This is a genomic window from Flavobacterium sp. SORGH_AS_0622 (genome assembly GCF_030818825.1).
In the GTDB taxonomy this organism is placed as follows: Bacteria; Bacteroidota; Bacteroidia; order Flavobacteriales; family Flavobacteriaceae; genus Flavobacterium.
The window spans coordinates 5,017,420-5,075,090 of the sequence record NZ_JAUTAX010000001.1 but is presented as its reverse complement, the minus strand read 5'-3'; the positions used below and the strand labels follow the sequence as shown (position 1 = coordinate 5,075,090).

Below are 57,671 nucleotides of genomic sequence, written 5' to 3'. Positions count from 1 at the left end.
TGTCATTAAAAATAACGATACTTCGGCACAGTTAAAACTTACGACAAGTGGAGATGGTTATGGGCTATTCTTTAATGCATTCAATGTTGAAATTATTGAGCCAAAAATTGTTTTAACCAAAATTGTAAAGAATGCTAAGGGAGATAATATTGGTGGTCAAAATGTTACTTTAGGGCAACAATTAAATTATGAAATTGGTTTTAAAAATACAGGAAATGATAATGCGACATCATTTACTATTAGAGATCAATTGCCTATAAATATTATTTTTAATTACCCGGCAGATATTGTTTCATTGCCAACCGGAGTAACTGTTCAAAGTTATAACGCAGCTACAAGAAACATTGTTTTCAAGGTTGATAATAGTGTGGTTAAAATTGGTGACCCTGAAAAGGTAATCAGCTTTAAAGTTCAGGTTGTTCCAGATTGTCATATGTTAAGTGAGGCTTGTTCTAATAGTATTGACAACTCTGCATATGCAACTTACAAAGGAACACAGAATACAGCTTTCACAATTTCTGATGACCCGAGTGTTAATACCAATACAGGATGTATCTTAGTTCCAAAAGCAACTAACTTTTTAGTAGGGGTTGACGGATGTAAGTATACAGACAACGTTACGCTTTGTGGTGATAGTATTAATCTAACTGCAGCAAATGGTTATAGTGATTATACTTGGTATAGTGATGAAGCACGTACAAAAGAGATAGGAAAAGGACAAGTATTGAATGTAAAAAATCCTGGTACTTATTATGTGTACAATTTGGCTGCTGCTCCTTGTAGATCAATTTATCAGTCATTTGTTGTAACGAGATTTGGTAATACTGTAGAAAATCCGGTAATACCTTTTGCAGATCAGGTGGTAACTTGTTCAAATGATGGAAAAAAATTGCCAAACATTTTCTTATGTGGTGGAAACGCTTCGAAAGTAATTACATTAAATATTTCGGATGCGACAAGTATTGTTTGGGAAAAATTAAATGAAGCAAGCTGTACAGCAGTAACAAATCAAAATTGTGCTAATGAAAGTGCTTCATGTAAATGGACTACTGTAAAAAGTGGACCAAGTTATACTGCGAATCAGGCAGGACAATTTCGTTTAACATTAAACTATGCTGGAGGATGCTTTAACCGTTTTTATTTTAATGTATACAGCAATTCTTTAACACCAACAGAAACTCATAAGGATATTATTTGTGGTGCTCCTGGAAGTATTACAATTGGCAGCGTTCCTGCAGGATACGAATATGCTATTAGTACAGATCCTAACGGAACTCCTGGTGCTTATCAGACTAGCAACGTATTCCCAATAACTTCTCCAAATTCATATACTGTTCATATCAGACAGATTGGCGTAACTACTAATCCTTGTATTTTTACTGTTCCAGGTATTTTGATCAGAAGCAGAGATTTAAGCATTAGTACAGCGATAACTCAGCCAACATGTAAAACGGATAAAGGAAGTATTAAAGTTGGTGCACAAAATATCGACCCACAATACTATTATTATATCTACACTAGTGGAGGTACTTTGGTAAATAGCTTTGGGCCAACATCAAATTCAGATTATACCTTTGCAAATTTATCATCAGGAGATTATGATATTAGAGTTACTAACGGACCAGTAGGTGCTACACCAGCGCCGTTTTGTGATAAAACGGTAAGAGTTACTGTAAATCCGGTTCCAGCAGGATTAACTCCAACGGCAGCTCTAACCGTTCCGTTGACAGCTTGTGCTAATGGAAAAATAGTAGTAACAACGACAGGTGGAACTGCACCGTATTATCATTTTATAAACGGATCAAGTTCATTCCAATTATCAAATGAAATCGCTGTTACAGGACCTGGCAAATATGATATTAGAGTTGTTGATGCTAATAATTGCAGCGGAACAACATCTATTACAGTTACTGCAAATCCGAAACCAACATATACTGTAACTGCAGCTGAGATTAACTGTAGTGGCGGAACTTCTCAAATTAACGTAAATGTTACTAATGCTAATGGATATACTTTAGAATATAGTATAGATAATGGCGCAACCTTTAGTAACAATCCTGTATTCCCTAATGTTGCTGCAGGTGGTTATAATGTTGTAGTACGTTATACAATGTCAGGAGTAACTTGTACTGATCCTGCGACACCAATTACGATCACAGCTCCAGCAAATGCTTTATCAGCATCAGCGGGTGTTTCTGAATTGGCAGGCTGTGATCCTTCTGGTAACGGATTTGGTAAAGTAAGAATTACAAACCCTCAAGGAGGAACAGCTCCTTATACTTATAGTTTTGATGGAGGTACAAGCTATGGAGCTTCAAACGAAGCTTATGTTGCTCCAGGAACATATACACTTTACATTAAAGATTCTAAAGGCTGTATATACAGTATGCCAGGAGTGATTTTAGATCCAAAACCTGCTGACCCAACAATATCTGTTGCTCCACCAGTTTTTAACTGTAACGGAACAGCAACAAGTACGGTTACGGTAACAAGCGGCGGAGGAAATAATTATGCTTATGAGTACTATATAGATAACGTACTAAATACAAATACACCTTCGAATGTATTTGTTAATGTTCCATCTGGTGCGCATACTATTTCAGTAAAATATAATTTAACTTCAGTACCTACTTATAGTAATTTATTATTAGAAGATTTTGGTTCTGGTGGAACCACTACAACTCCAGGTATTGCATCAGCATATTGTTTCAATGACCAAAGAGTTAATCCTCCTTATACTTGTTCATTAAACGGAACACCAACTCGTTCTGTAGAAGACAACCAATATTCTGTTACAAGTTTCTTCTGGAGAAACGATAACGCTTGGTATCACTTTAAAGATCACACTACAAATGGAGCTGATGCAAACGGAAGATATTTATTAGTAAATATTGGAGGGGCTGCAGGTCCTTACGGAGTTCTTTATAGTAAACCAATTATTGATGTTATCCCAAATCAACCTGTAATGGTTTCCTTGTATGTAGGAAATTTATTAAACACAGGTACGAATGGTGCAGCTCCAATTGTTAGGTTTGAATTAGTAGATTCAGCAGGACAAGTTGTAGCTACTGAGGATACGGGTAAAATCGCTGAAGCAGCAAACGATCCGAACAGAACAAAGTGGGTTCCTATTAATATTTCATTGAATCCAAAAAACAATACCAATCTAACATTCAGGATTCGTTCTGGAAGTATTGAATACGGCGGAAATGATATTGTTATTGATGATATTTGGGTACGTCAGATTCCTAAAACATGTATCACTCAAAAAGATTTCCCAATTGTTATCGACACTAATAAAGCATTTACTGCTTCAGTAACTGGATTTAAAGATGTTACATGTAATGGAAAAAATGATGGAGAAATTACTATTTCTGCTCAAAACTTTAATCTTCCTTACGGATTCGATTATTCATTAGATAATGGAGCAACTTGGGTAAACTCTAAAGTTTCTCCTGTTACTGCCAGCGGTTTGAATAGTGGAAATTATAATATTAGAGTACGTTTTGATGCTTCTCCTTCAACATGCGTATTTCCATTAACTCAAGAAGTAAAATCACCTACGGCTTTAACAGTTACAGCACAGGTTACAACTCAGCCTACTTGTACAAACGGAGCTTCGATTACCGCAACAGGTAATGGAGGTACACCAAGTTATCAATATGAATTAAGAGATTCTACTGGGACAACTGTTATAGTTCCGTTTCAAAGTTTAAATATATTTACAAATGTGGCTACAGGTTCTTATACAGTAGTTGCACGTGATTCAAATTCATGTACTTCTCCTGCATCAGTTCGTGTAGACATTAATGCACCAACACCTCCTACTGCAACATTGGCGGCTAGTTCAGATTTATGCTACGATACAGTTAATCGTTCAACGCTGGTGGTAAATGTTACAGGAGGAAAAACACCTTATTCTTATAGTTTAGATGGTGCACCGGGTCAGACTTCAAATACATTTACAAATGTTGGTCCTGGAACACATTCAATTATTGTAACAGATGCTAACGGTTGTATTGCTCCTGCAATTTCGAATATCGTTATTGCAAACGAATTAAAAGCAGAAGGAAATATAACTAAACCATTAGATTGTATTACTAATAATGCAGAAATAACACTTACAGTCACAGGCGGTGTAGGTCCTTTCACATACGAAGTAGCAGTAAACGGAAGTGCTACTTATACAGCTATTCCATCTAATATTTACACAGCATCTTCAGCTGGAAGTTATGTGTTTAGAGTAACAGATTCAAAAGGATGTATTGTTGTTAGTGTTCCGGTTGTAGTAGATCCTATTACAAATCCTACTGCGACAGCAAACAAAGTAGATCCTGCTTGTAATAATGGTACTGATGGTCAGTTTACTGTTATTCCAGCAGGCGGAGGTGGAGCACCTTACACTTACAGCTTTAACGGAAGTACAACTTTTGGTACAAGTCCTACACTTACAGGTCTAAATGCATTTGTAGGTTCAGTTAACACGAGAAATTACACATATCAAGTAAAAGATAATAAAGGCTGTGTATCTCCAGTTTATACTATAACATTAAACAATCCTTCTCCGGTTGTAGCAAGTGCTTCAGCGGCAGCAAACACAACTTGTAGCCCAACGACTGTAATTACAGTTTCTGGTGCGGGTGGCTCAGGAACTTATACTTATAGTTTTAACGGAAGTGCAACTTATACAAGTACTAACACACTTTCTGTTACCAATACAAGCAGTGCACAAACTATTATATATTCTGTAAAAGATTCAAAAGGATGTATTAATACAAAAACAATTAATATTCCGGCATTTAATCCGCCTACATCTCTTACGTTCTCTACACCAGCAGGTATTACATGTAACACTACAACAACTAGTATTACATTAACAGCTGTTGGAGGTGTTGCACCATTTACTTATGCCGTAACAGCTGGTCCAACTTCACCTGCTGCAAATAGCACAGGTACATTTACAGGATTAGTTCCTGGAAATTATTCTTTTAGAGTAACTGATGCTAACGGATGTACTGCAACAGGTTCTAGAACAATTGATGCAGCTCCTGCAATTACGGTTTCTGGATCAAAAACAGATGAATTATGTTTCAATGCAAACAACGGTACTGCAACATTCAACATTGGAAACCCAAGTAGTTCAGGAAACTTTACATACACATTGACTCCAAATTCGGGAACTGCTACTAAATCAGGTAATACTGTAACAGTAACAGGTTTAGCTGCGGGTACATATACTTTAGTAGCCAGAGATATTACTACAGGATGTACTTCTAATACAGCTTCTGTAACAATTAGTGCTGCAACTGCAATTACTTATAATGTAACAGCTACGAAGATCAATTGTAAAACAACAAAAGCTACTTTAACATTTACAGGTTTAACAGGCGGAACTCCTGGATACACATATGCTTATGCCGCTAGTCCTTCAACTGTACCAAGTACAGCTTATGGAACAGGTGTTGAAGTGGATACTGCAGTTCTTACTACATCAATTGATGTTTATGTTAAGGATAATAACAATTGTACAGTAAAAAGAACGATTACAATTCAATCTGAAAATGTTCCGACAATTGATACTCCTGCATCACAATGTTATACAGGAACTCCAATTAATATTACGATTACAGGTACTTATGTAGGAACTCCAACTTATAGTAAAGATGGTATTTTCTATCAGCCGTCACCTAATTTCAGTTTAACTCCGGGTACTTACACATTAAGCATCAGAGATGGTTTTGGTTGTGATGTTTCAACTACTTATGTTGTAGCACCTCAATTAACAATTACTCCGACAATTGTACCGGATGTTACTTGTACTCCAAACACCACAATTAGTTTAGCTTCTTCTGGTGGTACGGGAACTCGTACGTATGCAGTTTCATTTAATGGAGGAACTTACACTACAACGACAAGTCCTTATGTGGCAACTGCAGCAGGAACTTATAAATTTAGAGTTACAGATTCTTCAAACCCTGTTTGTCAGGCAGAAACTGCTGATATTCCGGTAACATTAAAACCAACTACATTAACAATTACAACTAGTAAAGTTGATGTGTCATGTAATGGTGGAAATACTGGAGCAATTACTATCACAGCAACTTCAGGAAAAGCACCGTTTACATATAGTGTGAGAAGAGGCGGAACTTTGGTTTCGACAACTCCGACAACTACCGGTTTAATTGCAGGTACTTACGATATTTTAGTAACTGACGCTTTAGGTTGTACTTCAGCTGCAACATCTGTTGTAATTTCAGAGCCAACAGCATTAAATACAAACGCTACTGCAACAACTTTCAGTTGTGATACTAATAATGCAAAACAATCTGCTGTTGTAACAATTGTTGTTCCAACAACGGGAACTGCGCCATATACATATAGTTTCAACAATGGATCATTTACTTCTGCGAACACATTAACAGTTGTTGATAATGGTACAAATCAAACTATTTACTATGCTGTTAAAGATGCAAATGGATGTATAATGGCGACAAAATCTATTGTTATTGATAGATTAAATCCGCCGGCAATTGCTTCTGTTGGTACAACTCCAATTTATTGTGCACCTGCAGCAAGTACTACTAGTACAGCAACTGTAAATGTTACTGCAGGAACAGGAATTGCACCATTTATATACGAAATTGTTTCTGGCCCAACTGCGGCACCATCAAATGCTACAGGATCATTTGCTGGATTAGCATCTGGAAATTATATATTCAAAGTAACAGACGCAAGGGGATGTTATGATACATTCCCAATAAACATTGCTCCGGCAGTTCCTATGATTGCTTTAGCAACTAAACTGAATGATGTTTATTGTAATGGAGGTTCAACAGGAACTATTCGTTACAATGTAAGCGGATTTGCTTCTACATATAGTTACGTAGTTAATAGCGGAACACCTGTAACAGGTCAGTCTGCTGCTGTATTTACACTTCCTAATTTACCACAAGGAACTTACGGCGTTGTGTTTACAGACGAAACTACAGGATGTACTGTTCCAACATCAATTACTATTAGTCAGCCTGCAACTGCACTTTCGGCAACTGCAGCTTATGTTAATGCAAACTGTAATATTCCAACAGCAAAAGTTACTATTACTGCAGCTGGAGGAACACCTGGATATCAGTATTCATTCAGTAACAGTAATACTGTAGCTGGAACATATGATACAGCAAATTCTGCTAATTTAAATCCGGCACTTACATGGTTTGCATGGGTGAAAGATTCTAACGAATGTACAGTAGTTTTACCATTAACTTTAACAACAGATACAGCTCCAAGCGTAACAGCTTCAGTAACCAATCAGTGTACAGCTTCAGGAAATACTTTCCAAATTGTAGCTACAGGTTCAAACGGAGTTGCTCCTTACACATATTCAATTAATACTGGCGCAGCGCCAAGTCCGGCAAATACATTTACAGTAACTGCAGGTACTTATACAATTACTATAAAAGATGCCAATAACTGTACAAGTACAACAACTGTAACAGTTAACGATGCCATGATTGGTACAGCGATTTTAACAAAAGATCTTACTTGTGCTACACCAACAGATGCTAGTATTACAGTTTCTGTAACAGGTGGTGCAGCGCCGTTTGGATACAGAGTTAAAGTTGGCGCAGGAACCTATACAGGTTCACCAATTGCTTTTACGGGAACATCATTCCCATATACAACGTCAACAGCAGGAGTATATCAATTTGAAATTACTGATGCTAATGGTTGTACAAAAGAAACAAGTACTGCTACGGTATCAGATTATGTACCAGTAGCTGTAACAGTTGCTAAGGTTGATCCTACATGTAATGGTTATTCTGATGGTACAATACGTTTTACAAACCCTATTGGTGAAGCACCTTTCCAATATAGTATTGATAATGGAGTTACTTTCGGAAATTTAGCTACTTATGGTGGTTTAGCTTCAGGAACTTACAATTATGTGGTTAGAGACAATAAAGGATGTGAATACCGTAATAGTATTACATTAAATAACCCTCCGCCAATAGTAATGAATATTGTTGTTCATGGCATTACTTGTAACTCTACTACACCAGGAAGTTTTGATGTAAATGTTGTGTCTGGAGGAACAGCTCCTTACATATATCATTTATACAATAATTCTATGACGGAAATTGGTACTTATACTGCAAATACTGCAAATGCAGCTATTGCACATAATTTCCCTGGATTAACTTTTGGAGATTATTATATCAATGTTGTAGATGCAAATGGTTGCGAATTCAAAAGCAGTAAATTAAGAATTCAGCCTCCACCATACTTACAGTTAAACGGAACAGTAGTTGGCGCCACTTGTGCTGATGGTATTTCTGTTGAAGTTGGAGTATTTGGAGGAACGGGTGTTGCACCATTCACATACACAATTTATGGAGTTGGTACAACTTCTGGTTTAACTCCAGCAACTTCTTATACATTTACAGGCTTAGATCAAAATACAAATTATGTTTTTGAAGTTGTGGATGCTAACGGATGTCCATCTTACTATGAGATGAAAACTCCAAAAATTTCTAATCTTGAAATTAATCCTTTAACAACTACGAATGTTACATGTAATGGTGCTGCGAATGGAATTATTAATTTCACAGTATCTAACTACAATGCAACAAGATTAGATTTTGAAGTTAGAGACAACTTGACAAATTTACCAATTGTACCACCTGTTAATGGATCAGCTACTGGTCTAACAGGTTCAGCATATAATGGAACACTTACAGGATTAAGACCAGGAAATTATGCTCTTTATGTAAAAGAGTTTGATGGAACATTGTGTTCTACTACTGAAGTTTTTCAAATAACAGAGCCAGTTCAACCGCTTGATGCAATTATAACAAATACTGTTAATGCAAACTGTGATGATCCAGCTCAAGTGACTATTAAGGTTACGGGTGGTACAGGACCTTACACATTTGCTTCAGCAGTAGCTCCAGCTACTCCATCAGTTTTTGCTGCTGGAAATGTATTAAGTTTAGATCCAGGGCCAACAGGTGCAAATGTAAACTGGAATATTATTGTTAAAGATGCTCAAGGTTGTGAGTTCCCATTAAACACAACAATCATTAAAGATCCAAGTCCAGTAATTAGTTTAAGTGTAGCTAATAATTGTGCGGCTGAAGGTGCTTTTGGAGTTGTTGTTAGCGAAACTGCTGCGGGAGTAGGAGCTTATTCAATTAAAGTGGATACTGGAGTATTTGTAAGTATTCCAGGATTGCCATATACAGTTACCAATTTAAGTTCAGGATCTCATACAATTACCATTAAAGATGGAAACGATTGTACAGATACGAAGACTATCAATATTAATGCGCCATTAAAATTAATCCCTGAAAAGACAGCATTGCCAAGTTGTGTGGTTAATAATGGTGTAATTACATTAACTCCATATGGAGGAACAAACTCTTATAGTTATAGTATTACGCCAATGCATCCAAGTATTGTAATTTCAGGAAATACAATTTCTGGACTTAGAGCAGATACTTATACTATTACAATGACCGACAACGGAAATCTTTGTACTACAACAGCGGAGGTAACTTTACCAGCAGGTACTCCTGTAACATTTGATGCTGTTGTAACTGATGTTTCTTGTTTCAACGGAACTAACGGAAAAATTGAAGTTAATTTATTGCCTTCAAATGACAATCCAACTTATACTTATGCGATTTCACCAGCTCCAGTTGGATATGTACAAACGGGTAATGTATTCTCTAGTTTACCACAAGGAGTTTATGATATCACGGTTACATCTGGCAGAGGTTGTACTTTAACAAAACAATATACTGTAGGTCAGCCGGCAATTTTAGATGCTACGCCTGCAATTACAGCTTATGCATGTAATGCAAGCAATGCTGCTCAGCCTGCGGTTGTAACAATTACAGCTACTGGAGGAACATCACCATACAGATTTAATTTTGACGGTGGTACAACATATTATACTGATAATACAACTCAGGTAACTGTTAGTACATCTGCTCAAACAGTAAATTATTATGTTATAGATGCTAATGGATGTCAATTTAATGGTAGCGTTGTTGTTCCAGCATATCAGCCATTAACAAATATAACTTTCGCTTTAACTACAGCTCCTATTTGTCCAACAAATGTGGCTGATGTTACCTTGACTGTAAGCGGAGGATATACTCCATATGCGAAATATGAAATTATTTCACCGATAACATTAGATAATGGAAACAACGCAACTTTTGTTGGCTTAGCTCCAAATACTTACTTATTTAAAGTTACAGATGCTAATGGTTGTTCTATTGAAAGACCTTACAAAGTAGAACCAGTTATTCCGATTGACATTGTTCGTACATCTGCAAATAATGTGAGTTGTAACACTGCAAACGGAACAGATAATAATGGTTCAGCTACTTTCACAGTTTCAGATTTCAGCGCAAGCGGTAACTATAATATCGTAGTAACTACTAATCCGGCTGCATTGTCTTATAATGCTCCAACTGTTGCAGCAGATGTAATTACATTAACAGGTCTTGAAGCAGGTACTTACACAGTAACTGTTAACGATATTACAACAACTTGTTCTAAATCTGCAGATGTTACTATTACAATGCCGGCTCCAATCGCATTTACTGCAACGGCTAGCAAAGTATTCTGTTCTGATGATGAGTCTGAAATAACAGTTACAAATGTTACTGGCGGAACTGCTGGTTACACTTATGCTGTAGTTAAAGCAGGTGATCCTGCACCAACAACATTTGGAGGAAGTTCAGTTCTTACTGTAGATACTAATTTAACAGATCTTTCTTGGGATGTGTATGTACAAGATGCAAATCTTTGTATTGCAGGACCAATAAATGTACCTGTAACTTATAATGTTGCTCCACGTCTTAATTTACCAGCACAGCAATGTTTTGTTGGTTCTAATTTAACAGTTGATTTAGATGCATTATCTACAACTTATAATGGAGTAAAATCATTTACTGTAAACGGAACAATTTTAACAGGAACAACAGCAACGTTTATTGCTCCTGGAACATACAAAATTATCTTAACTGATGATAATGGATGTCCTGATGAAGTAGATTATATCATTCAAGAACAATTAATTGCAAGTGCTTCAGTAACTAAAGATCTATATTGTGCTGCTCCTGTTAACGCAACAATCGATGTTACGATTGCTGGTGGTGTAGGACCATATACATATCAAATGTATCATAACTCAGTGGCGACAGGACCAGTAACAGGTGTTACAGGAAACTTTACGGCTTCTGTGGCAGCAGATGGAGATTATTATTTTGTAATTACAGATAGTAATGCACCAACATGTTCTGTAACAACTACTACTGTAACAGTAAATCCAACAGTAACTCCAACACTTGCTGATTCACATATTAATGTAAGCTGTTTTGGATTTAATGACGGAAGTTTGACAGTTGTTCCAACAGGTGGCCGTCTTCCTTATACATTTGCATTGACAGGACCAGTTGTTAACACGACAGGTGATGCAACAGGAAATTACACAGGATTGATTGCAGGAACATATACTGTAGTTGCAACTGATTCTAAGAACTGTGTTTCGGCACCAGCAACTATTGTAATTACTGAGCCAACTGAATTAACAGCTATCCATGCAATTACTCCAAATACAACATGTAGTACAACTACTTCCATAGTTGTAACTGCAACAGGCGGTACTATTGACTATAGATATAATTTCAATGGTCAAGGTTATGACACAGCTAATACTTTCTCAGTAGTTAATGATGGATCAATTCCTTCTGTAACTTACACTGTGAAAGATGCTAATGGTTGTGAAACTGCTCCAGTAACAGTACCAATTGTACCACTAAACAAACCAACAGATTTAACATTCAATGCATCTGTAGTAACTTGTTTGGCTACAACTAGTACAGTTGATGTTACAGCTACAAATGGAGTTGGCTCATTAACTTTCGAAATCATTGAGTTTAACGGAACAGCTACAACAGGTTATGCTCCGGTTAATACAGCAGATAATACTGTTCCGGCAAACTTTACAGGATTAGTACCTGGAGATTACATGTTCAGAGTTACAGATTCTAACGGATGTACTTACGAAGAATTATTACCAATCGCACCAGTTACAAATATTGTTGTAAATGGTCAAGTGATTGCTGATATGACTTGTAATACAACAAATGACGGTCAAGTAACTTTCACAGTTTCGGATTTTGCGGGAAGTTATACTTATACAATTGACAAAGACGGTGTTGGATTTGTTCCTTCAACGTCAACAAGTGCAAACACAATTCCATTAACAGGTCTTTCTTTTGGTCAGTATACTATTAATATAACAGACAACGCTACAGGTTGTACAGCAACTGCTATGGCAGAAGTAAAACAACCAACAGTAGTTATAGTTTCTCTAGTAGACAATGTTAATGCAAATTGTAAAACTGGTGCTGTAGTAACAGTAGCAGGTAGTGGTGGAAACCCTGGATACACCTATTCATTTGTTCACGCAGGTGATCCGGCAGGAACATATGATGCAGCTGATACAAGAGAATTAGATGCAACTGTACCTGCATGGGATGTTTATGCACAAGATGCTAATGGATGTATTTCTGCTCCATATAGAGTGAATATCATTATTGACCCACTTCCATCAGGATTTACAGCAGCAGCTGTATCTCAATGTCCAAATGCTACCACAGGAACTTATGATATTGTAGTTACACCAGGAACAGGTATGGGACCATTTGAATATAGCATTGGTTCAGGATTCCAATCTGGACTTACATTTACAGTAAGTGTTCCTAAAACTTATGATCTAACAGTGAGAGATAGATTCGGATGTGAATTTGTATTCAACGCAGCCGTAACTATTTTAGAGCCATTAGACATTCAAAATACGGTTGTAGATTTAACAACTTGTGCTAACGGTGACGGAAGCGTAAGTGCTACGGCTACAGGTGGTACAGGTAACTACAGTTATACAATTGACGGAACTACAACTGTAACAACTACTCCGGCTACATTCGGTGGTTTATCAGCTGGTTCACATACAATTGTGGTTACTGATTTGACAACAGGTTGTACAGAAGATGTAACTTTTAAATTAGATCCAGCAACTCTAGTAACAGGATTTGATGCTGTAGCTACGCCGGTAACTTGTTTTGGAGGAAATGACGGAACAATCATAGCTTCACTAGACGCTCCAAGTGCAGGTATAAACGATAACCCTGTTTATATGTACAGCTTAAACGGAGGTACTCCTCAGACTAGTCCAGTATTTACAGGATTAACTCAAGGAAGTTATACTGTAACAGTTACTTCTGGAAGAGGATGTTCTGACAGTAAAACTGTTCAGGTTATCGAACCAGCATTGATAGTTGTTCCTAACCCTGCCGTTGCTCAATACGGTTGTACTACAGATAATACAAGCAATTTTGCAACTATTACTGTAACAGGTGTAACAGGAGGATCAGGAACTTATGCTAATTATGAATTCATCAGAAATGGTGTCGTAGTTTACAAAGGTTCTAACAATGTTTACACAGAAACAGATTATCAAGGCGGATCATATACTGTTAATGTTTACGATAGTAATGGATGTATAGGGTCGAATGCCGGAACATATGTAATTAATCCGTTTATTAGTTTAGACGATATTACTGTTAATGTTACAAATGCAATTACTTGTAATAACGGAGAAAACATTACAGTTACAGTTGCAACAACTGGAGGAACAGCAAACTTAGAATATGCTATCACTGATGGTTCAGGAAATGCAGTTGCTGGAAATCCAAATAATGCATCTGGTATCTTTACTAATTTACCTATCGGAAATTACATTGTAAGTGTTACTAATCTTGATACAAACTGTATAATAAAAGCAGTACACTATGTTAACGACCCAAATACTTTCCAAATTAATGCAGTTCCTGCAAGTGCACATATTTGCTACGGAACAGCTGATGGACAGGTTACTTTAACTTTCGTTGACAGACAGCCAACTCCAACAGACGAGGCAGGTGCATTTAACTATGTTATCACAGGTCCTGTTTCAAGCACAGGAACAACAACAGGTGCAGTAACTACAATTTCTAATTTAACAGCTGGTCAGTACACAGTTAGTGCAACATTAGTTGGAAGTCCTTATTGTACAGTAGCAACATTATTTACAATTGAACAGCCTGCAGCACAATTGGCAGTGACGACAACTCAATCAGAAATTACTTGTAACCCAGGTAATAATGACGGTGAAATCTACGCTTCTGCAGCAGGTGGATGGGATACTAACTATCAATATCAATTAGTTCTGAACGGAGCTGTTGTAGTTGATTACTCTGCTCAATATGCCTTTACAGGATTATCAGCAGGAACGTATACTATCAATGCTAAAGACGGAGAAGGATGTATCGCAACAACAACAGCGACATTAGTAATTCCGACTCCAATTTCATTCACTGCTACGCCAAGTGCTACAATGTTATCATGTTTTGGTGATAGAAATGCTACCATAACAGTTTCTTTACCAACAGGTGGTCAGGGAAGTAATTATATGTACACTCTAAACAGTACGATCGGAACAGATATCGTATCTTCAGGACCACAGGCATCAAATGTTTTTGACGGTCTTGGTGCTGGAACATATACAATAAAAGTTACGGACGGATTTAATTGTGAAGCAACTTCTGCAACGATTGTTATTACAGAACCAACAGAAGTTATTCCAAGTTTAGTTTTAGCTTCAACTCAAACATGTAATGTTCAGTCAACACTTACATTAAGTGCAACTGGAGGATTAGCACCATACAGCTATAGCTCAGATCCTAATTTTGCCACTACTACTGGTACATTTGCTTCATCGGTTACTTTCTCAGTGCCAGTTGGAACATATCAGTATTATGTAAAAGATGCGAATAACTGTATTAGTTTTATTTCTAATGAAATTAAGATTGATCCTTTAGTTCCTCTAACAGTTGATTTAGATATTACAAACGCTGTTGTAAAATGTACAGGTGAAGCTACTGGAGTTATCGTTGCTGACGCAAAAGGTGGTTTAGGAAACTACGTTTATACATTAGAAAATACAGCCGGAGCAATAGTTCAGGGGCCACAAAATAATGGTAGATTCGAGAATCTTGTAATTGGAACTTACAGAGTAAAAGTAGACAGTGGAGATTGTAACCAAACTTCAGTAAATGCTACAATTACAGAACCAGCCGCTGCTTTAACTGCAGTATTTACACCAACAAACGTTTCTTGTTTCGGTGAAAACAACGGTAAAATTGTTGTAACAGCTGCAGGTGGTACAGGGACTATTAAATATGCGATCTCACCAGACTTAAATCAGTTTGATTTGATCAGTACATTTGATAGACTTGCGCCAGGTACTTATACAATTATTGCACAAGATGAAAACGGATGTTATGTAAGAGCTGATATCGAAATTACTCAACCAAATCCGGTTGTAGTAACAGAAGTACCAAACTCTATGATTCCTGAAGTTTGTGATGGTGATAAAGACGGTGCATTCAGTATTGAAGTAAGAGGAGGAACAGCTCCTTACAGTATCAGTTTAGATAATGAAAAAGGACCATTTACTCAAGGAACTGCTACACAAACAATATTTGATTTTACAGGTTTGAATGGTGGTAAGCATACAGTTTATGTTAAAGATGTACAAGGCTGTATAGTTGAGTTCGTTGAAAACATGCCAGATGCTGTAATTCTTAACCCAACTGCTGAGGTAACATATGACTGTGTGAACAATACACAAGCCAATATGGTTGTAGTGACAATTGATGCTTCAATTACAAACCCTGCAGATGTTGATTATTCATTAGATAACAATGGTACTTACCAGCCAAGCAACATCTTTACAAATGTTCCTGCTGGTGATCACTTCATCGTTGCAAGACACACTAATGGTTGCGAAGTGCCAACTCCAATCTTTACTGTCAATGCAGTTGATCCTTTAGCTTTAATTGACGTAACAAACCAAAGCAAAGATATCAACACATTAGAAGTAAAAGCTTCTGGAGGTGTTGCTCCTTACGAGTATAGTTTCAACGGAGAGTCATTTACATCATCTAACACTTATAGAATTTATAAAACAGGTGATTACCAAGTGATCGTAAGAGACAAAAACGGTTGTGAGGCAACAATAACTGTTCACGGTATATTCTATGATTTCTGTATGCCAAACTATTTCACACCAAACGGTGACGGACAAAATGATACTATTGGTCCAGATTGTGGTGCATTAGCATACAAAGAATTGACATTTGATATTTATGACAGATATGGTAGAGTAGTAGCGAAATACCACGTTGGTCAAAAATGGGATGGTAGATACCATGGTAGTGAATTACCAACAGGAGATTACTGGTATGTTCTTAAACTAAATGATCCAAAAGATAATAGAGAATTTGTTGGACATTTCACTTTATACAGATAACAAAATTATAGCCCCAATGATGTTATCTAAAAAAATTATTACAATGAAAAAGTTTATTTTATCCTTAGTACTCATGGCTGTAACAACAAGTTACAGCCAAGAGTTAAACCTACCAGTATTTACCCAGTATTTGGCTGATAACCCTTTTATTCTTTCGCCTGCTTATGCTGGTATTGGAGATAATCTCCGTATTAGAGCCAATGGTTTAACACAGTGGGTCGGAATCAAAGATGCACCAGATAACCAATCATTGTATGCAGATTTTCGAATTTTAGATCGTTCCGGAGTAGGGTTGTCTTTATACAATGACAGCAATGGTAATACAAGACAAACAGGAGCAAAAGTTTCCTTTGCACACCACCTTATCTTAGATTATTACTCAGAGCAATATCTTTCCTTTGGTATTTCATATAACTTTAATAGTTTCCGTATTGAAACAGGCAATTTTACAGGAGATGTAAATGGTGTTCCAGTAGCATTAGATCCTTCGATAACAGACAATCGTTACAATTCAAACAACAACTTTGATATTAGTGCTTTGTATCGTAACAAAGGATTCTACTTTAGTTTTAATGCCAATAACGTTTTAAAGAAAAACGTTGACAAGTATAGAGGAGTTGAGCCGGATTTACTTTCAAACTTTCAAGTATATTCTGGATTTACATTTAGAGATGGGGAAAACAGAAGAATTGAATACGAACCATCAGTTTTCTTGCAGTATTTTGCGAGTGACCAGCGTTCGACAACCGACCTTAACTTCAAATACAGACGTTACAATCGCTACGAAGATTACTATTGGATTGGAGTTTCTTACCGTTTCTTAAATGACCAGTTTCCTAAGCCTTTGGCAGCAGGACCTATGGCAGGTTTTATGAAATCTAAATTCTATTTTGCGTATTCGTACCAATTTATGTTTAACGGACTTGGGACTTACAATTCTGGAACCCACTCGATAACAATTGGATTTGATTTCTTACAATCTATCAGTAACTGTCCTTGTACACAGAGTCCAGTTCACGATTAAACAAGTATTTTTATCATTTTTAAGAATTAATTTGTTTATTTTCATAATTTACAACGTTTTCGTTTTTATTGATCGATTATTTTTGCTTTTTTGAAATTTATAGTACTGTAAAAGTTCTATATTTGTTATTCTTTCAAAAAATTAAAAAAATTAGCAGATGAAAACTTTAAACGATTTCGATTTTAAAAATAAAAAAGCAATTATCCGTGTAGACTTCAACGTGCCGTTGGATGAGAATTTTAATGTTACAGATACAACACGTATTGAGGCTGCAAAACCAACTATTGATACAATCTTAGGGCAAGGCGGAAGCGTGATCTTAATGTCTCATTTAGGCAGACCAAAAGGAGCAGAAGAGAAATATTCTCTTAAACATATTTTAAAAACAGCTTCTGATATTTTAGGAGTTGAAGTAAAATTTGCTGAAAACTGCGTTGGAGAAACAGCTCAGACTGCAGCAAAAGATTTAAAACCAGGTGAAGTTCTATTATTAGAAAATTTACGTTTTCACGCAGAAGAAGAAGCTGGAGATGTAGCTTTTGCTAAAGAATTAGCTTCTCTTGGAGATATTTATGTAAACGATGCATTTGGTACAGCTCACAGAGCGCACGCATCAACTACAATTATTGCACAATTTTTTCCAAACGATAAATGTTTCGGAACTTTATTGGCTAAAGAAATTGAGAGTTTAAACAAAGTACTTAATAACAGTGAAAAACCTGTTACTGCTGTTCTTGGAGGTTCTAAAGTTTCATCTAAAATCACAGTTATCGAAAATATCTTAGATAAAGTTGATCACATGATTATTGGAGGTGGAATGACATTTACGTTCATTAAAGCCCAAGGCGGAAAAATTGGTGAATCTATCTGTGAAGACGATAAATTAGATTTAGCTCTTGAAATTTTAAGATTAGCAAAAGAAAAAAACGTTCAAGTTCATATTCCAGTTGATGTTATTGCTGCAGATGATTTCTCAAACAATGCTAATACTCAGGTTGTAGATGTAACTGCAATTCCTGACGGATGGCAAGGTTTAGATGCAGGTCCAAAATCTTTAGAGAACTTCAAAAAAGTAATTTTAGAGTCAAAAACTATCCTTTGGAATGGTCCATTAGGAGTTTTTGAAATGGAAACTTTCTCTAAAGGAACTATCGCATTAGGAGATTATATTGCCGAAGCTACAGAAAATGGTGCATTTTCTTTAGTAGGAGGTGGTGATTCTGTTGCAGCAGTAAAACAATTCGGATTTGAAGACAAAATGAGCTATGTTTCTACTGGTGGCGGGGCTATGCTTGAGATGTTAGAAGGAAGAGTTTTACCTGGAATTGCTGCAATTTTAGACTAAAATATCACAATTAACATTTTTTTACATAGTTTTCTTCAATAAAGGGCTTAGATTTGCAAAAATACAGTTCCTATAATTCTTTGAGTTACAGAATTTTAAAAAAATGTTATATGATTGTAAAGAAAATATCCTTAGTGGTTACAGCTTTGTTCTCTATGTCGATGTTCGCGCAGGAATCTGCAGAATTTTCTAGAGATATAAAGCAAGACATTAAGTTGTCGTATTTAGATTCTATCAAAAGCACATTCAAAAGAGACCAGTTAGCTACAAAAGTTGATAGTTTATGGATGAATGAATTGGTTAGTCTTGACATTTATGACGATTTAACAAAAGACATTCAAACAATTAATAAAGATGTCACTGTCGATGAAGAACTGCCAACAGAATTGCTCAAACAGCGTTTAGCGGCAATGAATCAGAAATCACCTTTTGAGATAGAATACAATCAAGGTTTAGAAAATATAATAAAGTCATTTCTTAAGAACCGTAAAAAATCGTTTTCTCGATTAATGGCTTTATCAGAATATTATTTCCCAATCTTCGAGGATGCTTTTGCCAAACAAAATGTTCCTTTGGAAATAAAATATTTAGCCGTTGTAGAATCTGCTTTAAATCCTAAAGCAGTTTCTAAAATGGGCGCCACGGGACTTTGGCAGTTTATGTACGGAACCGGAAAACAATACGCTTTAAAAATCGATTCTTATATCGATGAAAGAAGTGATCCTCTTAAAGCTACAGCCGCATGTTCTGAATACATGACCAAAATGTTCAATATTTTTGGTGACTGGGAACTGGTTTTAGCATCTTACAATTCAGGTCCTGGAAATGTTACCAAAGCAATTCGTCGCTCAGGCGGAAAAACTAAATATTGGGACATTCGCAATTACCTTCCAAAAGAAACTCAAGGTTACGTTCCCGCTTTCTTAGCAACAATGTATCTTTTTGAATATCATAAAGAACACGGAATTAACCCAGAAAGAGCTGTTGTTAAAAACTTTGAAACAGATACAATAGCAATTAAAAATCAAATGTCTTTTAAACAACTTGCTGATTTATTAGACATGCCGCAATCGCAAATCCAGCTTTTAAATCCATCTTATAAAATGAATGTGGTTCCTTTCTATCAAGGAGAACAACATTTTATTCGTCTTCCAAAAGATAAAATAGCAACATTTGTTTCCAACGAAGATCAAATTTATGCTTACGTTAAGCACGATACAGAATTTAGATCAACATCATCAAGACTTGCAGTAAAATACGCTCCAAAAGTTAAGCCGGCAGCTAAACCTGCAGCAATTGACAATGGCGATTACGAATTTTACAAAGTTAGAAAAGGAGATAATTTAGGAGCAATTGCATCAAAATATAATGTGAGTATTAGTGAGTTAAAAAAATGGAATAACATTAAAACTAATGCCGTTGCAGTTGGAAGAAGTCTTAAAATTAAATCTGAAGAAACTGCTACAGTTAAAACAAATCCAGTTATAGACAAAGAAGAAGCAATTGCATCTGCAGATGATAAAGAAAAATCAACTACAGTACCACAAGACTATGTTGTAGCTGCTGGAGATAATTTAGGAAGTATTGCCAAAAAATTCGGTATGACTATTGCGGAGTTAAAAGAACTTAATAATTTAACTTCAAATAATATTGGTTTAGGAAAAACGCTTATTATTTCAAAAGCGTCTCCAATAATAGAAGAGCCGGCTTCAACAGCAATTGCATCAACTTCAGTTGATTCATTCAAGAAAAAAGCAGTTTCTAAAAATATGGGTGAAGATTATTACGTTAAAAAAGGAGACTCTTTATACAGTATTTCTAAAAAATATCCTGGAGTAACAATTTCAGATATTAAAAAATGGAATGGTATTAAAGATGAAGACATTAAACCGGGAATGAAACTTAAAATAAACGGATAATAGAATAATCTTATTAAATTTGGGTTTTATTTCATAAATTAAGAAAATGAATAAAACCCATTTTTTATTTCTATTACTTTCATTTTTCCTGATTTCATGCTTCAAAGGCGAAAAGCAAAACGATTCAGTTTCAGGAAAAACAAATACCATTTCGATCATTATTGACGATCAGCTGTGGTATGGAGAAGTTGGCGATAGCATTCGAAATAAATTTGCCTCGCCGGTTCTTGGACTTACCCAAGAAGAACCGCTTTTTACCATCAATCAATATCCTGCTCGATTGCTTGAAGGTTTTGTAACCGACAGCCGAAGCATTATTGTAGTTAAAAAAACGGCATCAGATAAATTCGAAATCATTCGAAGCAAAGCTTTACCTCACAATACATTCCGTATCTACGGAAAATCAGTAGATGATATTATCTGTAGTATCGAATTAAACTCTCCAGAGATCATCAAACAAATTCGTGATGCCGAAATTCAAAAGGTTCAGGAAGACAATAGTAAATCACTATTGAATCCAGCGATCATTAAAAATAAATTCCATATCGATCTACAAATCCCTACTGGATATGAATATGTACTGCATAAAAAGAATTTCATCTGGCTTAAAAAAGAAATCATCAGCGGTAATACAAGTCTTTTAGTATACCAAATACCTTTGCACAAATTCGACAAGAAAAAAGATGTTGTAAATTCAATTGTGCGTATGCGAGATTCAGTTGGAAGTTACATTAAAGGTCGCGAGCCTAACACAAGAATGATTACCAGCGAAGCTTACGCACCTTATTTTTCAAAAGTTACATTAGACAATAAAGATGCTTTTGAAACAAAAGGAACCTGGGAATTAAAAAACGATTTTATGGCAGGACCATTTATTAATTATGCCATTGTTGACAAAACGTATAATCGTCTTTTGGTTATAGAGGGATTTTGTTACTCGCCATCTAATCAAGAACGAGATTTAATGTTAGAGTTAGAAGCAATTATCAAATCAGTGAAAATTGATAAGAGATAAAGTTTTGTTTTGAGCTTATAGCAGGCAATTATTCTAACTCGTACCAAAAAACCTGAAACTTGTAGCTTGAAGCAATTTACGCTAATATTTTCCTTACTTTTGTTTGTAACAAACATAAAAACAAATAGTTATGAAAAAATTAATCGCAACACTAGTATTGTTTGTGCTGTGTTTGATCTCTTGTAAAAAGGAAGTAAAAACAGAAACCGAAACCACAAAAGTTTCAGACAGCATTAAAACTGAAGAACCAATTGCAGAAGAACCAGTAGATTCTGCTACGCAAGCAAAAGCCTGGCAGGCATATGCAACACCCGGAGCTCCGCATAAATTAATGACAGACGAAGTAGGAACATGGAATTGCGATATGACTTTTTGGTATGAGCCGAATGCAAAACCAGAAAAAACAACCTCAGTAGCCAATATCAAAATGATTTTAGGAGGGCGTTATCAAGAATCAGATTACCAAGGAAAAATTATGGGAGCGCCATTTGTCGGCAAAAGTACATTGGCCTACAACAACGCCAGTAAAGAATATACAACCACTTTTATCGATAATATGGGAACCGGTATGATGGTCGCTTTTGGTAAATATGATGAAAAAACAAAAACAATTGAATTTAAAGGAGATGTCGTAAATCCAGTAACTGGAAAAAAAGCGCCGTACAGAGAAGTATATACAATTGTTGATCCAACAACACGAAAAATGGAAATGTACGACACGAAAAATGGAACAGAATATAAAAGCATGGAAATAGTGATGAAGAAAAAATAATTTCCAGCACAGCGTAAAATAGAAATCCCGATTACAATTTGTAGTCGGGATTTCTATTTGATAATATTTGATGTAATTTTGCTTGTTCTATAATAAACAACAACGAAAAAGCAGCAAACAATATACAGAATGGAGTTAAAATGGAAAATAAAGCCTTTTGAGGCATTAAATGTAAACGAGTTATATGATTTGCTCAGACTAAGAAGTGAGATCTTTGTAGTGGAGCAAAACTGCGTTTATTTGGATTTAGACGGAAAAGACAAGAAAGCATTACATTTAATTGGCGAATATGACGGCAAAATTGTAGCTTATTCTCGTTTATTCGATGCCGGAATTTCATTTGATAACGCTTCAATAGGAAGAGTGGTAGTTGATGCCAATTACAGAGATAAAAAATTTGGACATGATTTAATGCGTGAAGCTATCTCCCAAATACAATCAAACTTTGGAAAAGATAAAATTACTATCGGAGCACAGTTGTATTTAAAGAAATTCTACGAAAGCCACGGTTTTGTACAAACCAGCGAAATGTATTTAGAAGATGATATTCCGCATATTGAAATGATTCGACAGTAATTAAATACTCCACAAGATTTGACTTCATTCACTACATCTTTAAAATCGTTTTATATTCTGTTTGGTTATTTAATACACTAACTGCTCTTTTAATTTCAGAATTATTTTTGATATAAAACTGATACAAACCTTCCTGATATTGATATCTCTTAATCAATTCTTCCTGGATCATGTTTTTAATTTCCTTTTGGTTTTTATCCAGCAAAGTGGTTTCACTTTTTTCTAAAGCGGCCAATAACTGCTGATATTCAGGAGCAATCGTTTCGTCTATTTTTTCATTTTTAGCTGCCGCTAAAGTGTTTTTCAAAGCCACTTCAGTTTCGGTATCAAATGTGATTTTATTTGCTTTCAAAAACTGTTTGAAAGAACTATAATCTGCGTCTGTTATGGTTGGGATTTTATCTCCCAAATTCGGATTTTTGTAGTAGTAAGTTGTCGCATAATCAAAAACGCCATCATTTTTAATTAAAGCTGTTGCAATTGCGCTGGTTTTAGTTTCTTCTAATTCAATATCTGGTAAAACTCCACCGCCGTCATAAACTGTTCTGCCTTTTCTGGTTTTAAAAGCATTAAAATTTTTAGCATCAGTTTTTAGTGCCATGCCGTTTTTGTCTTTATGCGCATAATCCAATGCCTGAATACATCTTCCAGACGGAGTATAATATCTCGAAATAGTAACTTTTAACTGCGTTCCGTAAGTAAGGTCAACCGAACGCTGTACCAAACCTTTTCCGAAACTTCTGCTTCCTAAAATAACCGCTCGGTCTAAATCCTGTAAAGCACCAGAAACAATTTCAGACGCAGAAGCACTTCTTCCGTTTACTAAAATTGCCAATGGAATCTCTGTATCTACAGGCTCTTTCTGAGTTTTATAAGTATTATTGTGTTTTTCAATTCGTGATTTAGTCGTTACAATTACTTCATTCTTCGGCACAAATAAATTACAAATATCAATTGCTTCGTTCAATAAACCTCCAGGGTTTCCTCTTAAATCTAAAACAATTTGTTTCGCTCCGTCGGCTTTTAACTTTTCAAGAGCATCTTTTACTTCGTTTGAAGCTTTTCTGCTAAAATGTGCTAAAACAATATAACCTGTTTTATCATCAATTTTTCCATAAAAAGGAACCGATTTAATATCTACTTCATCCAAAATCAAAACAGTGGTGTAAGGTTTACCCTGACGAAGATATTTAATATTGATTTTAGTGTTTTTCGTTCCCTTTAAAAGTTGAGAAGCGTCATCTTTAAAATCGGCAATCAAAACATCTCCAATTTGAATAATTTCGTCGCCCGCTTTTAGTCCGGCTTTATCGGCAGGATAATTTTTATAAGGTTCGCGAACAATTAAGCGATCTTTTTTTCTTGAGATTAAAGCACCAATGCCAGTATATTCTCCAGTATTGTTGATTTTAAAGTTCACTACATCTTGTTCGTTAAAGTAAACCGTATACGGGTCTAAACTTCCCAACATGCTTTTGATCGCTTTATCCATCAAATCGCCAGGATTCGTTTCGTCTACATAATTGGTGTTTACTGCTTTAAACAAAGTCGTAAAAATCTCGATCTGTTTGGCAATTTCAAAAAAATCTTCTTTAAAACTGGTTCCAACAAACAACATTCCCGCAGCAGCTACAGGTATAATAAATTTCTTTTTGAAATACGGATACATAATTATTCTTTTTTTCTTCTTTTTAATCTTTTTCTAATAAAATAGGCAAATACAAAAAACAGAATGACAAATGGCCAAACGCTTAATAATGAAATTAATAAATCGGATAAACTAAAAAATCCTGATTTAATTGCGGTTCCAAGTTTTGAACCGTATGATATTTTAACACCTTCTTTTTCAGGTATTGTTTTATAAAATTCAATAGTAACAGTACTTTCAGAAACTCGGCTTTCCAGATATTTCAGCTGACCTTCTTTAGATTCGATTTCCTCGCGAATAGCAGAAATTTGTTCTTCAATCTCTAAAATTTCACTGACTTTGTTCGCTTTTTTTAGAATTTCAAGATAACGTTCTTCTAGTTTTTTCTTGGTTTTTAATCGAGAAGTCAGATCGATATATTGTTCTGTAACATCTTCAGCAGAAATAGTTTTAACTTCAAAATAAGAAACACCTTTAGAAATATCACTTATAAAACGATCGAAATTCTGACTTGGTACTTTTATCGTTAGATTTCTAAAAACAGTTGCAAAATCCTTTCCTTCAGAATCGTTTATGATTCTGGCTTTACTAGTCAACGCAGCTTTTTGAATTTGACTGAAAGAATTTTCTAAATTATCAGTTTCAAATTTTAAAGTTGCTTCTTTTATGATTTTTTGTTCGATTTTTTCATCTACTTTAGGCGGCGGTGGAGGCGGCGGAGCATCGTTCGGACTTGGCTTTTTGTCATAAGCAACATTTTCTGCTTTTGCAGGCATTTGTACACTTTGAATTGCATAAGCTTCGTCATTTACAGCGTTTGCTTTTTTACATCCAAAAAGAATTAAAAACAAAAAAGATAAAAAGAAAATGTGACGCATAAAATTTCAATTTAGAGCTAAAACTACGATTTTTTTGTCTAATTTGATTATTAATCTTACGTTTTGAAATTTACGATTCACTTTTCTGTTCAGGATCTTGAGATTTGTTTATTTGAGCTGTAAATTTCTCAAACAACTGAATCATTTTGGTATTGATTTCTGCGTATGATAGCTTGTCCTTAGTCTGATAAAAAAGCATAATAGAATAGTTTCCATCCAGATTATCAAGAAGCAAATGTTTGTTTAAGCGGTATGTTTCTCGCAAAACTCTTTTGAAGTAATTTCTATCAACGGCTTTCTTGAAATATTTCTTAGAAACCGAAACACCAATTTTGGTTTGTTCTTCTGCATTTTCTTCCGCTGGACGGTAAACCAAACGAAGCGGATATTTAGACACCGATTTTCCATCAGAAAAAAGTAAGCCAATCGTTGTTTTGCTTTTTAAACGCTCGTTTTTAGGGTAAGTGAAGTTCATTTAATTCAGAAAAAATTTGCAAATTTTACTGCAAAGGTACAATTAAACCAGAAAAACGGTTATTGTTTTCAATTTTAATAAGTCTAAAAATATATTTATTACTTTTGCGCATTAATTTTTGAAGCATGGAAAAAATTATTTCTTATCCAATATCGGTAATTTATTATTTATTATTTGGTTTATGTTTGGCTGTTTTTCATCCCATTCAATGGATTTGTTTAAATTTATTTGGTTACCAAGCTCATAAAAAAAGTGTAGACTATTTAAATTTCTGCCTTTTAAAATGTACAAATCTTGTGGGAACAAGATATACAATCGAAAATAGAGAGACAATTCCGACAGGAGTGCCGATCATTTTTGTGGCCAATCATCAAAGTATGTACGATATAGTCGCAATGATTTGGTACTTTAGACGTTTTCATTGTAAATTTGTAAGTAAGAAGGAATTAGGAAGCGGAATTCCAAGTGTTTCTTTTAATTTGAAATACGGAGGATCTGTCTTAATTGACCGTAAAGACCCTAAACAAGCGATACCAGTTATCAAAGGCTTGTCTGAATATATCGAAAAAAATACAAGATCGGCCGTTATCTTCCCAGAAGGAACAAGAAGCAAAACAGGAAAACCAAAAGAATTCGCGCAAAGCGGTCTGAAAATTTTATGCAAATATGCGCCGTCTGCATATGTTGTACCGGTGAGTATTAATAATTCTTGGAAAATGGTAAAATTTGGTTTCTTTCCTGTTGGTTTAGGAAATCACCTGAAATTTACGGCTCATAAAGCTTTAGCTGTCAAAGATTACAAATTTGAAGAGCTTATGGAGATTACGGAAAGAGCGGTTAAAGAAGGAATAAATGAGTATAAACAGGTTTAAGTTTTAGTCCGAGCTAAAACGTACAACCCAAATCTATAATAAGTAATGTCTATAAAAAACATTAGATTAGAAGTAATGCAGTTTTTGGAAAAAAACGTGGATAGCTTCGTTGAACAGTATTTAATTCCAGTGGAAAAAATTTGGCAGCCGTCTGATTTTTTACCAAATTCTGAAGGAGAAAATTTCTTCGAAGAGGTAAGAGAGCTACGCGAGATTGCTAAAGAATTACCATACGATTTCTGGGTTACGCTTGTAGGTGATACCATCACCGAAGAAGCTTTGCCTACATATGAGTCTTGGTTAATGGATGTCGAAGGAGTAGATCAAGTAGAAAATGGTGGTAACGGTTGGTCTAAATGGATCCGTCAATGGACCGGAGAAGAAAACCGCCACGGAGATCTTTTAAATAAATACCTGTATTTGTCTGGTCGTGTGAACATGCGTGAAATCGAAATGACTACACAGCATTTAATCAACGACGGTTTTGATATTGGAACTGGAACTGACCCGTACAAAAACTTTGTATACACGAGTTTCCAGGAATTAGCAACTTACGTTTCTCACAATAGAGTAGCGCAGATCGCAAAGAAATTTGGCGATAACAAGTTGTCTAAAATGTGTAAAATGATTGCAGGTGACGAAATGCGCCACCATCATGCATACAGCGAATTTGTAACTAGAATTTTCCAAGTTGATCCAAGTGAAATGATGCTTGCTTTTCAATACATGATGAAGCAGAAAATCGTTATGCCGGCTCATTTCTTGAGAGAATCTGGACAAAAAATAAGTTCAGCATTTGAGCAGTTCTCAGATTCTGCACAGCGTATCGGGGTTTATACTGCAAATGATTATGTTGATATTATGCAGAAATTAATGAACAAATGGGAAATTGATAAAATTACCAATTTGACTGATGAGGCTGAGAAAGCACGCGATTACTTAATGAAATTACCAGCTCGTATGGCAAGAATATCAGAAAGAATCGTTATTCCACAAGAATCACACATCTTTAAATGGGTTGAACCAGCGAGATTGTAAATTTTAGATTGCAGATTTTATATTTTAGATTTAAAATTGAGTTTTGCAATTGATTTTGATATTGAAAAATGTTGATTGTTAGATTTTCAAAACTCTAACAATCAGCATTTTTTATTTAATACAAACCTTTCGTAAATCTGCTTAATGTGCATGATCTGCGAGAAATTCAAATAATATAATTCATGAATACTTCTGAACTAATAAATAAAACCATTGCTTTCGTAAAAGAAAAACTGAACGATGCCGAAGGCGGACACGATTGGTTTCATATCGAACGCGTGTATAAAAATGCACTTTTAATAGCAAAAGATACCGTTTGTGACCTAACAGTTGTCCAGCTGGGAGCTTTGCTTCATGATATTGCTGACAGTAAATTTCATAATGGGGATGAAACTATCGGTCCAAAAACAGCGAGAGCATTTTTAGAGACAGAAAATGTTTCAGAAGATATAATTACGCATGTTGTCAATATCATCGAAAATATCTCTTATAAAGGCGGAAATTTCGAAAAGAAATTCTCTTCTGTCGAATTGGATATCGTTCAGGATGCCGATCGTTTAGATGCAATTGGTGCAATTGGTGTTGCAAGGGCATTCAATTATGGCGGATTTAAAAACAGAGCTTTGTACAATCCTGAAATTGCTCCAGTAACCAATATGACAAAAGAAGAGTACAAGAAAAACAATGCTCCAACAATAAATCATTTCTACGAAAAGCTTTTACTTTTAAAAGATAAAATGAATACCGAAAAAGGAAAACAAATCGCTGCCGAAAGACATCAGTTTATGGAAACATTTCTTGCGCAGTTTTATGCTGAGTGGGAAGGGGTGAAGTAAGTTCTCAGTTTTCAGTCTCAGTTTTCAATTTTATATTCTATAGAAATACCCAGAACACTTCTACTTTAAATGCCAAGTTATAAGTAATGCGGCAAAAAAGCCTAGTATGAACCATAATAAGCGAGTAACTCTGTTATCTCTGATTATTTCTTTCTTATCTTCTGGTGACATTTTAAATGAATTTTAAAATTTCAAAAATAATATCAAAAAATATACAAATAAGATATTTACGGTTTTAAAAATATCATAATAAGACATTTTTTGAAAATGAAAAAGCTTCACAAGATTGATAAATCTCTGTGAAGCTTTTTCATTAAGTTATATTTTAAAGTTCTAATCAAAAAAAAACTTTGTCCCTCTGAACCTTTGTCTCTTTGTCCCTAAACTAAGAACACCCACAATTTCCATCGCCGCAGTCTTTTTTCTTTTTAGATTTAAAAAAGAATTTTTTGATCAGAAAAGCTACTGCAAATCCTAATATGGCGAAAGCTATAATTTGCTGAATCATAATTTTTTATTTTAAAAGTTGATACGCAATTAATGCGGTAAAATAAGCCAGTCCGCTCATTAAGACCAGCTGCATTGCAGGCCATTTCCACGAATTGGTTTCTTTTTTAGTAATAGCCAAAGTACTGGCACACTGCATAGCAAAAGCATAAAACAACAATAAAGATATTCCAGTGGCGAAATCAAATACTTTTTTCCCCGTATCTGGACGTATTTCTGCCTGCATTTTGCTTTTTATGGTCGATTCGTTATCCGTATCTCCAACACTGTAAATAGTCGCCAGTGTTCCCACGAAAACTTCACGGGCTGCAAAAGAGCTGATTAATGCAATTCCGATTTTCCAATCGTAACCCAAAGGCGCAATTGCTGGTTCGATCGCTCTTCCCATTAATCCGATATAAGAGTTTTCTAGTTTTTGAGAAGCAACTTCGTTTTCAAACTGAGTCTCATCTAAAGTTTTAGCAGCAAATCTTTCTTTTACAATAGACTCAGCTTCGTTAAAATCTTTTCCAGGTCCGTATGAAGCTAAAAACCATAAAATAACCGATATCGCCAAGATGATTTTACCTGCGCCAACAATAAATGCTTTTGTTTTCTCTACAACATTAATTCCGACATTTTTTAAAAGCGGCATTTTGTAACTCGGCATTTCGACAACAAAATACGTTTTAGAGTTTAGTTTTAAAACTTTATTCAAAATATAAGCCGATAGAATCGCCGCAACAAAACCTAAAACGTAAAGTGACATTAAGGTTAATCCTTGAAGATTTAAAATCCCGAAAACGCGTTTACTCGGAATAACCAAAGAAATAATAATAGCATAAACAGGTAATCTTGCAGAGCAAGTCGTGAATGGCGTTACTAAGATCGTAATAAGGCGTTCTTTCCAATTCTCTATATTTCGAGTAGCCATAATTGCCGGAATCGCACAAGCTGTTCCTGAAATTAAAGGCACGACGCTTTTTCCTGAAAGTCCGAACCTGCGCATTATTTTATCCATTAAAAAAACAACACGGCTCATATAACCGCTTTCTTCCAGAATCGAAATAAAGAGGAATAAAAAGGCAATCTGTGGGATGAAAATAATAACACCACCAATTCCAGGAATAATTCCCTGAGACAATAAATCGGTTAAAATGCCGCTTGGAAGTTCTGCTGCAACCCAGCTGCTTAAAGAAGCAAAAGTGCTGTCAATGAAATCCATTGGAATAGTTGACCAGCTGAAAATCGATTGAAAAATCAAAAATAAAATAGCAAAGAAAATTACGTAACCCCAAACTTTGTGCGTTAAAACGCGGTCCAATTTGGCACGAATATCTTTGGCCATCGAAGCATCTACTTTTAAACCTTCTTTTAAAACATCATTTATAAATTGGTATCTTTTGATGGTTTCTTTTTGCTGTAAACGCTTTAATTCTGAATGTGATTTTGTTAAAGTGCTTCGAACTTCATTTCGGTCTAAATTAGAAAAGTTAACATCCTGCGTAATTACCAGCCACAACTTGTACATTAATTGATTGGGAAAAGCATGTTGTAATTTTTGAAAGTATTCAGGATCAATTACTGATGCATTTAAACAAGGTTCGTTTGGAAGAGTTTTATACGAAACAATCAATTCTTTTAATTCATCAATTCCTAAACCTTTGCGAGAACTTACTAGGGCAATTTTAGTTTTTAGTTTTTCCTCTAAATACGGAATATCCAAACTAATTCCCTTTCTTTCCATACGATCAGACATGTTAATCACCAATATCGTCGGAATTTCAAGGTCTTTGATTTGTGTATAAATCAGTAAATTTCGTTTCAGGTTTTCAACATCTGTTACTACAACGGCAACATCTGGAAATAATTTGTCATTTTTATTTAGCAAAAGTTCAATAACCACACTTTCATCCATCGAACTTGCATTCAAGCTGTAGGTTCCTGGTAAATCAAGAATATTAGCTTTTATATTATGAGGTAGTTTGCAAAAACCTATTTTTTTCTCAACAGTAATTCCAGGATAATTCCCAACTTGCTGGTTAAGACCAGTTAACTGATTAAAAACAGAGGTTTTTCCAGTATTCGGATTTCCGATAAGGGCAACATTGATATTTTGAACACTCATTACAAATTGGTTTTGATAAGTTCAACTTCAATTTCGCGAGCCGTTTCGATACGAATCGCTACATGCGAACCGTTAATATCCAAATATAGAGGATCTCCAAAAGGAGCAATCTGCAGTAATTCAACTAAGCTGCCAGGAAGACAACCCATTTCTAATAATTTCAGTGGAATAAGATCGATATCAAAATCTTTGATAATGGCTTTTTCGCCTTTTTTCAGAGTGTGTATTGTATTTTGCAAGCTTATTTAGATTGAATTTAGATTGCAAAAGTAGGCAATTATTCTTTATTCCAAGGCATTTAACACCTTCTCAAATGCTAAATGTTTCTAAAAATAAGGCTTTTTACTCTTGAGAAAGGAAATCGATGTCTTCTAAAAGACGTTTTATGTCTTCTTTGTTTGTTCCGTCATAAAAACCTCTAACGCGGCGTTTTTGATCTACCAAAACAAAATTCTCTGTATGAACCATATCGTACAACTGGTCTGGTCTTCCGAGTTTAACTGCCAAGTACGATTTTCTGGCCATTTTGTAGATTTCTTTTTTATCTCCTGTAACCAAATTCCATTTGCTGTCGACAACGCCATATTTTATAGCGTAGGCTTTTAAAACAGAAACACTGTCAACTTCTGGGAAAACCGTATGAGAAAGCAGCATTACTTTGGGATTGTTTAAAACAGCCTTTTGAACATCAACAAGATTCGTTGACATTTTTGGACAGATAGATCCGCAGGTTGTAAAGAAGAAGTCTGCAACATAAATTTTTCCTTCGTAATTTTTCTGTGTAATGGTATCGCCGTTTTGGTTTACAAATGAAAAATCGGCAATTGTGTGGTATTTGCTTTTATATTGAATGGTACTGTCTACCAATTCAGGATTTACATCGGCTGGATTATAAATTGGCAGAGTCTTTTTAGGTTTTAAGGCAGAGTAAAACAAAGATATCGTAACAACCGAAAACACTATTAAAACAATAAAGAATTTGCGGTATTTGTATAAAAGCGATTTCATAAAAATAATTTGGCGCAAAAATACAAAAAGCAGATTTTAAAAACTTTACTCGAATATTTTTTTAACAGCCTTTTGTAACTTTTACGATCAATATGCAACTAATTGATTAGTTAAAAATTCATGTTTGTGAAATTTATGTGTCTTTATGATTTTCCAGTTAGAATTTTAACACAATTTTAGAAATAATAACAATATGTTTGTATTTTCCCTTAAACCATAAACTTTTATGAAAAAACAATTTGCTAAACCTGTGTTTGGTGTCATATCTGCAATGTTTTCTTTAACAGCAGTTCAAGCCCAAGACGCAGCCTCAAAGGAACCAGGTATCAATGTATCTTATATGGATACTAAAGTTAGCCCAAGTCAGGATTTTTTTAAATATGTAAACGGAACTTGGCTTCAAAAAACAGAAATTCCAAGTGATCGTACAACATGGGGAAGTTTTAATGAGCTGATTAAAAGAACTGACAAAGATGTAATGACAGTTTTAAAAGATGCTTCTAAAAACCCAAAATACAAGTCAAACACTGATCAGGGAAAAGCTGTTAACTTATTCAATACCGTTTTAGATTCTGTTGGAAGAAATAAAAGAGGTATTGAACCACTTAAACCGTATTTGAAAAAAATTGACGCTATTAAAAATGTTGCTGATGTTCAGAAATATTTAGTGGAAATGGAAAAAGAAGGCGGTTCTGGATTTTTCGGAATTTACATTGGAGCTGATGATAAAAACAGTTCTAAAAATTCTGTAAATCTTTCTCCAAGCCAATTGGGTCTTCCAGACAAAGATTACTATACTTCTGATGATAAAGATTCTAAAGAAAAACGTGCTAAATATGAATTACACGTGGCTAGAATGCTTCAGTTTATTGGAGAATCTCCAGAAAAAGCAAAACAAAGCGCTGCTGAAATCTTAGCTTTAGAAACAGAATTATCTCAGCCAAGATTAAACAGAGTTGAAAGACGCGACAGCCGTTTGCAATACAATCCGATGACAATTGCTGATATTCAAAAATTGACGCCGGCAATTAAATGGAACGAATACTTTACTGGTTTAGGAATTACTAAATTGGATACTGTAATTGTAAGCGAGCCTAAATACATGACTGCTTTGCAAACTGTTTTTAAAGAAAACAAAGTAGGGCAGTGGAAAGAATATTTGAAATGGGATTTATTAAACAGCGCTGCAAGCCAGCTTTCATCAGATATTGATAATGCTAATTTTGATTTTTACAGCAAAACATTAAGAGGTGCAATAAAACAACTTCCAGCTGAAGAAAGAGCACTTGCAGTAGTAAATCGTAGTGTTGGAGAAGCTCTTGGAAAACTTTATGTAGAAAAATTATTTCCTGCTGAAGCAAAAGAGAAAGCTCAAAAAATGATTCAGAATGTGATTCTGGCTTACAAAAACAGAATCAATTCTTTGACTTGGATGTCTCCAGAAACAAAGGTAAAAGCTGTTGAGAAATTGAATAAAATCACCATCAAAATTGGATATCCTGATAAATGGAAAGATTATTCTGCTTTAACAATTAAAAGCACTGCAGAAGGCGGAACTTATTTTGATAATTCAAAAAATTTATCAAAATGGGCTTTCAAAAAAAGCATCGATAAATTAAGCAAACCAGTTGATAAAACAGAATGGGGAATGTCTCCTCAAACGGTAAATGCATATTACAATCCGTCTTATAACGAAATTGTATTCCCTGCAGCAATCTTACAACCGCCATTTTACAATTACCAAGCTGACGAAGCCGTTAATTATGGTGGAATCGGTGCTGTAATTGGACACGAAATTTCTCATGGATTTGATGATTCTGGTGCACGTTACAATGCTGAAGGAAATCTAGTAGACTGGTGGACAGATGAAGATTTGAAACAATTTACAGCTCTAGGAACAGATTTAGCAAATCAATACAGCGCGCTTGAGCCATTGCCAGGAGTGCATGTTGATGGTCATTTTACTTTAGGTGAAAACATTGGAGATTTAGGCGGAATCAATGCTGCTTATGATGGTTTACAATTGTACCTAAAAGAAAATGGTAATCCAGGTTTAATCGACGGATTTACGCCAGAGCAACGTTTCTTTATTTCTTGGGCTACCGTTTGGAGAACAAAAACTAGAGACGAAGCGATCAAAAACCAAGTAAAAACAGATCCGCACTCTCCAGGAATGTACAGAGCTTATGTGCCAATCCAGAATGTTGATGCTTTCTACAAAGCTTTCGATATTAAGAAAGGTGATAAAATGTATGTTGAACCAGAAAAACGAGTTAAAATCTGGTAATCGATTTTAATAATAAAAAAAGGGCGGTTTCGAATTTCGGAACCGCCCTTTTGCTTTACTATTTTATTCGTTTTTAAACTTGAGATATGAGTAATTATTCCCAGTTATCATTTCGTAGGAATGTTTCGTCGGTAGAAAAAATATTGACGAACCCATTTATTTACGTTCCGTAGGAACATTTGATATGTTAGACCGTTAAAATTTATATCAAAATCAAACGGTCCTATGGAACGTAAATGGATTATAATATAATTTTTACCGATCAAATGTTCCTACGGAACATCATTGTGCTGTTATTTCAAATTACTATAAATGTAAGCTTCAATAGCTTTCAATTCTTCATCAGACATTGACTGCGTAATTGCAAAATTGGTTTTCATAACCTCAAACTGGCTCGGGTCGACAATTGGTTCTCCTTTTCCTTTTAAGAAAGTCACAATATCGCCATTTTTATCTTTGTAGATTTTGGCAATTTCTTTAATACTTGGTCCAATCACTTTTTGATCAGGCTGATGGCATGCAACGCAGTTTCCAGTTCCTTCAAAAATTTGTTTTCCAAGTTCTTCTGGAGTTTTGGCTTTCGCCGATTCTCCTTCAGAATACGATTCTGTTGTTGAGGTATTGGTCTCAGAACTTTCTTTTTTACAAGAGGCAAACGCTAAAACGGCAGCTAAAAATAAAACCTTTCTCATCTTTATTTATTTAATAAAACTGCGGCTTCTTTTGCGAAATAAGTCGAGATAATACTAGCGCCCGCACGCTTAATGCAATATAGTTGCTCTATCATAATTTTGTCATGATCCAGCCATCCTCTTTCTGCTGCGGCCTTTACCATTGCGTATTCGCCAGAAACTTGGTAAACCGCTACAGGAACATGAACAGCGTTTTTTACTTCGCGGACAATATCCAAATACGCAATTCCAGGTTTTACCATTACGATATCTGCACCTTCCTCAACGTCTAATAATGCTTCACGAATTCCTTCAATTCGGTTAGCATAATCCATTTGGTATGTTTTTTTATCTTTTGGAATATCTTGTGTGTCAACTGGAGCAGAATCTAAAGCATCGCGGAAAGGTCCGTAAAATGCCGAAGCATATTTTGCACTGTAACTCATAATTCCCACATTATGATGTCCGTTTTCTTCCAACGCTTTTCTGATCGCCAAAACGCGTCCATCCATCATGTCACTTGGCGCTACAAAATCGGCACCAGCTTCTGCATGGCTTAAACTCATACGAGTTAAAGCGTCTACAGTAGCATCATTTATTAACTGGCCTTTTTCGATAATTCCGTCATGACCGTAAATAGAATACGGATCAAGAGCCACATCTGGCATAACGATCATTTCTGGAACAGCATCTTTAATTGCGCGGATAGTTTGCTGCATTAAACCGTCTTTGTTCCAAGCTTCAGTTCCTTTATTGTCTTTTAAGTTGTCGCTTACTTTTACATAGATGTTTACCGCTTTAATACCTAAATCCCAAGCTTCTTTAACTTCTTTGATCGTGTTGTCCAGTGAATGACGGTAAATTCCCGGCATTGACGGAATAGCAGATTTAATGTCTTTTCCCTCTGCAACAAACATAGGAAGCATAAAATCCTGCGGACTTAAACTGGTTTCACGAACTAGAGAACGAATAGATTCATTGGTTCTTAAACGACGGTTTCTTTGTAATGGAAACATATAAATTTAGATTTAGATTTTAGATTTCAGATTGCGACCTGATTTTGAAAGCAGATTGATTAATCCTTGTTACTAAAATTGATGTTGTTCTTTTTTTGTTTTTGTAGATTTTTACTTTTTATGAAAGTGCTGCAAAGTTAAAGAAAAAGGAACAGAATAAGGAGTTTACGCTAATAGAGAATGAGTTAATATTATCTAAAAATTTGGATGAATATTATTATTTGAAGTAGATTTGCAAAATTAGGAAAAATCTTAAAAAAAATGATTGTAATACGGGGTTAAAGATGTATTTCATAATGTTTGTAGCTTAGCTTATTTACAAATGAGGAATAATTATAAAAATTAAAAAATGAAAATAATAGAAGTTTTAGAAACTATTAAAAACAGTCTTAATTGTAAACTTGAAAAAAGAGAATTTCTTTTGAAAGACAATCTGGAATTACCTTCAGATTTAAAATATTTTTATGAAAACTATGATTCTCTAGAATTGTTTTTTGATAAACCATATGGAATTAGAATTGTTTCTTTAAATGAATTTACTCCAACAAATAAGAAGTTGTATCCAGAAGATGATGTAATATGGGAAGAATTAGAAGAAGACATTAGTAATGAATGGTATCTTATTGGTGAGTCTGAACAATTGGGTCAATATATAAGTATTGATTTGAGAAAATCTCATTTAGGATATTGCTATGATAGTTATCTAGAAACGCATGCAACGCCAGATGAAAGTATGATAATTGCTAAAAGTTTTACAGAATTGTTAGAAAAATTATATTCTAGTAATGGAGATTGTTGGTTTTGGTTAGACGATGATTTTGAGTCTTATGGAGATGCTTACGATGAAGAATAGATATCGTAGATTTTGCAATCAGTACCGGCAAAGATTAATTTTTTGTTTTGAGAATTATTATTATGAATCACTATTGCGGGCACGGATTGCAAATATACGCGATCGGGTTTTAAGCAGTCTTAAATTTTATAAATGAAAACAAGAAAGATCAGTGAAGGTTATGTTTGGAGATTCTGGGCTTTTATGGGTGAAGGATATGAAATACCTTCTGAAATATTAGGCTTAAATTTAAATAATCCTTCAAGTATTGAAAAGCTGGTTAATGAGTTTTTAGTTTCAGAATTAAAAACGGAAGATATTTCTTGGCAATTTAGGTTTAAGGAAAGTTTTAGATTTGCTATTAATTTCTGGACAGATTATCAACTTAAAAGCGCTTACGAACAAACTTTAGCTCAAATTAGTCTACCAACACAAATTTCAATAAGAGATTTTTACATTTTAGTTTGGAAGAAGTTGTTTGATAATGAAGCATATAATATCGATGATAAATCACTTTATGAAGATATTGGACCAATTTAAGAAACTTTACTGCCAGAATTTAGAAGAAATAAGGTTTTTAAAATATTTCCATCTAAATTTGCTAAATGAAGAAATTTCTCGCTTTATTTTGCTGTCTGCTCTTAACAAGTTGTTTTGAGATAACAGAAAGAATCAAACACCACGACGATCAAAGTGGCGAATATACTCTTATGATCGACTTTTCTCGATCTTGGTTTAAAACCAAATCGGCTATTTTTTTGGAAGAAGTCGATGGCGTTAAAATCCCAAACGAACAGGAAATTGCACAAAAACTGGAAGACTTTAAATCTAAAGCTTCAAAAATTGAAGGAATTTCAAACGTTACCACAAAAACAGATTTTGATAATTACGTTTTCATCATCAAACTCAATTATGCTAATCTAAAAGCATTAAATGCTGTTGTTAATACAATCAACAATCAGCGTGATCAAATTCACTTTAGCGGAAGCGGCAAAAATTTTGAAAGAATAGCCTCTTATCCAATTCCAGAAAAAGTCATAAACGACCCGAAGAAAAAGAAAGACCTTGAAGAAGCCAGCATTATCGCTATTTATAGTTTTGACAAAGACATTCTTTCTGTAAACAATTCGAACAGTAAAATTTCTGCAAACAAAAAGACCGTTTTTTTAAAACAAAGTATGTACAGTGTTCTTAAAAAATCGACCCTCATGAATAATACCATCCAATTAAAGCCTTAATTATGAAGCATTTTTACACTCTATTTTTATTATTCGCCACGTATTTGACTTTTGGTCAGATCAATACATCCAAATACGATTATTTTGTACAATTCAACGGAAACCAGCTTTCTAAAAAAGTGAGTGTTTCAGAAGTTCTAAATCATCCATTAGTAAGCAAATACAGCAGTAAAAAGCCAGACTTTGATTTCAGTAAATATACTTCGCTGATACATTTAGATCAGAAAATAACAATCCATGGAAGTTTCATGGATAGTATTCCGTATTACCAAGTTACTATTCCCATAAAAAGTAAAGAGGCCCTTAAACAATTTTTAATCAAAGAATTTAAGATCGACAACAGCAATGATTCGATTGCGGGAATTGAAGATTTCGGAAATTATTCTGTTTTGACCGTAAAAGGTAAGAAGAGATCGATGGTATGGAATGATAATTATCTAGTAGTATTAGAATTAACGAAACGATTTTCTAAAAATGTTTATGATTTACAGCCGCCAGTTGTAACCGATTCTATTTATTCTGACGAAAGTTATACAGATCCTGCAGCTGTTCCAGAAAATGAAGTACAAATTGTTGAGGCACCAATAGTAATTGATGTACCTGCAGCAATGGAAAACTCGGCTCAAGAAGAATATTTGTACGACGGAAATCCTTATGAAGAATATACTTTGCAGCAGGCAGAATTTGATCGAAATCTTGCCGAAAAACAAAGTGAAATTATAAAAGCATTATTTGAAAATGGTTTTACTGCACCAAGTTCATCCAAAATAAACGAGTCGGCAGATATTTCGTCTTGGGTAGATTATGGCGGAGCAATTTCGAGTTTGTACTCGGCATACAATTATCCGACGGCTATATTTGGCGGTTATGACAAATTCCTGCCGATGCAGAAAAATTTCGGAAATTTTATAAAAGGAATTAATGTTGATTTCTATTTTGATAATGACAATGCCCGAATCGAAGAAGTTATTGAATATTCTAAAGAGATTGCAGCCGTCGTGAATAAAATAAGCGATAGAAAAATCAATAAAAATATTTTTAATTATTTCCCGTCTGAAAAGCCATTGGCTTTCGCATCGTATCATATTAATACAAAAGCAGCTTTAGAAAGTTTTCCGTCTTTAACTTCCGAAATATTCCAGAATCCAAAATTTGGAAAAGAAGATATTACAATAATTACAGATTTGATTACGACAATTGTTGATGAAGAAGCCACGGCGAAACTTTTTGACGGTGATTTAAGCGCGTTTTTGTACGGAATGAAAGATGTTGAGGTAATGACCAAAAAATACGGTTACGACGAAAATTATGAAGAAACGGTGACGGAAGAAAAAGTAAAAAAATCAATTCCGTTATTTTCTGTAATTTTTACTTCTACGCATCCAACATTTGGAGACAAACTTTTGCAATTGGGCGTACGCAAAAAAGTATTAAGTCAAAACGGGAATCATTATCAAATTGTCGGAACAAAAGAGTATGGTGATATTTTTATCCTGAAAGACAAAGATGTTGTCGTTGTTGCCAATACAATGGATTATTTTAATAATGGAAGAGGATCTTTTGTAAAAGAAACAAAGAAAGATTTGAGTAAAAATTACATCTTCGGAAAACTGCATATTGCACAAACCGTAAATGCATTTGGCAAAAATGCAAAAGAATCAGATTTGGTTCGATTCAATAAAATTTCGGCTCAGTTTTCGGACATTACAACAGAATCGCCAAAGAAACTAATCGATAATAAATTGAAATTCATATTCAAATTAAACGCTCTAAAATCTGATAAAAACATCATTTTACAAACATTAGATTTGGCAGACGAAATGACTTCGAAATAATCTTGGTTATTATAAAAATTCAAAAGCCCGAAAATTAGATTTTCGGGCTTTTTTATAGCATAAAATGATTTTTTTATGTGATCGAAGCCTCATAGATTTCTTTGATTGTTTTGCCCAGTACGGCATTAAAATCATCATCAGACTGTCCAGCAGAAAGACCTTCGGATAATGCTCTTGAAAAACTGGCAATCAATCCGTGGTTTTGAGCGAGTTTTTCATTGGCCTCTTCTCTCGAATATCCGCCAGACAAAGCCACAACACGCACCACATGCGGATTCGATATCAGCTCTTTATAAAAATCATTTACTGTCGGGATAGAAAGTTTCAGCATTACTTTTACCTCTTTGTCTAAAGAATTAAGCTGTTTTATGATTTCTTGTTTTAGAATTGCTTCAGATTTTTCTTTGTCAGCACTGTAAATATCAATTTCAGGTTCAATAATCGGAATAAGCCCTTTATTAAAGATTTGCAAACCCACTCTAAATTGCTGTTCTACAATATCGCGTATCCCATCAGGATTTGCTTCTTTAATTACCGAGCGCATTTTGGTTCCAAAAATATTGCGTTCTACTGCTCTTGTCAATAAGTCATCTAAATTTGGAATTGGTTTCATCAATTGTACGCCGCTGGCAAGATCAGTAAGTCCTTTATCTACTTTTAAAAACGGAACTATATTTTTTTTCTCCCACAAATAATCAGCAGTCCATTGACCGTCGATTTTACGGTCCATAGTATTTTCAAATAAAATCGCACCGAGAATATAGTCACTTTCAAAAGCAGGACTTTTAATAATCCTCGTTCTCATTTCATGTACAAGTGTGTACATTTCTTCATCATTTGAGTAGCTGCTTTCCTCAACGCCATATTGCGATAATGCTTTTGGTGTACTACCACCGCTTTGATCTAATGCCGCGATAAATCCTTTTCCGGAATGCATGCGATTTAATTGGTCTTCATTCACATTTTCCATAATAATGAAATTTTAATTTGTAATAAATACCTGTTAAATTAAGCAATTTTTATCGTATTTCTTGCTTTAAGGTCTGAGATTTCTCAAAGCCCGATTTTATCATTGACTTTATCGTAAACTTCTTTTACTTTTTTTGGAGGATCAAATCGGTAGCCTACAGAAAATCTTAAAGTAGCAATATTATCATTTAACCGTGGATCGACTTTTTCGTCTTGAGCAAAACCTACGGTATTAAGACTTGCGAAAGCAAAGAAACGATCGTTATTATAAGCCAGCTTTAAATTAAAATCTGCTTGATATAAGGCAGAAGTATCTCCGTCGACATCATTAAGTCCAGCTCCCAAAGCAATTCCAGCACCAATTAAAACGCGGTCGCTGATGACAAAGTTATAGAAATAAGAAGGTGCTAAAGTAAACACATAGAAATCGCCAGGAGACGAATCGGGAGTGTTTAAGTCTAAATTGGTGTAGTAAAAGGAGAAAGTCGGAATAAAACTTCCAGAACTCTTAGTCTGCCATTCGTTTTGACTGACCAACGTTTTAAAAGAGAATTTATCATTGAAAATATAAGATGTCGATCCGCCGATTTTGGTAGTACGCATATTGGGAAGCTGCGCATTTATATTATTGTCGCTGATATAAAATCCTTTTTGATTAATGAAAGTAAACGACTGCATCCATTTTTTATAATAAAAACGGGTGTTGAAATTAAAATTCTTGGAATGAGAATCGCCTTTGTTGCCACCCAAAAATTTAGGAGCGAAACCAAGACTAACATCAATAATTTTATAATTTAAATTAAAACCAATCTGCTCTCTCCTGTTCGGAATTAGATTGACATATATTTTCGGTTCCTGGCCATCCGAAGCAATCTGGAAACTATTTGAAGTATCTAAATAATAAATACTGACAGTAATTTTATCATCATAAGATTTAAAATACGGATTATGCAACGAATCGTTTTGAGCAAAACAACCCAAAATGCTGGCAAAAAACGCTATGTAAATCAGTTTTAAACACATAGAGACATAGTTTTTAGATAATTTGAAAAAGACGTTTCACTCAAAATGAATCACATAGTAGTATGTGAAAAATTATGATTTTCTAAAATCACCCCTAAGATAAGTGTTTAAATCTATGTTTCTATGTGTTAAATAATATATTAAACCCAATCAATAGGATTTTCCAATACATTAAGCAATTTTTCTTCCTCGCTTCCTGCTTCTGGATGATGATCATAAACCCACTGCACATGCGGAGGAAGACTCATCAAAATACTTTCAATTCTTCCGTTGGTTTTTAATCCGAATAAAGTTCCTTTATCATGTACCAAATTAAATTCTACATAACGGCCACGACGGATTTCCTGCCAGTTTCTGTTTTCTGAAGTATATTCTAAATTTTTTCTTCTTTCTACAATCGGAACGTAAGCTTCAAGGAAACTATTACCAACTTCGGTTACGAAATTGTACCAATCTTCCATCGACATTTGCTCATTTGCTTTGCAATAATCAAAAAACAAACCGCCAAGGCCGCGGGCTTCATTTCTGTGAGCGTTCCAAAAATAAGAATCGCATTGTTTTTTATATTTTGGATAAAACTCTGGATTATGTTTGTCGCAGGCTGTTTTACACGTTTGATGAAAGTGTTTTGCATCTTCCTCAAACAAATAATACGGCGTTAAATCCTGTCCGCCGCCAAACCATTGCTGAATTACTTTTCCAGACTCGTCATACATTTCAAAATATCTCCAATTGGCGTGGACAGTAGGAACCATAGGGTTTTTCGGGTGAATGACCAAACTTAATCCACAGGCAAAGAAATCTGCTTCGCCAACACCAAACATTTTCTGCATCGTTTCTGGAAGTTTTCCGTGAACGGCTGAAATGTTTACACCGCCTTTTTCAAAAACTCCCGAGCCTTCGTGACCGTTTTCAATAACGCGAGTTCTTCCACCGCCGCCTTCTGGACGTTTCCAAAGATCTTCACGGAATTTTGCAGTTCCGTCAATTGCTTCTAAACCAGTGCAGATTTGATCTTGTAATTGTTGTATGTATGCGTAAAATTTATCTTTCATGATTTTGTGTATTCTGATTTAAGAAGTCCAAAATAAACGGAGTTTTGCAATTCGCCATCACCATTTCTAAATTCGTCTCTTAAAATTCCTTCTTGTTTAAAATTATGTTTCAATGCGATTTTTTGACTTGCCAGATTAATTTCAGAAGTGCAGATGAAAACCTTATTAATTTTCAATTCATTGAAACAAAATTCAAGTGCATCTGAAACCATTTTTGAGGTAATTCCTTTTCCTTGAAAATCTTCGTCGATAAAATAACCCAATTCACATTTAGAAATGCGGTAATCGATAGTTTTTACACACAGATAACCAATAAGGTTATTGGTTTCAGTTTCTCTTGCGTAAAAATAATATCCTTCGCTATTTTTTTCTTTATCTCTACTAACCGATATAAAGTTTTCGGCATTTTTTGGTGAGTCAGAATTAGCTAGCGTGACAGGGAAAGTGTGTCCGATATGATTTCTATTCTTATCAATTAATTTATAAAATTCTTCGGGAAGAATATTTTCAATTCGGTCTATTTTCCAATCTGTAAAACTCATTTTTATTTGTCTTTTAGAGAAGTAATTTTCGAATTTATCCCAAAAGAAAAAACCTTGCTTTCTTGTTGGATGTATTGGTAAATGGCAAGTGATTTTCTTAAGAAATCAAATTGCTTTTCCTGAGATAAACTCACCAGAATATCTGCAAATTGCTCTTGTTGGTTCCAGTCTAAATGACATCGCTGTAACAAAATAATCAATTCTTCTTCAGGAATTTCAATTGTTCTTTCTAGACTTAATCCAAAACTTTTTAACTGCTCATCGATAAGACTTGTATCTTCAGCATTCCAAAACTTTGGAACAAAAACCAAAGCGTGCAAAGTCTTTAGAGTATTCTCTATTCTAATGCTTTCTTCGTCTCTTAGGCCTTTGTTTAACATCTTGATTTAAATTAATTATATTCTTTATTCAAAATATACCCTATTATCTATAGTTAGTTGGAGATAAATGAAGTTTATTAAAAGAATTAAAGTTGGAAGCCAGGCTAATCCAATAAGTTTAAAATATGATGATTGATTTTTAATTTTATTATAGTCAATATGGGCTAAAATATAAAAAGTATACAGTAATGGCAAAACAAAGGAACCAGCTGTATAGATAAATATTTCAAACATTTGCTTTTCTCCTGATAGAGAATAATTACCAAAAGCAAAAGTACTGATTACATTATACCACCAAATAAGGAACAAAAACAATAGAACTACATTAAACCCGATGAAGTTAGAACTCATCTTTTCAATTTTAGCATTATCATTTTCTTGTTCCATAGTTATATATTTTAAATTTCAGTCTCAACTTTAAAGCTGAGACTGAAAACCGAGACCGAGAACTTTAAAACTATTGCCCGTATTCCTTCACTGCGTCTATAAACGCTTGTGCGTGATCTACAGGGATATTAGGTAAAATTCCGTGACCTAAATTTACGATATATTTGTCTTTTCCGAATTCGTCGATCATTTCGTGAACCATTTTTTTGATAGTCGGAATTGGAGAAAGTAATCTTGACGGATCAAAATTTCCTTGCAAAGTAATGTTACCACCTGACAAATAACGAGCATTTCTAGCCGAACAAGTCCAGTCAACTCCTAATGCAGAAGCTTTACTTTTACCCATTTCGCCAAGAGCAAACCAACATCCTTTTCCGAAAACAATAACCGGTGTAATTTCAGCTAAAGCATCAACGATCTGGTTGATATATTTCCATGAAAACTCTTGATAATCAACAGGAGAAAGCATTCCTCCCCAAGAATCAAAAATCTGAACAGCATTAACTCCAGATTTTACTTTTTCTTTTAAGTATAAAATTGTTGTGTCTGTAATTTTTTGCAATAATGTATGCGCTGCAACTGGATTTGAAAAACAAAAACCTTTTGCAGTATCAAAGCTTTTAGAGCCTTTTCCTTCAACAGCATAACAGAAAATTGTCCAAGGCGAACCAGCGAAACCAATTAAAGGCACTTCGTCGTTCAGCATTTCCTTAGTCAATTTAACAGCATCAAAAACGTAACCCAAAGTTTCATTTACATCAGGAACAATAACTTGATTTACTTGTTCCATTGTACGGATTGGATTTGGAATAATTGGTCCCAAATTGTCCTTTAATTCTACGTGAATTCCCATTGCACGAGGAACAACTAAAATATCAGAAAACAAAATCGCTGCGTCTGGAGCAATTCTGCGAATTGGCTGTACTGTAATTTCGGCCGCAAGTTCTGGAGTTTCACATCTCGTGAAAAAATCATATTTATCACGTAAAGCTCTAAATTCAGGTAAATATCTTCCTGCCTGGCGCATCATCCATACTGGCGGACGTTGAACTGTTTCTCCTTTTAATGCTTTTAAAAATAGGTCGTTTTTTAACATTTTTTTCTTGCTTTAGGCTTTAAGCTTTAGGCTTTAAGCTGTTTTAACTATGATTTTTTGCTTCTGGCTTTATCGCCTAAAGCTTATTGCTTTAATTATTTATATTCGTGAATTACGTCTTCAATTACATCTTCAATTGTTGGCTGATCTGCAACGATGATATTCTTTGTTGTTTTTGACAAAGCTTCTGCCGTTGTATCGCCAATGCAGAAACAGATTTCTTTTTTAATTGTATTCTCTTTCAAATAACTTTCAACGCCAGACGGACTAAAAAATAAGATTGCATCAACAGCTGTATTTATTTTTTGAGGCTGTAAAGAGGTGTCGTAAACCTGAATTTCGTTGAGTTCTATTCCAGCTTCTTTTAAGGCGTTTGGCAAAGTATCTCTTCTAAGGTTACCGCTGAAAAAAGTATAACTTTCATTTCTGTAAATTAAAGTGATAATTTCGGCCAAATCGGAGGCGTAACCTGTGTAAGCCACAACATTAAAGCCATTATCGCTTAAAAGCGTTTTGGTTTTAAGGCCAACGCAATACACATTTTTTTTCTTTAACTGCTCTGAGTCGGAATGAGATAAAACGCTGTGAACAGCATTCTGACTCGTGAAAATTAAACTTTCGTTGAGGTTTTTAAATTCGAAAGGTTTGTTTTCGGTTTTAATGAAATCGGCTTCGATTAGATCAAAGCCGCCTTTTTTCAACTCTTCTTTTTGAAGAGGAGATAATATTTTAGTAGATAATATCTGAATTGATTTCGCCATTATTTTTTCAGGGATTCTTTAATCTTTTGCATTAATTCCGTTCCTCCATTATTCAAAATCTCCTGTGCCGAATGAAAACCTAATTTTTTCCATTCTGAAATATCGACTGTTTTATTGATTTCTAATTTTTGTTTTCCGTCAATAGAAAGTAAAACACCTTGAAAATGTAAAGTATCTTGATCTTCATTATAAGTTACCAAAGCACCGATTGGGGCAGTACAACCACCTTCAAGAGTTCTTAAAAACTGACGTTCGATATAAGTGCAGATTTCAGTTTCGATATGATTTAACTGCGAAAGTGCATCAAGCGTATAATTATCATTTTCCATTGCTACAACAAGCATTGCTCCTTGTGCCGGCGCGGGAATCATCCAATCTAAATTAATGTAGTTTTCAGGTTTTAAGTTAATGCGCTCCAGACCTGCAGCGGCAAAAACAGCTCCGTCCCAATCATTATCCTGAAGTTTCTGCATACGGGTATTCACGTTTCCGCGTAAATCAACTACAGTATGGTTTGGATATTTGTTAAACCACTGTGCCTGGCGTCGTAAACTTCCTGTTGCAATCGTGCTTGGTTTATCTCCAAAATCAGCATTTCCTTTGTGAACCAAAATGTCTAAAACATTTGCTCTTTCTAAAACAGCCGCTTGAACAATTCCTTTTGGTAAAGCCGTTGGAACATCTTTCATAGAATGTACCGCAATATCAATATCGCCATTAATCATGGCAATGTCCAGCGTTTTTGTAAAAATTCCAGTTATACCAAGTTCATAAAGCGGTTTATCCAGAATAATATCGCCTTGAGATTTTACAGCAACAATTGAGGTTTTATAACCCAAGTCGTTTAATTTCTTTTCGACAGTATGTGCCTGCCAAAGTGCTAATTCGCTGTCACGAGTTCCAATTCTGATTGTTTTTTCAGCCATGTTATGTTTCTTGAACCATATAAGTTATATAAGTAAATTTAAGTAGTTTGGGTAAAACACAGTTTTTAAATGAACTTATATAACTTATATGGTTTAAAATTTTATTTAAGATGCTTTTATTTTGAAGACTTTCTCGATCCATTCGATGCTTTCATCGACCATTGTATCGTCGTCTTTTAAATGATTTGCGAAATGAGTAGTGATTTTTTGAATGATTCTATTGCTTATGATTTCAGCTTGTGCTTCATTAAAATCAGCGATTTTTTTACTTTGGAAATCTAATTCAGAAGCTTTGATCGCGTTCAATTTGTCTTTTAAAGCATTGATGGTCGGCGCAAATTTTCGGCCTTTCATCCAAACAACAAATTCTTCTTTGATTTCTTCGATGATTGCTTCCGCAGCAGGAATGTGTAATTTTCTGTTTTCCAATGTTTCATCTGTCAATTGCGACAAATAATCCATGTGAATTAAAGTTACGCCTTCTAATTCCTCTACGTTTTCGTTAACGTTTTTCGGAATCGACAAATCCAGAATCAATAGCGGTTTTTTAAGATTTAAAATTGCTTTGTCAACTGTTGGGTTTTGAGCACCAGTTGCTACAACAACAACATCTGCCTTTTGAAGTTCTAAATGTAATTCAGAATAATCTTTAACAATCAAATTTAGTTTTCCAGCCAATTTCTCAGCTTTATCTTTAGTTCGGTTGATTAAAGTAATATGTTCGTTTTTAGTATGTTTTACTAAATTCTCGCAAGTATTTCTCCCGATTTTTCCTGTTCCGAAAAGCAAAATGTTTTTATTGCTGATATCCTCAACATTTTTAAGAATGTATTGAACAGATGCAAAAGAAACAGAAGTTGCGCCAGAGCTAATTTCGGTTTCAGTTTTAATTCTTTTACTTGCCTGAATCACCGCGTTAACCAATCTTTCCATAAAAGCATTGGCTAAGCCCATTGATTTTGAATGGATAAAAGAAGTTTTGATTTGAGATATAATTTCAAAATCGCCTAAGATCTGACTGTCTAAACCAGTTCCTACGCGAAATAAATGATTGATTGCTTCTTGATTTTTATAAACGAAACCAACTTTTTGAAAGGCGTCAACAGAACCGTTGCTGTTGTCGCAGATCAATTTAATTAATTGAAATGGATGTTCTGCAAAACCATAAATTTCGGTTCTGTTGCAGGTTGAAGTGACAATTAAACTTTCTATTCCTTCAGTTTTAGCTTGTTCCAGCAAACGCGTTTTCGCCACTGCGTCCAAACTAAATTGACCTCTGACCTCAGCATCAGCTTTTTTATAACTCAGACCAACTGAGTAAAAATAAAGGTGTTTCGGTACGTTATTGTTTTCCATAAATTCACTTTCATAAAAGTGCAACAAAATTATTACTATACTATTGATAAAAGTAACGCTGAAAGTACTTTTTGTATCGCTGCATGTTTTTTTGATTCTAAACATCTGTTTTTATGCAAAAAGCAGTACTTTTGTAGCAAAATCAAGTCGTTTGAAACGATTTGTTTAGAGTCATTCTAAATAACATTTTGACGGAGGTTTGATTTTAGTCCAAAAAAAATATCGCTATGAGTTCTCAAGAAGTTATAAAAATTGAAGACGACTTTACGCTGATTCGTTTTCAAAACGATGGTTCTGAGCCTTTTTATGCACAGCACGAAATAGGTACCGGCCTGATACAGTTTCACTTCGGGATAAAAGGCAACGCCAAATTTTTATTCAATCAAGGCAATTATGCTTTAGAATTGAAAGAAGAAAAATCGCTGCTTTTGTATAATCCGCAGAAAGAATTACCGCTTAATTTAGAATTGGCACCAAACTCTTGGGTGATTTCTGTAATTGTTTCCATCAAAAAATTTCACGCGTTGTTTTCTGCAGAAGCCGATTATATTACTTTTCTAAGTCCTGATAATAAGGATAAAAAGTATTATAACGAAGGAAATATTAGTCCGTCGATGGCAATTGTTTTGAGTCAGTTGTTTCATTACAATCTTCATCCATCCATAAAAAACCTTTATTATAAAGGAAAAGGATACGAATTATTGAGTTTGTATTTTAACAGAACCGAAGATCCAAACGCAGAACAATGTCCGTTTTTAATTGATGAAGATAACGTTCTGAAAATTCGAAGAGCCAAAGAAATCATCATTGCGAATATGGCCGAACCGCCAGGATTGCAAGAATTGGCAGATGAAATTGGTTTGAATTTGAAGAAACTCAAAATGGGTTTCAAACAAATTTACGGCGACACGGTTTACGGTTTCCTTTTCGATTACAAAATGGACTTCGCTCGAAAACTTTTAGACAGCGGTTCTTATAATGTAAACGAAGTGGGGTTGAAAATTGGCTACAGCACCGGAAGTCACTTTATCGCGGCATTCAAGAAAAAGTTTGCCACAACTCCAAAAAAATACTTGATGTCAATTAATGCGAATGTTTAAGCATGACGTAGGGCTAGAGATCTAAATTCAAACGTTCCTAAGGAACGTTATTCTGTGTAGATATTTAAATGTTCCAACGGAACATAAAAAAGATGAATCTTTGGTGAAAATGTTCCGATAGGAACATCTCATTGGTAGAAAAAAAAATTAAATGTTTTTTGCGTTCCATAGGAACGATTGATTTAAGAGAATCAATTTTATAAATAAGAACATAATTAAAAAGTAATAATTATCATATTTCTAAAAAGCAGCAAGTTCTACTTTTGACGAAATTTTTAAAAACAAATACAATGCTTAAAGCCTAAAGCTTAAAGCCTAAAGCAAAAAAACAATAATGAAAGGCGTATTATTAGTAAACTTAGGATCTCCAGAAAGTCCAACACCAAAAGATGTAAAACCATATTTAGACGAATTTTTAATGGATAAATACGTGATCGATGTTCCGTATTTATTACGAGCATTATTGGTTCGCGGAATTATTTTGAGAAAAAGACCTGAGGAATCAGCGCACGCTTACGCGAAAATTTGGTGGGAAGAAGGTTCTCCATTAGTAGTTCTTTCTGAGAGAATGCAGAAAAAAGTACAGCCTTTGGTAAATGTTCCAGTTGCATTAGCAATGCGTTACGGAAGCATGACAATCGAAAAGGGACTTCAGGAATTGCATGATAAAGGTGTAGATGAAGTAATGCTTTTTCCTTTATATCCGCAATATGCAATGGCTTCAACTTTGACTATTTTAGTAAAAGCAGAAGAAATCCGTAAAAAGAAATTTCCAAACATGAAATTTACGGATGTTCCAGCATTTTACAACAAACCAGATTACATCAAGAATTTGGCAGATTCAATTCAGAAACATTTAGTGGGTTTTGATTACGATCATTTATTGTTTTCTTACCATGGAATTCCGGAACGTCACATCCGCAAAACAGATGTTACTAAATCACATTGCAAAATCGACGGTTCTTGTTGTAATACACCTTCGGCTGCACATGATTTTTGCTACCGCCACCAATGTTATGAAACAACAAAACAGGTTGTAAAATTGTTGGGACTTCCAGAAGATAAATACAGTCTGACTTTTCAATCGCGTTTAGCAGGTGACAAATGGTTAGAGCCTTACACGGATGTTGAAATCGATAATATGCCTGCCAAAGGAATCAAGAAATTGGCGGTTGTCACACCAGCTTTCGTTTCAGACTGTTTAGAAACTCTTGAAGAAATCGCTATGCGCGCCAAAGAAGATTTTGAAGCCAAAGGAGGAGAAGAATTCTTGGCAATTCCATGTTTGAATGATGATGATGAATGGTGCCAGACAGTTTCTAATTGGATTAATGATTGGGCTAAATAAGAATTAAAGACATATGAATAAATTAAAATATTTTTCGATTTTATTTTTCTCTCTAGCAATTCTTGTTGGATGCAAAAAAAGAGACACTTTTGAAAACAATACTTTTTCTGATAAAACATTCAACTGGCAGATTACTATTCCAGACGATTATGAAAAAGTAAATCAAAAAGAAAATGGAGAAATTAAAGGAGATACAACTTTAATCAATAAAGAATATTCTATAGTTGCTTTTAAAAGAGATAAGGCCAATTATTTTGCAGCAAACTACGAAAATTATTCAGGAGATGTTCGCTCAACTGATCTAAAGATGAGATTAAAAGATTTTCTTTTTTTGAAAAATATTGGTCAAGTTTATCCGCAAGGTCAAATGGGAGATTACAAAGTAACTTCTGAGAACATTTCGGGTTTAGAATTTAGAAAAGCTAAGATTTCAATAACTGAAAAAGGAAAAACTCTTGCAACAGCAGTTATTTTTTCAAGGACTTTTAATGGCAAAATCTTTATCGCTTCAATAGTATATGAAAATGAAGATTACGGTAAAGAAATGATTGATCTTTTTAAAAAATCTACATTTAAGGAATAAATGGAATATTATAACTATTTAAAATCACTGCATCTTATATTTGTAATCACTTGGTTTGCAGGTTTGTTTTATATCGTTCGTTTGTTTGTTTATCAAATTGAAGCAAATGAAAAGCCATCTCCAGAAAAAGAAATTTTACAGGCGCAATACAAAATTATGGCCTACCGTTTGTGGTACATTATTACATGGCCGTCGGCGGTTTTGGCGAGTATTTTTGCTTTTTGGATGCTGTTTTTTACAGATGCAGGTCATGTATGGATGAAAATGCCGTGGATGCACGTAAAATTATGCTTCGTTTTCCCTTTTGTATTTATATCACGGAAAATGCCATCAAATTTTTAAACAATTACAAAACGATGAGGTAAAATATACCAACAACTTCATGCGTTTGTGGAATGAAGGCGCAACGATTATTTTATTTGCCGTCGTTTTTTTAGTAGTTTTAAAAAGTGCCATCAACTGGATTTTCGGCGTAATCGGAATTATTTTATTCTCGGTTTTAATAATGCTGGGATTCCGTTTCTATAAAAGAATTAGAGAAAAGAAATAATGGTAAATTGTGAATTGTTAATGGTAAATTATAATGCAGACCGAATAATTCATAATTTACAATTCACAATTTATAATTAAAAAACATGCAGAACTTCAAAATGTCAATGCTTTCCCTTCGTACCAGGATTTTCTTGTCGATGATTGTATTGATTGTTGTGGCATCTTTTTTATTGGCTTCGATTTCGATTATTCAGTTTAAAACTGAAGCGAAAGAATATCATCAAGAACGTTTAGAACGGAAAGAAAATGCTGTAAAAGAACATATCAATTATGTTCTGTCTACTACAACTTATCCGCTTAAAACCCAAAATCTCGATTTAATTTTCAAAGATAAAATCCACGAATTAGCGCAGATTCACAAAATCGAAATCAACATTTACAGTCTTGACGGGAAACTTTTAAAATCTTCAAAAGAATCTTTTGCTGTTGATAAAATTGCACCGCCAATTCCCGAATATATTCTGAAATTAGTTCGTTCTTCTATTGAAAAGCGTTTTGTTGACATTAAAACCATTGACGGAGTTAAAAACAGATCATCATACAGTTTAATAAAAGACGAAAAATTTAAACCACTCGGAATTTTAAACCTTCCCTATTTAGAAGACGACGGCTATTACGATAATGAGCTGAATACCTTTTTAATCCGCTTAAGCCAGGTTTATTCTTTTATGCTGATTGTGGCTTTTGCATTGGCATATTTCCTTTCGACCTACATCACAAAATCGCTAAAAACCATTTCCGACAGATTGGAAGAAACCAATTTAGATCAGAAAAATGAAAAAATTGTATTAGAAGCGAATAGTAAAGAGGTCAACTTCTTGATTAAAGCGTATAATGGAATGGTTGACAAACTCGAAACGAGTGCCATCAAACTTGCCCAAAGTGAACGTGAAGAAGCTTGGCGCGAAATGGCGAAACAAGTCGCGCACGAAATCAAGAATCCGCTTACGCCTATGCGATTGACGGTTCAGAGTTTTCAGAGAAAATTTGATCCAAATGATCCTGATGTGAAGCAGAAGATGAACGATTACTCCGAAACCTTGATTCAGCAGATTGATACGATGACGGCGGTGGCTTCGGCATTTTCTAACTTTGCTTCGATGCCGGCGCAGCAAAATGAAACGTTGAATGTTGTTGAAGTTGTTGAATTAGCTCTCGATATTTTCAACGAAGATTATATTGTTTTTGAAAAAGACGAAGAAGAGATCATCTCAAAAATGGATCGTACGCAGTTGATCCGTGTGATTACCAATTTGGTTAAAAACGCAACACAGGCCATTCCCGAAAGTCAGTTTCAAAAATCGATTGTCGTTACAGTAAAAAGACGCAATAATAATGTTGAAATTGCTGTAAAAGACAACGGAATCGGTATTCAGAAACAAGATATCGGCCGAATCTTCGAGCCAAAATTTACGACCAAAACCAGCGGTATGGGACTTGGACTTGGAATTATCAAAAACATTATCGAAAATTACAAAGGAACAATTACCTTTGAGTCAACTTACGGAAAAGGAACCACATTTAGAGTTTCTTTGCCCATTACTAACTCTTAAACTAACCGTCATGGACTACGAAAATATCTTAATTTCTATCGAAGAAAAAATAGCAACGATCACAATTAACAGACCAACAAAACTGAATGCTTTAAACAAAGCAACGATCAGTGATTTGAGCAAGGCAGTTAAATTATTAAGTAAAAATGACGATGTTCGTGTAATTGTCTTAACTGGAAGCGGTGAAAAAGCCTTTGTAGCCGGAGCCGATATTTCTGAATTTGCTAATTATACCATTGTCGAAGGTGCACAATTGGCAGCTGAAGGTCAGGAATCTTTATTTGATTTTATTGAAAATCTAAAGAAACCAGTTATTGCAGCCGTTAACGGTTTTGCTTTAGGCGGTGGATTAGAACTGGCAATGGCTTGTCATTTTAGAGTGGCTTCAGACAATGCAAAAATGGGATTACCAGAAGTAACTTTAGGATTAATTCCAGGTTATGGAGGAACACAGCGTTTACCTCAATTAGTGGGTAAAGGACGTGCAATGGAAATGATCATGACTGCTGCTATGATTTCTGCAGAAGAAGCCAAACAATACGGTTTAGTAAATCATGTTGTGCCTCAGGCAGAACTACTATCATTTACAAATGTAATTGCTCATAAAATCATTAAAAATGCTCCGTTTGCAATTAGTAAAGCGATAAAAGCCATCAATGCCAACTTTGAAGACGGTAAAAACGGATTTGATACTGAAATAAAATCGTTCGGAAAATGTTTCGGAACTCAGGATTTTAAAGAAGGAACAACAGCTTTCTTAGAAAAACGTAAATCTGAATTTACAGGAAAATAGTTTTTTACCGCAAAGTTCGCTAAGATTTACGCAAAGGTTCGCAAAGCTTTGTTTAAATTTTTTTCTTTGTGCTCTTTGCGGTTAAATTTTAAACACATTACAATGTCGTATGAACCTATATTCGCTCTATTCTGTGAGCGTGTTAAAGAAAGTATTCAAGCTGGAACTTTCGCAAAATTGACTTTGGCCAAAACAATAGGCGATACCGAACTTAAGAATATCTATTTTCGTTTGGTTTTAAATGAAGATAATACCTTTTCAATATCATTGACTTCTCGTTATAAAACTGAAGAAGTTGAGAGCATTCATACTTTAGATGATGCACTTTTGATTTTAGGTTCTTATATTAAAAAGCCGTTTTTAACAGCGCTTTTATTTACCACAGATAGTGATGTAACTTTTAAAGTAAACAAGAAAAACGCGGGAAGTATTATCGAACAACCTCCAACATTTAAAAATGCTTCTCCAGTTATGTTAGAAATGATTGAGAAGGGGATTGTTTGAAGATTTTTTTGAGTTAAGAAAAGTTAAACCCGTAAAACCTATTTTGGTTTTTACGGGTTTTTTTGGCTTTATTTAATAGTATTAAATAGTCAATAAATTTAAGCTTAATAAAATTTTGTTCTTTTGTCTTATAGTGTTGCTTTTAAGTCTTTTTCTGTATGTTTCTCTTAAAGGACCATAATACTTTTACACTTTATAGTAAAAAAAAATTAGCTTAAAATGAAAACGTATAGAATATCTAAGACATGGAGGATAATTATTTATAGTATTTGCTCATTCACTTCTTTGTTTTATGGAATATTTGGAATAATATTACTTCTTCCCGCAGAATTAGCGCCCTTTCAAAACAATGAGGAACCATTAGTGAATAATTTGTTGGCAGTACTATTTCTTTTTGTAGTACCGTGTATGGTATTTTTAATTTTTAAAACATATAAAACAAGAATTGTAATTACACAAGATAGTTTTCAGCTCATAGGCGTGTTTAAAAAAAAAGAACTAAAGTTTAAGGATATAAAAGGTTTTGAGGTAAGCACCAATCCAAAACTTAATTTACAGAAATTTTTAGGCGTCGAATCCAAAACCAAAGGGGAAAAAGCGATTGTTGTTAGTAATTTATTTGAAAAATTTGACGAAATAAGATCTCAGTTAAGTTTTAAAGTCGCAGATCTAAATGCTGAAAAGATAAAAGTAATTGAAGAGAAGATCAGGCAAGAAAAAAATGAAATTTTAAAAAATACTAATTTTGGATTTACAATTGAAGAACGGGAAGATAAATTAAAAAAAGCACAATTATTTGCCAAACTATTAAATGGTGTAACAGCTGTTGTTATTGCCTGGTTGTTTTTTTATCCAAGGCCTTATAAATATTTAGTAATTGCTTGTGTTTGTCTGCCTTTAATTGGTCTTTTAACAGTAAAACTTTCGAAAGGTTTAATTAAAGTTGATGCTGAAAAAGAGAGTGTATATCCAACAGCAGTATTTCCTCTAATGTTTCCCGGCATTATACTTTTTTTAAGAGGCATTATAGATTTTTCGATAGATGACTATTCTCACATATGGCTGCCTGCAATATTAATCTCTCTGATTTTTGTCGCTTTTACAATAGTAGTAAGCAAAAAAAAGACTATCAAAAAAGCTAAAGACTATTTTGAAATAATAAGTTATCTTCTTTTTGGATTTATTTATGGATATAGCACAGTTGTGGTGACAAATTGCGTATTTGATAATTCAAAGCCAGAAATCTTTGCTTCAGAGGTTCTTAGTAAAACTATAAGCGGAGGACGTAAAGGTACATTTTATGATTTAAATCTATCTCCATGGGGGAAAAACACAGAGGCTAAAAAAATTACAGTTGAAAGTAATTTATATAATAATGTTCAAGTTGGTGATGAGGTTTCAGTATATCGATTTGAAGGAAGATTCGATATTCCTTGGGTTGTTGTTGATTATCCAAATTAACTATTGTAGATAAAACATCCGCTAAATGCAATGCACTTAGCGGATGTTTTTTTAGGTTAATAATTTCTAAATCAGCTTCACAAACAAATTAGATGCAATTTTATTTGAAATAGATAATTCTCTGCCGTCAACATTAATTTTTACCGATAAATCGAAAGATTCTTTCGACAGAAATTCAATTTTAGAGCCCAAAGCAATTTCTTGTTTGTCTAGATATTTCAGGAACTCAGAAGAAGTATCTTTTACGCCCACACAAACACCGATTTGATTTTCTGATAATTCAGAAAGTAAATGTTTCTCAATTTTAATAATTCGGCCGTTTGCGTCTGGAATCGGATCGCCGTGAGGGTCTTCTGTAGGATTTCCCAAAAAGTCATCTAAACGGTTAATTAACTGCTCAGATTTGATGTGTTCTAACTGTTCCGCAATGTCGTGAACCTCATCCCAGCTGAAGTTTAGTTTTTCAACTAAAAACACTTCCCATAAACGATGTTTTCTCACAATCATTTTAGCGGCCAGTTTCCCATTTTCTGTCAAAGATACACCTTGGTATTTTTTATAATTTACTAAATCTTTATCAGCTAGTTTTTTAAGCATATCCGTAACCGAAGAAGCTTTGGTTTCCATTATTTCCGCAATGGCATTTGTGCTCACTTCAGTTTCCAAAGCAGCCGTAAGGTGATAGATAGATTTAAGGTAATTTTCTTCTGAAAAGGTCATTCTTCTTTAGGTTCTAAGGTCCTAAGATGCTGAGATTCTAAGTTTTCTTTTGAGGCTTTAGTAAAAAACCTTAGTATCTTAGAACCTTAGCATCTTAGCCACTTCATTTAACAATCAACAAAGGTATTGAAATTTTATGTCTCAATTTATCTACCGTTGTGCCAAAAAGAATATCTTTTAATCCGGTGTGGCCGTGGGTTCCCATAACGAGAATATCGAAATTTCCTTCGTTTATAA

General features: G+C 34.5%; 43 protein-coding genes and 1 pseudogene (2 of these 44 only partly in view). 23 read left to right on the top strand and 21 right to left on the bottom strand.

Translation table 11 applies throughout. The features are described from left to right. From QE431_RS21730 to QE431_RS21700, 7 genes are all read left to right on the top strand, one after another. Positions 1-16,426: the 3' portion of a T9SS type B sorting domain-containing protein gene (locus tag QE431_RS21730; protein ID WP_307300224.1), read on the top strand. The gene continues 1,004 nt to the left of window position 1, outside the view; only the last 16,426 of its 17,430 coding nucleotides appear in the window; its start codon lies beyond the left edge, outside the window; it ends in the stop codon at positions 16,424-16,426. A 43-nt stretch (positions 16,427-16,469) separates the two neighbouring features. Next, positions 16,470-17,450, top strand: a complete 981-nt coding sequence (locus QE431_RS21725; protein WP_057115977.1) for a type IX secretion system membrane protein PorP/SprF — start codon at positions 16,470-16,472, stop codon at positions 17,448-17,450. 157 nt (positions 17,451-17,607) lie between these two features. Then, complete coding sequence (gene pgk / locus QE431_RS21720) at positions 17,608-18,795, top strand: phosphoglycerate kinase (protein WP_307300220.1); 1,188 nt, start codon at positions 17,608-17,610, stop codon at positions 18,793-18,795. Positions 18,796-18,905: 110 nt separating this feature from the next. Then, a complete protein-coding gene (locus QE431_RS21715; RefSeq protein WP_307300217.1) occupies positions 18,906-20,714 on the top strand; it encodes a LysM peptidoglycan-binding domain-containing protein in 1,809 nt (602 codons plus the stop codon). A 46-nt stretch (positions 20,715-20,760) separates the two neighbouring features. Next, positions 20,761-21,729: a DUF4837 family protein gene (locus tag QE431_RS21710; RefSeq protein WP_057115427.1), complete on the top strand. Its 969-nt coding sequence runs from the start codon at positions 20,761-20,763 to the stop codon at positions 21,727-21,729. A 130-nt stretch (positions 21,730-21,859) separates the two neighbouring features. After that, positions 21,860-22,501, top strand: coding sequence for a DUF1579 domain-containing protein (locus QE431_RS21705; protein WP_307300213.1), 642 nt, complete (start codon positions 21,860-21,862; stop codon positions 22,499-22,501). A gap of 129 nt (positions 22,502-22,630) precedes the next feature. Beyond that, the gene (locus tag QE431_RS21700) at positions 22,631-23,077 is read left to right on the top strand and encodes a GNAT family N-acetyltransferase (protein WP_057115425.1); all 447 of its coding nucleotides are present in this window, start codon (positions 22,631-22,633) and stop codon (positions 23,075-23,077) included. Positions 23,078-23,108: 31 nt separating this feature from the next. Here the strand turns inward: QE431_RS21700 and QE431_RS21695 are convergent, their stop codons facing one another. From QE431_RS21695 to rnpA, 3 genes are all read right to left on the bottom strand, one after another. Continuing rightward, positions 23,109-24,746 (bottom strand): S41 family peptidase, encoded by a 1,638-nt coding sequence (locus QE431_RS21695; RefSeq protein WP_307300209.1) that lies wholly within the window; start codon positions 24,744-24,746, stop codon positions 23,109-23,111. Positions 24,747-24,748: 2 nt separating this feature from the next. After that, on the bottom strand, positions 24,749-25,603 hold the full coding sequence (locus tag QE431_RS21690) for a DUF4349 domain-containing protein (RefSeq protein ID WP_307300206.1): 855 nt from the start codon (positions 25,601-25,603) through the stop codon (positions 24,749-24,751). A gap of 70 nt (positions 25,604-25,673) precedes the next feature. Next, the gene (gene rnpA, locus QE431_RS21685) at positions 25,674-26,078 is read right to left on the bottom strand and encodes a ribonuclease P protein component (protein WP_307300204.1); all 405 of its coding nucleotides are present in this window, start codon (positions 26,076-26,078) and stop codon (positions 25,674-25,676) included. Positions 26,079-26,203: 125 nt separating this feature from the next. Here rnpA and QE431_RS21680 point away from each other — a divergent pair, with 125 nt between their 5' ends. From QE431_RS21680 to QE431_RS21670, 3 genes are all read left to right on the top strand, one after another. Next, positions 26,204-26,950 (top strand): 1-acyl-sn-glycerol-3-phosphate acyltransferase, encoded by a 747-nt coding sequence (locus QE431_RS21680; RefSeq protein ID WP_057115421.1) that lies wholly within the window; start codon positions 26,204-26,206, stop codon positions 26,948-26,950. Between the two features lie 45 nt (positions 26,951-26,995). Then, complete coding sequence (locus QE431_RS21675; RefSeq protein WP_057115420.1) at positions 26,996-27,988, top strand: acyl-ACP desaturase; 993 nt, start codon at positions 26,996-26,998, stop codon at positions 27,986-27,988. 182 nt (positions 27,989-28,170) lie between these two features. Then, positions 28,171-28,824 carry an HD domain-containing protein gene (locus QE431_RS21670; RefSeq protein WP_307300199.1) on the top strand — a complete coding sequence of 218 codons (654 nt, stop codon included), beginning with the start codon at positions 28,171-28,173 and terminating at the stop codon, positions 28,822-28,824. A gap of 385 nt (positions 28,825-29,209) precedes the next feature. On the opposite strand, the gene QE431_RS21665 is transcribed toward QE431_RS21670, so the two are convergent. The 4 genes from QE431_RS21665 to QE431_RS21650 all read right to left on the bottom strand — a co-directional run bounded on the left by QE431_RS21665 (position 29,210) and on the right by QE431_RS21650 (position 32,446). Further along, positions 29,210-29,332, bottom strand: a complete 123-nt coding sequence (locus QE431_RS21665; protein ID WP_208326175.1) for a FeoB-associated Cys-rich membrane protein — start codon at positions 29,330-29,332, stop codon at positions 29,210-29,212. Between the two features lie 6 nt (positions 29,333-29,338). After that, positions 29,339-31,438 (bottom strand): ferrous iron transport protein B, encoded by a 2,100-nt coding sequence (gene feoB / locus QE431_RS21660; protein ID WP_307300194.1) that lies wholly within the window; start codon positions 31,436-31,438, stop codon positions 29,339-29,341. Next, positions 31,438-31,677, bottom strand: coding sequence for a FeoA family protein (locus tag QE431_RS21655; RefSeq protein WP_026982352.1), 240 nt, complete (start codon positions 31,675-31,677; stop codon positions 31,438-31,440). Before QE431_RS21655 ends, feoB begins: the two co-directional genes overlap by 1 nt. 103 nt (positions 31,678-31,780) lie before the next feature. Continuing rightward, on the bottom strand, positions 31,781-32,446 hold the full coding sequence (locus QE431_RS21650) for an SCO family protein (RefSeq protein ID WP_057115416.1): 666 nt from the start codon (positions 32,444-32,446) through the stop codon (positions 31,781-31,783). 226 nt (positions 32,447-32,672) lie between these two features. On the opposite strand from QE431_RS21650, the gene QE431_RS21645 reads away from it, so the two are divergent. Beyond that, positions 32,673-34,733 carry a M13 family metallopeptidase gene (locus QE431_RS21645; RefSeq protein WP_057115415.1) on the top strand — a complete coding sequence of 687 codons (2,061 nt, stop codon included), beginning with the start codon at positions 32,673-32,675 and terminating at the stop codon, positions 34,731-34,733. 293 nt (positions 34,734-35,026) lie between these two features. Here the strand turns inward: QE431_RS21645 and QE431_RS21640 are convergent, their stop codons facing one another. Further along, positions 35,027-35,425, bottom strand: coding sequence for a c-type cytochrome (locus QE431_RS21640; RefSeq protein WP_307300187.1), 399 nt, complete (start codon positions 35,423-35,425; stop codon positions 35,027-35,029). Positions 35,426-35,427: 2 nt separating this feature from the next. Continuing rightward, positions 35,428-36,420 (bottom strand): porphobilinogen synthase, encoded by a 993-nt coding sequence (gene hemB / locus QE431_RS21635; protein ID WP_057115413.1) that lies wholly within the window; start codon positions 36,418-36,420, stop codon positions 35,428-35,430. 349 nt (positions 36,421-36,769) lie between these two features. Between hemB and QE431_RS21630 the strand changes: the two genes are divergently transcribed. The 4 genes from QE431_RS21630 (at position 36,770) to QE431_RS21615 (ending at position 40,325) form a co-directional block, all read left to right on the top strand. Further along, on the top strand, positions 36,770-37,273 hold the full coding sequence (locus QE431_RS21630; RefSeq protein ID WP_307300184.1) for an SMI1/KNR4 family protein: 504 nt from the start codon (positions 36,770-36,772) through the stop codon (positions 37,271-37,273). Between the two features lie 132 nt (positions 37,274-37,405). Further along, on the top strand, positions 37,406-37,792 hold the full coding sequence (locus QE431_RS21625; RefSeq protein ID WP_307300182.1) for a hypothetical protein: 387 nt from the start codon (positions 37,406-37,408) through the stop codon (positions 37,790-37,792). 65 nt (positions 37,793-37,857) lie between these two features. After that, a complete protein-coding gene (locus QE431_RS21620) occupies positions 37,858-38,490 on the top strand; it encodes a hypothetical protein (RefSeq protein WP_307300179.1) in 633 nt (210 codons plus the stop codon). A 2-nt stretch (positions 38,491-38,492) separates the two neighbouring features. Continuing rightward, positions 38,493-40,325, top strand: coding sequence for a hypothetical protein (locus QE431_RS21615; RefSeq protein WP_307300177.1), 1,833 nt, complete (start codon positions 38,493-38,495; stop codon positions 40,323-40,325). Positions 40,326-40,398: 73 nt separating this feature from the next. On the opposite strand, the gene QE431_RS21610 is transcribed toward QE431_RS21615, so the two are convergent. The 10 genes from QE431_RS21610 to hemA all read right to left on the bottom strand — a co-directional run bounded on the left by QE431_RS21610 (position 40,399) and on the right by hemA (position 48,820). After that, a complete protein-coding gene (locus tag QE431_RS21610) occupies positions 40,399-41,286 on the bottom strand; it encodes a fructose bisphosphate aldolase (protein ID WP_307300590.1) in 888 nt (295 codons plus the stop codon). A gap of 92 nt (positions 41,287-41,378) precedes the next feature. Next, entirely contained in the window at positions 41,379-42,317 is a 939-nt protein-coding gene (locus QE431_RS21605) for a DUF4421 family protein (RefSeq protein ID WP_307300174.1), read from the bottom strand. Between the two features lie 140 nt (positions 42,318-42,457). Continuing rightward, a complete protein-coding gene (hemF, locus tag QE431_RS21600; RefSeq protein ID WP_307300172.1) occupies positions 42,458-43,372 on the bottom strand; it encodes an oxygen-dependent coproporphyrinogen oxidase in 915 nt (304 codons plus the stop codon). Further along, entirely contained in the window at positions 43,369-43,914 is a 546-nt protein-coding gene (locus QE431_RS21595; RefSeq protein ID WP_057115407.1) for a GNAT family N-acetyltransferase, read from the bottom strand. Before QE431_RS21595 ends, hemF begins: the two co-directional genes overlap by 4 nt. Positions 43,915-43,916: 2 nt before the next feature. Further along, a complete protein-coding gene (locus QE431_RS21590) occupies positions 43,917-44,294 on the bottom strand; it encodes a hypothetical protein (protein ID WP_057115406.1) in 378 nt (125 codons plus the stop codon). Between the two features lie 24 nt (positions 44,295-44,318). Continuing rightward, positions 44,319-44,681, bottom strand: a complete 363-nt coding sequence (locus QE431_RS21585) for a hypothetical protein (protein ID WP_307300169.1) — start codon at positions 44,679-44,681, stop codon at positions 44,319-44,321. 70 nt (positions 44,682-44,751) lie between these two features. Continuing rightward, positions 44,752-45,777, bottom strand: coding sequence for a uroporphyrinogen decarboxylase (hemE, locus tag QE431_RS21580; RefSeq protein WP_307300166.1), 1,026 nt, complete (start codon positions 45,775-45,777; stop codon positions 44,752-44,754). 95 nt (positions 45,778-45,872) lie between these two features. Beyond that, positions 45,873-46,538 (bottom strand): uroporphyrinogen-III synthase, encoded by a 666-nt coding sequence (locus QE431_RS21575; protein WP_307300164.1) that lies wholly within the window; start codon positions 46,536-46,538, stop codon positions 45,873-45,875. Further along, positions 46,538-47,464: a hydroxymethylbilane synthase gene (gene hemC / locus QE431_RS21570; RefSeq protein ID WP_307300162.1), complete on the bottom strand. Its 927-nt coding sequence runs from the start codon at positions 47,462-47,464 to the stop codon at positions 46,538-46,540. Before hemC ends, QE431_RS21575 begins: the two co-directional genes overlap by 1 nt. A gap of 105 nt (positions 47,465-47,569) precedes the next feature. Continuing rightward, positions 47,570-48,820: a glutamyl-tRNA reductase gene (gene hemA / locus QE431_RS21565; protein WP_057115974.1), complete on the bottom strand. Its 1,251-nt coding sequence runs from the start codon at positions 48,818-48,820 to the stop codon at positions 47,570-47,572. A gap of 227 nt (positions 48,821-49,047) precedes the next feature. Between hemA and QE431_RS21560 the strand changes: the two genes are divergently transcribed. The 8 genes and pseudogenes from QE431_RS21560 (at position 49,048) to QE431_RS21525 (ending at position 56,714) form a co-directional block, all read left to right on the top strand. Next, the gene (locus tag QE431_RS21560; RefSeq protein ID WP_057115402.1) at positions 49,048-49,920 is read left to right on the top strand and encodes an AraC family transcriptional regulator; all 873 of its coding nucleotides are present in this window, start codon (positions 49,048-49,050) and stop codon (positions 49,918-49,920) included. Between the two features lie 334 nt (positions 49,921-50,254). Continuing rightward, entirely contained in the window at positions 50,255-51,268 is a 1,014-nt protein-coding gene (gene hemH / locus QE431_RS21555; RefSeq protein ID WP_057115401.1) for a ferrochelatase, read from the top strand. Positions 51,269-51,281: 13 nt separating this feature from the next. Then, positions 51,282-51,851, top strand: coding sequence for a hypothetical protein (locus QE431_RS21550; protein ID WP_307300158.1), 570 nt, complete (start codon positions 51,282-51,284; stop codon positions 51,849-51,851). Further along, positions 51,852-52,401 (top strand): annotated as a pseudogene (locus QE431_RS21545) (CopD family protein). It begins immediately after the preceding gene. Between the two features lie 139 nt (positions 52,402-52,540). Beyond that, positions 52,541-53,956 carry an ATP-binding protein gene (locus QE431_RS21540; protein WP_134139637.1) on the top strand — a complete coding sequence of 472 codons (1,416 nt, stop codon included), beginning with the start codon at positions 52,541-52,543 and terminating at the stop codon, positions 53,954-53,956. Positions 53,957-53,966: 10 nt separating this feature from the next. Beyond that, positions 53,967-54,749: an enoyl-CoA hydratase/isomerase family protein gene (locus QE431_RS21535; protein ID WP_307300156.1), complete on the top strand. Its 783-nt coding sequence runs from the start codon at positions 53,967-53,969 to the stop codon at positions 54,747-54,749. 102 nt (positions 54,750-54,851) lie between these two features. Continuing rightward, positions 54,852-55,253, top strand: a complete 402-nt coding sequence (locus QE431_RS21530) for a hypothetical protein (protein WP_307300154.1) — start codon at positions 54,852-54,854, stop codon at positions 55,251-55,253. Between the two features lie 219 nt (positions 55,254-55,472). Beyond that, the gene (locus QE431_RS21525; protein ID WP_307300152.1) at positions 55,473-56,714 is read left to right on the top strand and encodes a hypothetical protein; all 1,242 of its coding nucleotides are present in this window, start codon (positions 55,473-55,475) and stop codon (positions 56,712-56,714) included. A 66-nt stretch (positions 56,715-56,780) separates the two neighbouring features. Here QE431_RS21525 and QE431_RS21520 read toward each other — a convergent pair whose 3' ends face one another. Then, positions 56,781-57,434: a metal-dependent transcriptional regulator gene (locus QE431_RS21520; protein ID WP_307300150.1), complete on the bottom strand. Its 654-nt coding sequence runs from the start codon at positions 57,432-57,434 to the stop codon at positions 56,781-56,783. 103 nt (positions 57,435-57,537) lie between these two features. Further along, positions 57,538-57,671, bottom strand: the 3' end of a protein-coding gene (locus QE431_RS21515; protein ID WP_307300148.1) for an Nramp family divalent metal transporter. It continues 1,735 nt past the right edge of the window; only the last 134 of its 1,869 coding nucleotides appear in the window; its start codon lies beyond the right edge, outside the window; it ends in the stop codon at positions 57,538-57,540.

Excerpts from the sequence above, each read along its gene's own strand:
- QE431_RS21725 (WP_057115977.1), top strand. The coding sequence starts at position 16,470 with ATGAAAAAGTTTATTTTATCCTTAGTACTCATGGCTGTAACAACAAGT.
- pgk (WP_307300220.1), top strand. The coding sequence starts at position 17,608 with ATGAAAACTTTAAACGATTTCGATTTTAAAAATAAAAAAGCAATTATC.
- QE431_RS21715 (WP_307300217.1), top strand. The coding sequence starts at position 18,906 with ATGATTGTAAAGAAAATATCCTTAGTGGTTACAGCTTTGTTCTCTATG.
- QE431_RS21710 (WP_057115427.1), top strand. The coding sequence starts at position 20,761 with ATGAATAAAACCCATTTTTTATTTCTATTACTTTCATTTTTCCTGATT.
- QE431_RS21705 (WP_307300213.1), top strand. The coding sequence starts at position 21,860 with ATGAAAAAATTAATCGCAACACTAGTATTGTTTGTGCTGTGTTTGATC.
- QE431_RS21700 (WP_057115425.1), top strand. The coding sequence starts at position 22,631 with ATGGAGTTAAAATGGAAAATAAAGCCTTTTGAGGCATTAAATGTAAAC.
- QE431_RS21695 (WP_307300209.1), bottom strand. The coding sequence starts at position 24,746 with ATGTATCCGTATTTCAAAAAGAAATTTATTATACCTGTAGCTGCTGCG.
- QE431_RS21690 (WP_307300206.1), bottom strand. The coding sequence starts at position 25,603 with ATGCGTCACATTTTCTTTTTATCTTTTTTGTTTTTAATTCTTTTTGGA.
- rnpA (WP_307300204.1), bottom strand. The coding sequence starts at position 26,078 with ATGAACTTCACTTACCCTAAAAACGAGCGTTTAAAAAGCAAAACAACG.
- QE431_RS21680 (WP_057115421.1), top strand. The coding sequence starts at position 26,204 with ATGGAAAAAATTATTTCTTATCCAATATCGGTAATTTATTATTTATTA.
- QE431_RS21675 (WP_057115420.1), top strand. The coding sequence starts at position 26,996 with ATGTCTATAAAAAACATTAGATTAGAAGTAATGCAGTTTTTGGAAAAA.
- QE431_RS21670 (WP_307300199.1), top strand. The coding sequence starts at position 28,171 with ATGAATACTTCTGAACTAATAAATAAAACCATTGCTTTCGTAAAAGAA.
- QE431_RS21665 (WP_208326175.1), bottom strand. The coding sequence starts at position 29,332 with ATGATTCAGCAAATTATAGCTTTCGCCATATTAGGATTTGCAGTAGCT.
- feoB (WP_307300194.1), bottom strand. The coding sequence starts at position 31,438 with ATGAGTGTTCAAAATATCAATGTTGCCCTTATCGGAAATCCGAATACT.
- QE431_RS21650 (WP_057115416.1), bottom strand. The coding sequence starts at position 32,446 with ATGAAATCGCTTTTATACAAATACCGCAAATTCTTTATTGTTTTAATA.
- QE431_RS21645 (WP_057115415.1), top strand. The coding sequence starts at position 32,673 with ATGAAAAAACAATTTGCTAAACCTGTGTTTGGTGTCATATCTGCAATG.
- QE431_RS21640 (WP_307300187.1), bottom strand. The coding sequence starts at position 35,425 with ATGAGAAAGGTTTTATTTTTAGCTGCCGTTTTAGCGTTTGCCTCTTGT.
- hemB (WP_057115413.1), bottom strand. The coding sequence starts at position 36,420 with ATGTTTCCATTACAAAGAAACCGTCGTTTAAGAACCAATGAATCTATT.
- QE431_RS21630 (WP_307300184.1), top strand. The coding sequence starts at position 36,770 with ATGAAAATAATAGAAGTTTTAGAAACTATTAAAAACAGTCTTAATTGT.
- QE431_RS21625 (WP_307300182.1), top strand. The coding sequence starts at position 37,406 with ATGAAAACAAGAAAGATCAGTGAAGGTTATGTTTGGAGATTCTGGGCT.
- QE431_RS21620 (WP_307300179.1), top strand. The coding sequence starts at position 37,858 with ATGAAGAAATTTCTCGCTTTATTTTGCTGTCTGCTCTTAACAAGTTGT.
- QE431_RS21615 (WP_307300177.1), top strand. The coding sequence starts at position 38,493 with ATGAAGCATTTTTACACTCTATTTTTATTATTCGCCACGTATTTGACT.
- QE431_RS21605 (WP_307300174.1), bottom strand. The coding sequence starts at position 42,317 with ATGTGTTTAAAACTGATTTACATAGCGTTTTTTGCCAGCATTTTGGGT.
- hemF (WP_307300172.1), bottom strand. The coding sequence starts at position 43,372 with ATGAAAGATAAATTTTACGCATACATACAACAATTACAAGATCAAATC.
- QE431_RS21595 (WP_057115407.1), bottom strand. The coding sequence starts at position 43,914 with ATGAGTTTTACAGATTGGAAAATAGACCGAATTGAAAATATTCTTCCC.
- QE431_RS21590 (WP_057115406.1), bottom strand. The coding sequence starts at position 44,294 with ATGTTAAACAAAGGCCTAAGAGACGAAGAAAGCATTAGAATAGAGAAT.
- QE431_RS21585 (WP_307300169.1), bottom strand. The coding sequence starts at position 44,681 with ATGGAACAAGAAAATGATAATGCTAAAATTGAAAAGATGAGTTCTAAC.
- hemE (WP_307300166.1), bottom strand. The coding sequence starts at position 45,777 with ATGTTAAAAAACGACCTATTTTTAAAAGCATTAAAAGGAGAAACAGTT.
- QE431_RS21575 (WP_307300164.1), bottom strand. The coding sequence starts at position 46,538 with ATGGCGAAATCAATTCAGATATTATCTACTAAAATATTATCTCCTCTT.
- hemC (WP_307300162.1), bottom strand. The coding sequence starts at position 47,464 with ATGGCTGAAAAAACAATCAGAATTGGAACTCGTGACAGCGAATTAGCA.
- hemA (WP_057115974.1), bottom strand. The coding sequence starts at position 48,820 with ATGGAAAACAATAACGTACCGAAACACCTTTATTTTTACTCAGTTGGT.
- QE431_RS21560 (WP_057115402.1), top strand. The coding sequence starts at position 49,048 with ATGAGTTCTCAAGAAGTTATAAAAATTGAAGACGACTTTACGCTGATT.
- hemH (WP_057115401.1), top strand. The coding sequence starts at position 50,255 with ATGAAAGGCGTATTATTAGTAAACTTAGGATCTCCAGAAAGTCCAACA.
- QE431_RS21550 (WP_307300158.1), top strand. The coding sequence starts at position 51,282 with ATGAATAAATTAAAATATTTTTCGATTTTATTTTTCTCTCTAGCAATT.
- QE431_RS21540 (WP_134139637.1), top strand. The coding sequence starts at position 52,541 with ATGATTGTATTGATTGTTGTGGCATCTTTTTTATTGGCTTCGATTTCG.
- QE431_RS21535 (WP_307300156.1), top strand. The coding sequence starts at position 53,967 with ATGGACTACGAAAATATCTTAATTTCTATCGAAGAAAAAATAGCAACG.
- QE431_RS21530 (WP_307300154.1), top strand. The coding sequence starts at position 54,852 with ATGTCGTATGAACCTATATTCGCTCTATTCTGTGAGCGTGTTAAAGAA.
- QE431_RS21525 (WP_307300152.1), top strand. The coding sequence starts at position 55,473 with ATGAAAACGTATAGAATATCTAAGACATGGAGGATAATTATTTATAGT.
- QE431_RS21520 (WP_307300150.1), bottom strand. The coding sequence starts at position 57,434 with ATGACCTTTTCAGAAGAAAATTACCTTAAATCTATCTATCACCTTACG.